We start from the raw sequence: 50,576 nt of genomic DNA, 5'->3' as shown, positions 1-50,576 counted from the left end.
TCTGCTCAATGAATTCTGTCGTGTTACTTAATCCCGACTAGGAACTAAGTAACTACATAAAACGTATTATTTAAATCCGAAGACCTAAATGATACTTATTTTGTGTGACATCATATTAAGCTGTTTTGTGTTACCCGAAGGTAACTATGTAAAATCAACGTTAATGTGAGTGTCCACACAAATTGCATGATAACTAATTGTTAAAGATGCCTACACGAAGTAGGTATGCCGATTCGTTCATGGATGAACGTTTTATTCGGCGCGAGTTAACAAACTCATTCGTTGTTAAACCGCGTTGCTTCAATCAGGTTCTAGCCCTTGCCTGAAGCGAGATGCGCATTCTACGCAACTCTGTTTCAATGTCAACGTTTTATTTGAATTTATTTTAAAAGTTTTTAAAACTTTCGAAACGAACCTTTAAAACGTTAAGTTAACTAATTTAGCCTAAACCACGCTAGATAACTCATTAAAACAACCTCTTCGACTTGTCCCGAAGAAGTGGAGCGCATTTTAGAGATTTTTGACCTCACGTCAACCGCTAATTTGAATTAAATTGCATAAAAGTGTTTGTTTGCCTTTTAATTGAACGTTCCGTTGGAAATTCGAACTTAAATGACAAATTTATGTGCTTGCTGCAGCTGTTTAATACGCATTACACCTTCAACTTTCTCAGAAGGTGATTCATCAGTATAGCGGCTATCGACTAAAATTCTAGTTTCAATGCCTGAATTTTTCGCTGCTTGCATGTCTGATATCTTATCGCCGATAAAAATACTGTCTTTTAAGTCAATTGAAAAGTCTTGTTGTGCTTGCAAGATCATACCTGGCTCAGGTTTACGGCAATCGCATGACATTACAAACTGATTTACACCCTTAGTTGGATGATGAGGACAAAAATATACTTTGGTTATCGTTATTGCTTGCTTTGCAAATTCATTAACCATCCAGCTCGATAACGATTCAAAAGTGGCTACGTCGTAATAACCTCGAGCAATACCTGCCTGATTGGTGATAACAAATATTTGGTAGCCCTTTTTTATTGCAAGTTGGCATAATTCGAAAATACCTTCTACAAACTCAAAATCTTCTGGTTTGTGAACATAACCGTGGTCAACGTTAATAATGCCATCTCTATCGAGAAAAAGTGCTTTATTGTTCATAACTTTCTTTTACTTAACTTATGTAAATGCGGGATATAATAACAAATAGCTTTACAGCTGCTATTAATCTTATTCTTTATAACTAACTAATCGTCATGGAGTAAACAAGAGGTTGATTAGTTAGTTACTTTATTTTACGAAAATAATATCGCTAGATCACAGAATAAATTTCTGCTCTACATAGATAAGCCACCATCAATTTCAACAACGCGGCCAGTAAAGAATTCATTTTCTATAATATAGTTAACTGTGTGTGCTATTTCTTCTGCCTCACCTAAACGACCAACAGGCTTCATACTCTCTAGACGTTGACGCATTTCAGGTTTCATTGCATCTGTCATCGCGGTGCGAATTACACCAGGGGCAATAGCACCAACACGAATACCGTGACGACCAAGCTCTCTCGCCCAAGTTACAGTCATCGCTACTACACCGGCCTTTGAAGCTGCGTAGTTTGTTTGTCCCATGTTACCGCCACGGGCAATTGATGACATATTAATGATGACACCTTTACGCTTACCTTCAATCATGTGAACAGCAGCTTCTCGGCCACATAGAAATACACCAGTAAGGTTTACATCAATTACTGATTGAAATTGATCTAGTGACATTTTCTTACTCACTACACCATCTTTAGCTTTAACAAACATACCATCGCGCAAGATGCCTGCATTATTGATTAAACCATCGATGCCAGAGAAGTCTTGGTTTATTTGGGTGAATATTGCTTCTACTTCACTTTCATTGGTTACGTTTGCTAAATAATACTTTGCTTGTGAGCCAGCTTCTTCAACTAACTTAACGGTAGCTTGTAATTGCTCTTCATTTAGATCTATTAAGGCTAATTTAGCACCTGACTTTGCCAAATTTAAAGCAATAGCTCGACCTAAGCCTTGTCCGCCGCCGGTAACTACAATCGTTTTGTCTTTTAAGTTCATGTTTAATCCTTTTTTTATCTTATTTTTTATATTGCGACTTAAATCAAGGTGCATATTAAATGAGTTTAAGCCGATACTTGATATTTATTAATTCAGTTTTTCTACTGGTGCAAAAAACCACGCGAGTCGTTCTGCTGGAATATCATTGATATTCTCATATTGCCAACGAGGGCTTTTATCTTTATCTACTAAAAGTGCACGAACCCCTTCGCTAAATTCTGGATACTGACAACAACGTAAGCTTAAGTTAAGCTCTGAGGCAAAACATTGTTCTAACGTAAAGTCTTTACTGATCAATAATTGCTGATAAATGATCAACGCCGAAAGCGGGCTACCTTTTCTAAGCTTTGCTTGTGCTCTTTGTAGCCAATCACTTTCTGTATCTAGTGCTAATATCGCTTGATAAATATCTGCGCCATTATCAAAGTTGGTTAATTGCTTAATAATCGCCTGGTGCTCTACTACATTAGAAGTAATCGACGCAAAAGCTTGTTCACTTTGTTGCACAAATTTATTCAAGGCTTTATCTAGCAATTCATAGTTTTCGTGATTAGTTTGCCATTGCACATTACTCAAGCTTGATATTACCTCACTTTTTACACTGCTTTTAATTGCAACATTAGCTAAACCTATATTCAACGCATCTACGGCATTAAATATTGCGCCTGTTATCCCCAAAAATAGCCCGGTATTATTTGATACTTTATTTAGAAACCAACTTGCGCCGACATCAGGATATAAGCCGATAGTAACTTCAGGCATAGCTAACAACGTTTTTTCGGTAACCACTTTATGGCTCGCGCCAGCAAATAAACCTATGCCACCGCCCATAATATAACCGTCACCCCAAACTAATATAGGTTTAGTAAATTCATGGATAAGTTGGTCTACTTGATATTCCAGAGCAAAAAAGTCATAGCCGAAAGAGTTGATAATGGTTTGATCATCAATTATTGTTTCTGCTGTTTCTTGCACTGTACTTGATTGACTGTCAGTAATATTTTCTCTTTCAATTTTAAGTGCGTGATACAAGCTAACCACATCACCGCCAGCGCAAAAAGCTTTGTCTCCTGATCCTTGTAAGATCACCATGGCGATTTCATCGTTGCTTTGCCATTCAAGTAACTGTTTATGCAATAACTCAAACATACTCATGTTTAAAGCATTAAGCGATTGCGGCGCATTAAGCTCTGCTAATGCAATTCGTTTCTCAGTTTTTGTCTTTATTTCGCTAAATATTACGGGTGACATATTAATCCTTTGTGCGTATTTATATGTTTAGGTCGTTAATTAATCGCCGTTAATCAAGGCTTGAATCAATTTCTACAACCGTTCGCCCAGTTACATTACCTGCAACATAAGCGTCAAACGCTTGAGGTAAATCAGCAAACTTAATAGTTGTAGGCGAAATTAATGCTAATTTACTAGGCTTTAGATCGCTGGCTAAACGCTGCCATGCGCGAGCTCTAACTGATAGTGGCATCTCAACTGAATTAATACCGAGTAAACTAACGCCGCGCAGAATAAATGGCATTACCGTTGTTTCTAATTTATGACCACCAGCAAGACCAATAGAGGCAATGTTTCCCCAAACATGGGTTGTGCGCGTTAACCAAGCTAATGTGTCGCCGCCAACATTATCAACCGCCCCACCCCACTGGGCATTTTCTAATGGCTTAGCACCCATTTCAAGGCTGTGTCGACTTATTAGTTTGCTTGCACCTAACGCTTTTAAATAAGGTTCTTGTTCTGTTTTCCCAGTAAAAGCAATAACTTCATAGCCAATATTTGACAGCATATTAATCGCAAAACTACCAACACCACCAGTGGCACCGGTTACAACTATGGGTCCACGTGCTGGTATTTGGCCATTATCTTCCATGCGTTGTATGGCAAGAGCGGCGGTATAACCGGCAGTGCCAAGCGCCATAACATCGCGTAAGCTCATACCTTCAGGTAAGTTCACAATTGAATCAGCCTTTACGCGGGCATATTCGCTATAACCACCATCATAAAGCTCAGATAACTGTGCGCCACAAACTAAAACTTTATCGCCGGCTTTAAAACGTGCGTCTGCAGAGCTAATAACGATGCCAGATAAATCAATACCGCCTACTAAAGGGTAAGTTCTTAAAATACGGCCTTTACCTGTTGCCGCTAAAGCATCTTTATAATTAATATCTGAGTAAGCGACTTTAATCACCACTTCACCAGCCGTTAATTCATGTAAACTAATTTGCTCAAATGCACTGATAATGTTTTTGTCATTTTTATGAATTCGAAATGCTGTAAATTTTTTAGGAATATTCGACATTTTTATTACCTTATATCAATAGTAATGTCGTTACTGAAGACAAATAGAGTTTCAGTAACGAACAAAACATTTCATTCAAGTATTAAGTTGACTGGCAGCTGTTAAACTTTCGACCAAAAGAATATTGCTTAACCTGAGTAAATATCAACGAGTCTCAATTTTATAACAAAATAGCCTAAGTTTAATGGTTATAATTAAACAGGCTTTCAGGCATTGTCATCAAACTTTTACTTCCGGCTTCAATAGCAAGAATATGACCGTCAATTCTAGGTAATAAACGCTCAATAAAAAATTCACCAACATACAATTTTGCTTGATAAAAATCTTGATCACTTTGTTGAGAATGCCCTGATGATTTTTCTGCCATTATTGCCCACATATAGGCGTAACTTAGCAAGCCGAAGGCAGCTAAATAATCAGTTGCTGATGCGCCAATCATATTTTTATCCTGCTCTTGCTCAGCAATAATTAACTCTGTAATAGCTTTTAATTTCTCTAGTGCTGTAGCTAACGGTTGAACGAAACCATTTAACGCTTTGTTTTCGTTGTGCTGCGTTATAAAACTGGTAATTTCAGCAAAATAAACATCAAGAAACTTACCTTTATTTGCCACCACTTTACGACCGAGCAGATCTAACGCTTGAATGCCATTGGTGCCTTCGTAAATTTGTGCAATACGAACATCTCGCACTAACTGCTCTTGACCCCATTCACGCACATAACCGTGACCACCAAAAACCATTTGCCCTAAATTACAACTTTCATAGGCCATATCGGTCATGAATGCTTTCGCTACAGGTGTTAACAAGGCAACTAATTCTTCAGCTTGTTTTATATCGTTTTCGTTATCAGAGAACTTTACAATATCAAGTTGCTTAGCAACATAAGTAGAAAAACAGCGCCCACCTTCGTTAAATGCACGCATTGTTAGTAGCATTTTTCTTACATCGGGATGCACAATAAGAGAGTCAGCTTTTTTATCTGCTGATTTTACACCCGTAGCACTGCGGCCTTGAATACGTTCAATAGCATATTCAGCAGCTTGCTGATAAGAGGTTTCTGCCGCGCCAACGCCTTGAATGCCCATGCCTAAACGTTCATAGTTCATCATGGTGAACATGTAGTTTAAGCCTTTGTTTTCTTCACCGACTAAGAAGCCTTTCGCACCATCAAAATTCATCACACAAGTTGCCGAGCCTTTAATGCCCATTTTGTGCTCGATTGAACCACAAGTAACGGTATTTCTAACGCCTAAGCTGCCATCATCGTTTAATAAAAATTTCGGTACAACAAACATAGAAATACCGCGAGGACCTTCAGGCGCCCCCGGTATTTTAGCGAGGACTAAATGAATAATATTTTCGGTTAAGTCTTGCTCACCGCCAGTAATAAATATTTTAGTACCTGACAAGGCAAAGCTGCCATCATCTTGCGCTTCAGCTTTTGCGCTCATAATACCTAAATCGCTACCGGCATGAGGCTCTGTCAAACACATAGTGCCAGCCCATTTTCCAGAATACATATTTTCAAGATAGGTTTGCTTCATCTCGGTTGAAGCATGAGCTGATAAAGCCAAACTCGCGCCAGCGGTTAACATAGGATATAGCGCAAATGAAATAGACGCTGATTGGGTCATCTCTTCAACGAATGATTGTAACATTTTCGGCATGCCCATGCCGCCATATTCAGGATCGCCGCTAAGTGCGCCCCAGCCACCATCACAATAAAGTTGATAGGCTTTATTGAAACCATCAGGTGTTGTTACCTCACCGTTAGCCCACGTTGCACCTTGCTCGTCACTATTACGATTTAACGGCGCAATAGCTTCAGCGGTAAGTTTTGCACCTTCAGATAAAATGGCATCAACAGTATCTTTATCAATTAGCTCGGCAACCGCCGGCATGGTTGACCATAATTTTTCAGCATTAAATACTTCGTGCAGTAAAAATTGCATATCGCGCATTGGCGCTTGGTAATTACTCATTATTTACACCCATCTTGTTTTGTGAACCCGCACTATTTCAAGTGTTAGTGCGGGAATTATAAAATCTAAAACTACATGTTACGGCGATACTGTCCGCCGGCTTCAAATAATGAATTAACAATTTGCCCTAATGAACAAACTTTACAAGCGTCCATCATCAGTTCGAAAATGTTTTCATGTTTAATCGCCGCTTCCTGTAAACGCTTCAGTAATACTGCTACTTCCGCTTCGTTGGCTTTATTTAAACTTGCTAACATTTCTATTTGATAAGTTTTTTCTTCTTCAGTGGCACGAATAACTTCTTCCGGCACAACCGTTGGAGAACCCGTTGAACTTAAGAAGGTATTTACCCCAATAATTGGGAATTCACCTGAATGTTTTAGGTGCTCATAATGCATACTTTCTTCTTGAATTTTGCCACGTTGGTACATAGTTTCCATCGCGCCAAGTACACCGCCACGTTCGTTAATGCGGTCAAACTCAGTTAATACAGCTTCTTCAACTAAATCGGTTAACTCTTCAATAATAAACGCGCCTTGAATTGGGTTTTCGTTTTTAGAAAGCCCTAATTCACGGTTAATAATTAATTGAATCGCCATGGCACGACGTACGCTGTCTTCGGTTGGCGTAGTAATAGCTTCATCATAAGCATTAGTATGCAAAGAGTTACAGTTATCGTTTATCGCGTAAAGTGCCTGTAATGTGGTTCGAATATCGTTGAAATCAATTTCTTGTGCATGCAAAGAACGACCTGAAGTTTGAATATGGTACTTCAACATTTGAGCACGAGCATTTGCACCGTACTTATTCTTCATCGCTTTTGACCAAATACGACGGGCTACGCGGCCAATTACTGCGTACTCAGGATCAATGCCGTTTGAGAAGAAGAACGATAAGTTAGGACCAAACTCGTTAATGTCCATGCCTCGGCTTAAGTAATATTCTACAAAAGTAAAACCATTCGCTAAGGTTAACGCCAACTGAGTAATTGGGTTCGCGCCAGCTTCAGCAATATGGTAACCAGAAATTGATACTGAATAGAAGTTACGCACGCCTTTGTTAATGAAGTACTCTTGAACATCGCCCATTAAACGCAAGGCAAATTCAGTTGAGAAAATACAGGTATTTTGCGCTTGGTCTTCTTTTAAAATATCAGCTTGAACCGTACCTCGAACCAAAGTTAACGTTTTCGCTTTTATTGCTTGGTAAACTTCAGGCGGTAATACTTGATCGCCCGTAACACCTAATAACATTAAACCTAAACCGTCGTTACCTTCAGGTAATTCACCTTGGTAGCTTGGACGCTCACAACCTTTATCTTGGTATATTTTTTTAATTGTGGCGGCAACTTCTTTTTCTAAACCATTTTCAGTAATAAAACGCTCACATTGTTGATCAATCGCAGCATTTAAGAAAAAACCTAGCAACATAGGTGCTGGGCCATTAATGGTCATTGAAACTGAAGTCATTGCATGTGCTAAATCAAAACCTGAGTAAAGCTTTTTCGCATCATCTAAACAACAAATCGACACACCCGCATTACCAATTTTACCGTAAATGTCTGGGCGTATAGCCGGATCGTTACCGTATAAGGTTACTGAGTCAAACGCGGTTGATAAACGTTTAGCCGGCATACCTTTTGAAACATAATGAAAACGGCGGTTAGTTCGCTCTGGGCCACCTTCACCAGCAAACATACGTGTTGGGTCTTCACCTTCGCGTTTAAATGGAAATAAACCCGCTGTGTATGGGAACTCACCCGGTACGTTTTCTTGTAAGTTCCACTTTAATATATCGCCCCAACCTTGGTATTTAGGCATACTAATTTTTGGAATATCACTACCTGACAAAGAAACTGAATGGGTTTGAATTGAGAGTTCTTTATCACGCACTTTAAATTTAAATTCTGGGTCTTTATAGCGTTGAACTTTATCTGCCCATTGTTCAATAAGCAGCTTATTTTTCGGATCTAGGTCTAACTCTACATGACTATATAATGCCTCAAGTTGAGTCACTAAATCTGACGACACTTCTGTGTCAGTTGCTTTAGCCGTTTCAATTGCTTGATGAATACCATAAAGTTTTTGCGCTACCGTAGTTTGATTCTCAACCCAAGCATCGTAGCTGCGATTGTTCTCTGAAATTTCAGATAAATAACGAATACGGTTACCAGGAATAACACTACTTTTGTTCGCTAACGTGCCTGCAGTAGATAAAAGATCACCCACCGTTAAGCCTGATTTAGAATTGAGCTCAGTAATAACCGCATTATATAATTCTGTCATACCGCGGTCGTTAAATTGTGACGCGATTGTGCCATATACAGGCACTTCATCATCGCCGGCTTCAAACATGCCACGGTTACGTTTATATTGTTTTTTTACATCACGTAACGCATCTAATGCGCCACGTTTATCGAATTTATTGAGCGCGATAATGTCAGCAAAATCAAGCATATCAATTTTTTCTAACTGTGTTGCTGCGCCGTATTCTGGTGTCATTACATATAATGAAACATCTGAATGTTCTTCAATTTCAGTATCTGACTGGCCAATCCCCGAGGTTTCTAAAATAATTAAATCGAAGTCGGTCGCTTTAAGAATATCTAACGTGTCATTGACATAAACCGATAAGGCTAAGTTTGACTGACGAGTAGCTAACGAGCGCATGTAAACGCGGTCGTTATTTACTGCGTTCATACGAATACGGTCGCCAAGCAAAGCACCACCAGTTTTACGTTTTGACGGATCAACCGACACAATCGCAATTTTACTATCCTCAGTAGCCATTAAAAAGCGACGAATAAGTTCATCAACCAGTGAAGATTTACCTGCACCACCGGTACCTGTAATACCTAGTACCGGTGTTTTACTTACCGCTGAAATTTTACGTATTTTAGCTAAATCGCTTTTATTCTCTTCTGGGGCATTTTCTGCGGCTGAAATTAAACGCGCGATAGCTTGTTTTTTATCTTGTAGCGGCACGTCTTTTTTCAAATTCGCTACGTCATCTTTTTTAACGTTAATGCCAGTTTTAAAATCACAGCGCTCAAGCATGTCATCAATCATACCTAACAAGCCCAACTCTCTGCCGTCATCTGGTGAATAAATACGGGTAATACCGTAATCTTGAAGCATTTTAATTTCTTCGGGCAATATCACACCACCGCCGCCGCCAACAATGCGAATATGCTCACAACCACGTTCTTTTAATAGGTCGTACATATATTTGAAGTATTCATTATGACCACCTTGATAAGATGTCATGGCAATGGCATTGGCATCTTCTTGAATAGCGGTATTTACCACTTCTTCAACACTGCGGTCATGACCAAGATGAATAACTTCTGCACCGCTTGATTGCAAAATTCTGCGCATTATATTAATTGCTGCGTCATGGCCATCAAATAACGATGCCGCGGTTACAATGCGAATTTTATTTTTTAACTGATATCTTTCAGTATTCATCTCATACTCTCTTAATGGGTTAAAATCGCTTCTTTATAATAGCTGTAGGTAAATGGGGTAATAAAAACAGCAACATAGTGAAACAATAACTATCTTACATTCACAAGCTAAACAGTACTTATGCACTAGGTTTAGTCGTTAAACGCGATAATGGAAACTTATTGCAGAAATTAGAACACACTAAAAATGCAATGAACATTGATTTTATTGTCAATTTAATGGACTATATTGTGACTAGACCACTAAAGATTTATCGGAAAATACTGTCGCAAAATATGGCTACATTAACACTTGAAAACTCTGCAGACATCCGCTTATTTATTCCCGTATTTTTGCTTAAAAAACTCTCTAAGCATCGTTTAACTGATGCGCTTTACCCTGTATCTTTAGGTGTAACGCAAGCCAATAATAATTATAAATTGCAACAAGCCAATAACCATTGTCATAGTTTAATATATTGTTTGTCGGGCACGGGGAAATTACAATATCAAGGTAAAGAAAAAGTCATAAAACGTGGCGATCTTGTTATTATTAATCCTGATACTGCTTTCACTTTCACTCTAGATAAATCAACAAAATCACTCGCTCAGCACAAGAAAAATGAAAAGACCTCGAGTAGTCGTGATAGCAAAACCAACGACAATATTGTGTACTGGATCAACTTTACCGGTACGTTATCGCAAGATTTTGCGCAACGACTGTTGATGAAAATGGATAATGGTGTCGCACATGTCGGCGTGCTAAACAATATAGTAAGCGACTTTGATCATTTACTCGCATTGGGCGCGCGAGGTTACACAGCAACAAACGTTATTCATGCTGTACATATTTTGCAACAAGCGTTGAGTTTTCTTGCTCTGCAATTACGTTTAACCATGTTTAATAACAGCTCAAGCTTTGACTTAGAGGCAGTTGAAGGGCTTATGCGCAACAGTTTGCATCAAGAGTTAAGCCTAGACACACTGGCGCACTATAGTCAGTTGTCTAAATTTCATTTTGCTAAAAAGTTTAAAGAACTAACCGATAGCTCGCCGATACAACACTTTATTAATATGAAAATTCAACATGCTTGCTCACAACTTGATAATAGCGACATTGCGATCAAAGATATCGCAAGCGGTTTGGGTTATAGCGACCCGTATTACTTTTCTCGTTTGTTTAAAAAATTGGTGGGGATGTCGCCAAAACAGTATCGTGACTCTCGTCATAGTTCATAAAACTAATACAACTAAGCATAATAGTACGTATTACAATGCTAAATTTACTGCAGCTTTGACTAAACAACCTAAGTTGGAAAATATCTACGACCAGTGTCACTATAAAGTATTTATACCAACATAATGTCTAGGTAAAAAGTGGCTCACTCAGATACGAAAGAGGACGTTCTCACAGATGAGTATATGGCAACATTGATGCTGGCTTTTTGCAAGCAAGTCGTTCGGCCTGAGTGTGAACTAAGCCACCCATAATAACATTGTCGAAAATTCAGAATAGGCACAACATTTCATTACAGTATTCCCCTTTGTATTTAACTAAAATACACCCAATACAATTAACTTAAGTTGATTAAGCGACGTTTAATAAACTCAAAGTAATGGAATAGATATGACCGAAAGAGTAACCAACAAAGCAATTTTCACTAGTAGAGTTTTTTCAATTAATTATGTTACCTACCCTACTAACCACAGTGTTATGCGGCATAGTGATCCCGTGCAAAAAGGCCGTTATTACAAATTAAACTTTGTTTTAGTTCAGCCTAAAGCGGGTGGCGTGTTTGAGTGTTCAAACTGCATTTTAAACCTGTTTAACAGAGTTTATTTATTTCGTCCTGATAAATATGAACACAGTGTTTCAAAAATCGAATCGGGTAAACGCGTGTTGTTGAGTTTTGCTTTGAATATTTAACCAAAGCTTATTATAGCTGGGCAAACTGACGAATTAAGTTATGGTAAACATTATGCAAATTGTCTAACTCAGTTCGTGAGGTTTTATCTTCTTTGATCAAAGCTTGAATAGTTTGATCTAACTGGTAGAGATTTTGGCGAATAGTGGCGTCAGATATCATGCTCTGCATCCAGGTAATGGCGGCTATTCTCTGCCCTTGTGTAACTGCGGTAACTTTATGTAAGCTGCTTGAAGGGTATACCACCGCGTAACCTGCCGGCAATTTGATTGACTGCTGGCCGAATTCAGTAGAAATAATTAATTCGCCACCTTGATACTCTTCAGGCTCACTTAAAAATGTGGTCATTGACATATCACTGCGCAATACTTCTGAGCTATCAGGCATTCTCATAATTGCTGCATCTACATGATAACCATATTCTTGAGTTTCGCTAAAGCGATTAAAACAAGGTGGGAATATTTTATTAGGTAAAGCAGCTGATACTATTTTTGGCGTTTCACCAATGCGCGACAACAGCTGATTAGCTAATTGGCGCACACTGATATCATTGGCATCAGCCTGATTGTTATTTTTTACCGAAGCCGCCATACCCATCGCCGTTTTACTACCGTCACCCCAAGGGGCGTTAGTAAGTTGTTGACGAAAAGCACTTACGTCTTCTTTAGATAATATTTTTTCTATAACAATCATAACTACACTTTACCTATTTAACTCAATTTATATATGTTTCTTACATGAGTTAAGGTTTATTTAAAACTCATATGTTGCCGTAAGTTTTGTGCTTGAAGCGCTACCTAAGTACATAAATGCACCCGAACGATAAGCGGCTGTAAAGTATTCTTCATTAAAAACGTTACCTATATTTAATCTAAAGGTTAAATCGTCGGTTGCGTAGTAATTAGCAAATAAGTTAACAACTTGATAGCTTGGTACAACAATACTGTATTGTTCGTTTTCGCTGTCGTAACCTGCGGCTGTATCAGGTTGGCCCGCATACATTTCACTTTGATAAGCGTAATCGCCGCCAACAACAAACGATTCATTAAGTTGATATCTTAACTGCAAATAAACACTTTTTTCAGCAAAGTTACTTAATGCTAAGCCAATGCTTTCATCGTTTATTGAGTCTAACACTTCAGAATCCATAGATGTAGCAGAGAACTGAACACTTAGGTTTTCAGTAATATCGCCAACAAAGCCAATTTCAATACCTTTTACTCTATTCTCACCGGTATTTAATGTTCCTAAAGTTGCGTAATCATCATCACCTACACTTTCCATTACATCATCTTTTGTAATTTGGAAAATCGACGCGCTGAACATAAAGTTATCATCTAATAACATTAACTTAGTACCAAGCTCAATGTTTTCAACACGTTCTGGATCTGAATCAGGAACTTGTGTCGCACTACCGCAAACACCGCCATAGCCACAGTTTGCGCCTAGGTCAGTTTCACCACCATTAATATTGGTTGCAGTACTGTAATTGGCATAAACATTAACGTCTTCTGAGAAATCATAGATTATGCCAAAGTTGCCATTGTACATAGTATCCGAATATGTATAAAGTGCTGATGTACCACCACTTGTTGCTTCATTGCTGTAGTCAAAGTTATCTAACCTTGCACCATAAAAAATATCAAGTTTATCGGTTAAATGTACTGTGTCTAACATGTAAGCTGAGACAGTTTCAATATCTAGCACCGCATCGTTATCTCCGCGGCTATATGTTCTGCCCATTAATTGATCAAGGTTATCAAACTGTTGGCCTTCAGCGTCGATAATACAATAACCTGGGCTATCACCACGTCGACCCGATGTTATACAGTTTGTTGGATTTTCATAATTAATGTCATAAACACCATTTTTAACGCTTTCATCAGTATATTCAACACCAAAAACAAAGTTATGCTCTAAATCTAAAATGTTGGTATTCCAGAACAAGTTAAACTGTGTGCTAGCATAAGAAACGTCTTGATAACCTTGGTGTGTACTTAAGCCTATAGTTGCTGCACCAGGCGCTGCTGGATCACTATCTGCACGCTTAGTACCACTTGCGCCGGTAGTTATATAACCATTTTTTGTATCGCCAAAACGCGTAGCATTATAAAGGGTAACATTGTCGTTAATTTCATATTCTGTACGTAAGGTAAAGGTTTTTACTTCAGAAGTTAAAAAGTCTGACTCTTGTGAATAAACCGGGATATCTTTAACAGGTTTACGTGCATCACGGTCGAAATAACTACCTAAATCAGGTACATCTTCTGCATCTAAATAATAGCCATCTGCTGTAATCGATAAGGCTTGTGTTGGAAGATAAACAGCAGAGATTTGTACGCCATTTCTTTCATTAGAAACGCCTTCACGGTCTGGTTTATCTTCGTCAGAAATTAACGCGTTTAGTCTAATCGCACTGTTCTCTGTTAACGGTAAGTTATAATCGAGTGTTACTCGTTTATACTCATCAGTACCTATACCGGCATCAACACGACCAAAATTATAGTTTACAGAAGCTTTCTTGGTAATACTGTTAACAGCACCGCCTGAAGAACCTCGACCGGCAAAAGTTGAGCTTGGCCCTTTGGTAATTTCAACACGCTCGGTAGCAAAGCTTTCTCGCGTGCTCATACCGGGATCTCTTAAACCATCAACAAAAACATCACTACGCGCTTCATGACCACGAATAATATAACGATCACCAAAAGCGTTACCGTTTTCGCCTGTACCTAAAGTAATACCCGCTTGTGCTGAAAGTATATCTTTAAGATCAGTTTTACCGGCTTCAATAATTTGGTCTTGCGTTAAAACGGTGATCATTTGCGGCGTATCAACAAGTTCAGCAACACGACGAATATCGCCAGACTCATCATGTAAATAAACAGAGGTTTTAGCACCATGAACTTTAATTAATTCAATTGCTTCATCTGACTTATTAATTTCTTTAGATTCGCAAACAACAGCACTGTCTTTATCACAGTTTTCTACGTTGTTTGCTGCATATGCGTTTGTACCGCTAAATACCAATGCCGCCGCTACTGCTTGAGCACCCAATGTCATTTTATTTCTTTGTTGAAGTTTTTGTTGAGAGTTCATGTTTTTATACTTTTATTGAGAGTCTTAATTAGTGAGAACAAGATATTAACTAACAATAAAAGCCAATGCAAATGATAATTAATCTTATTTGCATTGGCTTTTGAACTTTTTATGATTAATGTTGTATAGCTACTTAAGTTACTATTTTTATGTGCAATTTTATAAGCACTTATCGACAATCTTTAAAGAGTAGCCCCTGTTTAGCAAGCTATACACCACAAAATAAGCGATAATGGTTAACGATACTCCATTGATATGAACTTCAATTAACGGACTATAATTACGCTTTAAGCTTGGCTGTGCTTTATTGGCGAATAGATAACGCACAAGAACCTATGGTTTTTACGGAAAGGTTTTATTTACATAAAACATATCTAAACCTAGTGCTTTAGATGTTTTACATCGCTATAAAATGATTAAAACAATGTAAAATCATATAAAACAATGACTAATTTATCAGTTTAGCTTTATTAATTTACTAGTCTACCTAACAACATTTAGCCCAAAAAGGACTTAACGTGAATATCAATACCGCCAAATCAGTTTTACAAAATACTTTCGGTTACGCTGATTTTCGCCATCAACAATCAAACATCATTAATGAATTAATTAATGGCGCTGATGTATTCACCCTTATGCCTACAGGTGGTGGAAAGTCATTGTGTTATCAAATTCCAGCAATAGTGTTGCAAGGTGTTGGCATAGTGGTATCACCTCTTATTGCCTTGATGAAAGATCAAGTAGATGCATTAAAACTGCAAGGGGTAAAGGCTGAGTTTTTAAATTCATCACAAAATTATGAAGAGCAACGCCGCGTTGAGCAGCTTATTGTCTCGGGTAATATCGACTTAGTCTATGTTGCGCCAGAAAGGCTCTTAAGTGACTATTTTCTTTCACTGCTTGATCAAGCCCCTATCGCCTTATTTGCTTTTGACGAGGCACATTGTGTATCGCAATGGGGTCACGACTTTAGGCCTGAATATCAACAACTATCCATTATAAGTTCTCGCTACCCTAACACGCCCAAAATTGCGTTAACCGCGACTGCAGATCTAAAAACCCGTGAAGAAATCGTACAGGTTTTAAACCTAGCTAATGCGAAAATTTTTGTTCACAGTTTTGACAGAGCCAATATTCAATACAGAATTAGTGAACATAAAAACAGTAAAGAACAGCTTTTAAGGTTTATTAATAGCGAACACCAGAACGACGCCGGCATAGTCTATTGCCTGTCACGCAAATCTGTTGAAACAACCGCTCAGTGGTTATGCGAACAAGGAAAAACAGCTTTACCTTATCATGCAGGCTTAGCCACTGAAATTAAAGATAATAACCAGCAACGTTTCCTCAGAGAAAACGGTATTATTATTGTCGCCACTATTGCTTTTGGTATGGGTATTGATAAACCCGATGTACGGTTTGTAGCGCATTTAAATTTACCCAAAAGTATAGAAGCTTATTATCAAGAAACAGGCCGCGCGGGGCGAGATGGCTTGCCCGCAAACACTTGGTTAGCCTATGGCATGCAAGATGTTATAAAACTAAAGCAAATGGCGAGTCAAAGTGATGGCAATGAACAGTTTAAATTTATAACTCAGCGCAAAATAGACGCACTACTGGGCTACTGTGAAGTTAGCTCGTGTCGCAGACAAGTATTGTTAAATTACTTCGGCGAAACCTTAGCAGAGCCTTGTGGCAATTGTGATAATTGTTTAACGCCTCCAACAACTTGGGATGGCACCAGCGCGGCTCAAAAAGCGCTTTCTACGGTTTATAGAACCGGTCAGCGATTTGGAGTGGGTCATCAAATTGATGTACTTACCGGGAAAGTAACTCCGAAAATTACCAGTTTCAAGCACGATCAACTCTCTACTTTTAATATAGGTAATGAACTTAAAGCCATGCAATGGCAAACGGTATTTAGGCAACTCATTTCCATGGGATTTTTAGCGGTTGAAATGGATTATGGCGTATTAAAGCTCACCGAGAAAGCAAGGCCGCTATTAAAAGGTGAATGTAGCATTGAGCTTAAAGTACAAAAATATAAAAACACTAAATCGGCTCAAAACAAAAAACAGAGTATTGAGAATGATTTAACAACATCAGAATTGGCTAGTTTCGATAAGCTTAAGCAACAGCGAGCACTTTGGGCAAAAGAACGAAACGTACCAGCCTATGTGGTTTTTCATGATGCCACATTAATAGATATTGCCCGAACAGCCCCTAAAACCTTGAGTCAGTTACTTGCCGTAAATGGGCTAGGTAAAACTAAACTTGAGCTATATGGAGATAAAATAATTGCGTTATTAAGCTAAATGTTAAGCTGAGTTTTAGCCTTATTTGAGCTCAAGTTTTAACCTTATTTGAATTCAAGGTTTAAATAAGGTTATATTCTATATGACGCTATCAATTTGTCCTGGCGATGTAAGAAGGCTTAACAGGCTGATAATAAAAGAGTAAATTAAAGTTACTAGTAACTTATAATTCAATAACTTGCTATTGAACCGATAACAAAAAGAGTAAATGATTTATGCATTATTCTCAGCTATTTAAAAACACAGGCATTTATACCAGCCCAAGAATAAATTTAAAGATATCTCTGGCTTCATACTTTAAGAATTCTGCAGCCTTTATCTGTCTAATATTGTTAACCGCTTGCGGCGGAGGCTCTGAAGAAAGACCTTGCGCTCGTTCAGAAGATGCATGCCTTATAATTGATCCGCCTCCAGTTGAAATATGGTGGGATGCACCAATAACTGACTTCTCAGAAGATCCTGACAGACCAAATATTACCTTACTGGGCGAAGCAACTATCATACTTGCGCTGGGTGAAAATTATGTTGAAGCAGGCGCCACAGCAATTGATCAACAAGATGGTGATCTAACAGCAGCAATCGAGATTAACAGCCAAGTAAATAACGCAGAAATAGGTGATTACCTTGTTAGATATTCAGTAACCGACAGCTCGAGTAAGTTGGCGATAGAAAAAATCAGGATCGTTCGTGTAATTGGAAATACAGCAGAAAACTTTTCTCGTCGCCCTATCGGTAGCACCATTGCAAACTTCAGTTACCTAGAACACCTTCCTGTTGATTATGGCCAAACAGCGATAAAGCCACCTTTAATGATCTATTTACATGGCGGTGGCGGAAATTTAGAGTTTACCGATACTACAGATCCAACACTCGCACTTGAAGCCGTGATTGATAATTACGGTATTCCAAAACTAATTGAAGATGGTCAATGGGATAGCACGTTACCATTTGTCGTATTAGCCCCACATTTAGGTTCGGTGCCAAGCGCAGGTTACAAAGAAAGACTAGACGCTTTTGTTGAATATGCCATGCGTGCCTACGATATTGATAGCGATAGAATATATTTAACAGGTTATAGTCAAGGCGGATTTCTAAGTTCAGCTTATGCTAAAGATTTTCCTGAAAAAATTGCCGCAGTTGCTGCTGTGTCGCCTGCTTTTGCTGATGAAGTAGACCCTTTAGCAAATAATTTTTGCGGTATTGAACGTGTGCCTTTATGGCTGTTCCATGCCACTAACGACGAAGTCATTCCTTTTAATAATACCATTAAGGTTTACCGTGCTATTTTAGATAATTGCCAAGCACTTACATTACCCAAGCTAGCACTTGTTATTGGCGCAGAGCATGCCATTCATCATGCTGTTTTTAATCTCGAAGCATTAGAGGGCGGATTTGCTCAAGCGGTTTATGACCCTAGATTTGACACTTATGATATTAGTATTTATCAATGGTTACTTAGCCACAATCTAGAAAATAGATAAAATAACCGACAAAGCAATAGTAGGAGTAGCAGTAAGAGGAGAAACTAAGCAGTTTAACTCATGTGGCTTGCCTCAAAAATCTTGAGATTATCTCTTGCGCATGAGTAACTGTTTTAACTTAAAAAGTTACTCATTCTCACTACTACAAGTTTTGATAACTTTAGGGCGATAAAGAAAACCAAGCACACCGCCAAAAAGATGCTTATACATAGCTTGTATTTCTTCTTGGCTGATATTGCCGTTTAAGGTTAGCATTTCAAGCCGCTCTTCTGGCTCTTTAACAATGTAACCTGAAGCTAGAAAACCATTTTTTTGATAGAAGGCTTTGCGCTTTACTCTTTGTTGGTAGTTTGCCGAGTCTTGTGTAAGCTCTTCTATATTAAGTACAATCCTATTCTCAGCGAACTTTTCTTTCATTGCATCTATAACTTTGCTGCCATAGCCTTTAGAACGATAAGCTGCAGAAATCGCAAAAAAGTGCACAAACACTATATCTTTGTAAGTTGTGATATAAAGCAAACCAATCCATAGGTTATTTTCATAAAGTACGCTAAAGCCTGGTTTACCTTTTCTCATCATAAATTTGAGCATCCATGATGGAACATGTCTAACCGTAGTAAAGGCTTCTTTATAAAGCTCGATTACCTCAGCAAAGTTAGCATCAGATTTAGAAAGCGGCGTAAATTTAATGCTCATGATTTTCCTTTCATTATCTTTTCATTCCGGCTTGAATAACTAATGCTGAACCTGTGCCGATTTAATGCAGAGTTAATGCCCAATTACCATTATAGGTTCGATCATTAAAGGTTGAAGAAGAGCTCGACTGTACACTTCTATTAATTCTAACCAAGCGCGAACCTTGTACATGAAACTGTGAGGTAATTTCACTCTCTGCAGTCATAGAGAAAAAGATATATGCACTGCCCTTGCCTGAATAACTTAAACGAGTTTCAACAGGCACACCTTGCGCATTAATCAATACTTTATAACTACCTTTAAATTTATCGACATAACCGCGAGTTTTCTTATCATCAATAAAGCTCTCTAATGGCAATTCAAAATCTAGTACCCTGACTTGTTGACCCAAATATTCTATTTCGGTCTCGCCTCTTAATTTACCTTTGGCAATAGCATCTAAAATTTTCTGTGCCGATGAAAGTATTGGAATTAAAGATGATGCTGACAATATTTCTGCGCCATTTAACGCCGGTGTATCTGCATTTTCGTCAGCTAATTTAAGTTTATTTTCTTGTGCTATTCGTTCTAAAACACCTTTTGAATATCGAATATCTAAGCCTGCATTACTTTCAGAAAGTGTCGATTTTATCGCGCCTGTTTTTAATTTTTTATCTTTACCTTCCCCCCTAGACTCTTCAAACGAAACGTTAAGATCGCCTGAAATTGGATGACTACCATCGAGTTTAACCAAGGCTTGTTGTAAATCTGACAAACTATCGGCCTGAACATTCTGGGTAAAAGTAATAGCTAACAAGGCTAAAAGTGATGCCTGAATATAATTAAATCTCATAAATTCCCTATTATTAATTTGGAGCAGTGTATTTAATACTCAGTGTTTATACCTAAATCTGCCTAAACAATTCAACAACTATTGCTTCCACAAATGTTACTAAGTATTTCTTTTTATTTAAAATGCTTGTTTAATGGCTGAACGTAATAGAGGTTGGAGTACCAAAGTCAGTGTCTTGCACTTTAGAATAAAACACATTTTATAACAAAGAAATAAGATCAAAAAAGCCCACATCAAGTGGGCTTTTACAGTCAAGATAATGCTTACATCATTTCAACAGCAATTGCGGTTGCTTCACCGCCACCTATACATAAAGATGCCAGACCTTTACTTAAACCACGGTTTTTCAAAGCGTGAATTAATGTCACCATTATGCGAGCGCCACTAGCGCCTAACGGGTGTCCTAATGCACAAGCACCACCGTTAACGTTAACTTTGTTAACATCTAAATCTAATGCTTTCATGCCTAACATAGTTACCATGGCAAACGCTTCGTTAATTTCAAATAAATCAACATCAGCAGTAGTCCAGTTTGCTTTCGCTAATACCTTTTTCATTGCGCCGACCGGTGCAACGGTAAACTCTGCTGGTTTTTGTGCATGCATAGCATGAGCAACAATTTTACATAAAGGCGTTAAACCACGCTTTTGTGCTTCTGATAATTTCATCATCACTAAAGCAGCAGCACCATCAGAAATAGAGCTTGAGTTAGCAGCGGTTATCGTACCGTCTTTTTTAAATGCTGGGCGCAAGCTTGGAATTTTATCTGGACGCGCATTACCTGGCTGCTCATCAATCTCAAATACTGAATCACCGCGACGCGACTTAATCGTTACCGGTGAAATTTCGTTAACAAATGCGCCATCAGCAATAGCGGTATTTGCACGTTCAAGTGAGCGAATAGCATAAGCATCCATTTCTTCACGCGTAAATGCAGACTCATCAGCAGTAGCTTGTGCGAAACAGCCCATAGCAACGCCGTCATAAGCATTTTCTAAACCATCAGTCATCATATGATCAAGCACTTGACCATGACCCATTTTAATACCTGAACGACCATTAGGTAATAAATGTGGTGCGTTGGTCATACTTTCCATGCCGCCAGCAATAGCAACATCAATAGAACCAGCTAATAAGGCATCGTGTGCCTGCATGGCCGCTTTCATACCAGAGCCACAAACTTTGTTAATCGTTGTACAAGCTGTTGTTAAGTCTAATTCAGCTTCTAATGCTGCTTGACGCGCTGGCGCTTGTTTTAAACCTGCAGGTAAAACACAACCCATGATCACTTCATCAACCTGATCATTAGATAATTTAGCGGCATCCATAGCACCACGAATTGCAGTTGCACCTAATGTAGTAGCACTAACTGCTGATAAACCGCCCATAAAACCGCCCATAGGGGTACGTTTTGCAGCAACAATAACGATAGGATCTTGAGTAGACATAAGCTCTCCGACAAAGTGTTGTTCGATAAATATTGGTATTAATCGATAAAATTTGCCAACACTTTACCGCAAAACGTAGTTTACGCCAACGTAAACTTTGTGGTTCTTTAGTGTTAGCGCTTTCTTAAATCGCTAATCCGACAAGCATTCTTTACAACAGTACTTTTCGTTACTCAATAACATTGAATAAAAAAGTAAAGATTAGAAATCAAGCTTACACTTTACGTTAACGTAAACTTATTGTAAGGTAACACTCAGATAACAATTACAAATAACTTTGAGCAATAATAATGAGCGATATTACCCCTGTTACCTACTCTATAGGTGAGTTAGCCAGAGAGTTCGATATTACTACCCGTAGTATCCGTTTTTACGAAGATCAAGGGTTAATATTGCCAACGCGCAAAGGTCAAACAAGAATATACAACCAAAGAGACAGAGTTAGACTAAAGTTAATTCTACGCGGCAAACGCTTAGGGTTTTCATTAGCTGAAACAGGTCGATTGTTCGAACTTTACGATGCTGATAAATCCAGTGCTACGCAATTAAAAACAATTATGGATTTAATTTCAAACAAAAAAAATGATTTGAATCAACAGTTAGAAGATATTCAAGCCGTATTAATCGAATTAACCGGTTTAGAAACTAACTGTCAAAAAGCGCTCGAGTCAATTGATAAATAACAAGCGTTAAATTAATTACCACGTACGCCAATATAAAGCGTTAAACGATAAACACATATTAAAGGTACTACTATGATTTCTACTTTCTCATCAATGAATTTTAACCTCGGTGAAACCGTTGACATGATCCGCACTTCGGTTAACGCCTTTGCTCGTGACGAAATTGCCCCTCGTGCAGCACAAATAGACATTGATAACGAATTTCCAATGGATTTATGGCGCAAGTTTGGCGATTTAGGTTTATTAGGTATGACCGTTGATGAGCAATACGGTGGCTCTGGTTTAGGTTACTTAGAACACATGGTGGCTATGCAAGAAATTTCACGTGCTTCTGCCTCAGTAGGTTTAAGTTACGGCGCTATGTCTAACCTTTGTTTAAACCAATTAAACAAAAATGGTAGCCACGAGCAAAAAGAAAAATACTTACCAAAACTTTGTACTGGTGAACATATTGGCGCACTAGCAATGTCTGAGCCAAATGCTGGCTCTGACGTAGTAAGCATGAAGCTTTCAGCTAAAAAGCAAGGCGACAAATACATTCTTAACGGTAACAAAATGTGGATCACTAACGGTCCTGACGCGCATGTTTATATTATTTACGCAAAAACTGACACTAACGCCGGCTCTAAAGGTATTACTGCCTTTATCGTTGAACGCGACTACCCAGGTTTTTCTCGTCATCAAAAACTAGACAAATTAGGTATGCGTGGTTCTAACACTTGTGAACTAGTTTTCCAAGATTGTGAAGTACCTGCTGAAAACATTTTAGGTGAAGAAGGCAAAGGCGTTCGCGTATTGATGTCTGGCTTAGATTACGAACGTTTAGTACTTACCGGTGGCCCATTAGGCATTATGGATGCTTGTATGGACCTAGTGGTACCTTACATTCATGACAGAAAGCAATTTGGCCAAGCTATTGGTGAATTCCAATTAATTCAAGGCAAAATTGCCGACATGTACACACAAATGAATGCGGCTAAATCTTATGCTTATTTATGTGCCATGGCAGCTGATCGCGGTGAAACTACCCGTAAAGATGCCGCAGGTGTAATTTTATACTCTGCAGAGCTTGCCACTAAAATGGCCTTAGATGCGATTCAGTTACTCGGTGGTAACGGTTACATCAATGAATTTCCAGCGGGCCGTTTATTACGCGATGCTAAGTTATATGAAATTGGCGCAGGTACCTCAGAAATTCGTCGTATGCTAATTGGTCGCGAGTTATTTAACGAATCAGTTTAATTTAACTTTTATATGGCCAATGCGCGTGACTTTAATATGCACGCTATTGGCTTTAAAAGCTGATTTAAAAGAATGAAAACAAGCTAAACCAGTGACTATTGCTATTGAACGCTCCTAAAGTTGAGCATCAGATTAAATGTAAATTTTACACATTAGTGCATCGACAACAATATCAATATGCTCTGTTAAATATAAACACGCTAACGAAGCACAAGATTAACAAAAAATAAGGTTATAACGTGGCTAAGATAATATCGAAAATTAATCCCCGCAGCCCTGAGTTCATCGAAAACGCTGCGCATATGCAAGTGCAAGTTGATGACTTAAAAGTCAAACTCGAAGAAATAAAATTGGGTGGCGGTGAACGCAGCCGCGAACGTCATTTATCTCGTGGTAAATTATTACCTCGAGATCGTGTATACGCCCTACTTGACCCAGGCTCTGCCTTTCTTGAATTATCACAATTAGCCGCTTACCAAGTTTACGACGATAACGTACCTGCTGCCGGCATTATTACCGGTATTGGCCGTGTTGGTGGTCAAGAATGTATTATTGTTGCCAACGATGCAACCGTAAAAGGCGGTACCTATTACCCGCTAACAGTTAAAAAGCATTTACGTGCCCAAACTATCGCACAAGAAAATAACTTACCTTGTATTTACTTGGTTGATTCAGGCGGTGCAAACCTGCCAAACCAAGATGATGTTTTTCCAGATAAAGAACATTTTGGTCGAATTTTCTTCAATCAAGCGAATATGTCAGCGCAAAGTATTCCGCAAATTGCTGTGGTTATGGGCTCATGTACCGCCGGTGGCGCTTATGTTCCAGCCATGGCTGATGAATCAATTATTGTTAAAGAACAAGGCACAATATTCCTTGCAGGTCCGCCATTAGTTAAAGCGGCGACGGGTGAAGTAGTTAGTGCAGAAGACTTAGGCGGCGCAGATGTGCATTGTCGTACGTCAGGTGTTGCTGATCACATGGCACAAAATGATCACCACGCGTTAGAGATTGCCCGCAGTGCAATCGGTAATTTAAACCGTGTTAAACCAGTACAAATGGCAATTAAAGAAGTGGTTGAACCGGCTTATGCCACCGAAGAAGTTTACGGTATTGTGCCAAAAGACTCTCGCCAACCTTTTGATGTACGAGAAATTATTGCCCGTGTTGTTGATGGCAGCGAATTCGACGAATTTAAAGCCCTTTACGGTACCACCTTAGTTTGTGGCTTTGCTCGCATCTTCGGCTATCAAGTCGGCATTGTCGCCAATAATGGGATTTTATTTGGTGAATCGGCACAAAAAGGCGCTCACTTTATCGAGCTATGTGCACAACGCAAAATACCCTTAGTATTTTTACAAAACATTACTGGATTCATGGTCGGCCAACAATATGAAGCCGGCGGTATTGCTAAGCATGGCGCAAAAATGGTGACTGCTGTTGCCACAGCACAAGTACCTAAATTCACCATTTTAATTGGCGGTAGTTTTGGCGCGGGTAACTATGGCATGTGTGGTCGTGCTTACGATCCTCGTTTCTTATTTATGTGGCCCAACTCACGCATTTCAGTCATGGGCGGCGAACAAGCAGCTGGCGTATTAGCACAAGTTAAACGCGATCAAAAAGCTAAACGTGGCGAACAATGGAGCGAGCAAGAAGAAGCGAGCTTTAAACAACCTATTATCGATACTTACGAGCATCAAGGCCACCCTTACTATGCTTCAGCCCGCTTATGGGATGACGGTGTTATCGACCCGGCTGATACGCGCCAAGTGCTTGGCTTAGCTATTTCTGCATCACTTAACAAAACCATTGAAGAGACCAAATTTGGTCTGTTTAGAATGTAGGGTAGATTGAATATGATTTCACATAGCAATATAAAAAGCCCTAGCGAAAAAGTGTTATTTTCGGTTGACGACTTTGGGGTTGCCACCGTTACTTTAAATAACGCTGAAAAACACAATGCATTTGACGATAGTATTATCGCTGCACTCGACAACTTATTTACCGCCATAGCAAAATGCGATGACATCAACGTTATGGTGTTAGCATCATCAGGTAAAAGCTTTTCTGCCGGTGCAGATTTAGGCTGGATGAAGCGCATGGCAGGCTATTCTTATGACGAGAATTTGGCTGATGCTAATGCTCTTGCTCAAATGTTAAAAAGCTTAAATTTTTTACCGCAAACCACGATTGCAAAAGTACAAGGTGCGGCTTTTGGCGGCGCTGTTGGCCTTGCTAGTTGTTGCGATATTGTACTTGCTAGTAACAAAGCCAGCTTTTGTTTAAGTGAAGTAAAGCTTGGCTTAATTCCCGCCACCATTAGCCCTTATGTGGTGAATGCGATTGGCCAAAAAGCCAGTCGACGTTATTTTCAAACAGCCGAACGTTTCTTTGCTGACAAAGCACAACAACTTGGTTTGGTTGATGAAGTATACCCATTAGATGAATTAGATAACGCGGTCTCAACAATGGTAACAACCTTATTAACTAATGGCCCGTTAGCGGTTCGACAAGCAAAACAATTAGCGTTTGATGTGGCTTATCAAGACATTAACGAAACATTAATAAAAAACACCAGCGAACGCATAGCTGCTATTCGTGTGTCAACTGAAGGTCAAGAAGGCTTAACGGCTTTTTTTGAAAAACGCCAACCTACTTGGCAAGCTACTCACCAGAACTCAGCAAAGCCAACTACATCAACAAATAAAGGCGAAGGATAATACTCATGTTTACTAAAATACTAATTGCTAACCGTGGTGAAATCGCCTGTCGTGTTATTAAAACTGCCCGTAAAATGGGTATATTAACGGTTGCGGTTTACTCTGATGCCGATGCTGATTCTTTACACGTTAATATGGCCGATGAAGCCATTCATATTGGCGGCTCACCCTCACGTGAAAGTTACTTATTATCTGAAAAAGTGATTGAAGCGGCAAAACGTACTGGCGCACAAGCCATTCATCCAGGTTATGGTTTTCTTTCTGAAAATGCTGACTTTTGTCGCATGTGTGCCGCAGAAGGTATTACTTTTATTGGTCCTCCCGTTGGCGCTATTGAAGCGATGGGCTCAAAGTCTGCCGCTAAAAACATCATGGAAAAGGCACAAGTACCATTAGTGCCCGGTTATCATGGCGACGACCAATCTGAAGCGGTTATTAAAAAAGCAGCCGACGACATGGGCTACCCGGTATTGCTTAAAGCAACGGCCGGTGGCGGTGGTAAAGGTATGCGCCAAGTTTGGAGTGAAAGTGAATTCTCTGAAGGGTTTGCAGCCGCTAAACGTGAAGCTAAATCTTCATTTGGCGACGATACCATGTTGGTTGAAAAATACTTAACACAACCACGCCACGTTGAAATTCAAGTGTTTTGTGATAATCATCAAAATGCGGTTTACCTTTTTGAACGAGATTGTTCAGTACAACGTCGTCACCAAAAAGTGATTGAAGAAGCGCCAGCCTTTAGCATGAGCGAAGAGTTACGTGCGCAAATGGGTGAGTCTGCAATAAAATCGGCTCAAGCCATTGGTTATCAAGGTGCAGGTACGGTTGAATTTTTACTTGATATTGACGGTTCATTCTACTTTATGGAAATGAACACTCGTTTGCAGGTAGAGCACCCTGTTACCGAATTAATTACTGGCCAAGATTTAGTTGAATGGCAATTACGTGTCGCCGCAGGCGAAGTATTACCGAAAACTCAAGATCAGCTTAAAATTAATGGTCATGCTTTTGAAGCGCGTATATATGCTGAAGATCCAAACAACGACTTTTTACCCGCAACCGGCACCTTAGACTTTTTACAACCGCCTGTTGAAAGTGAGTTTGTGCGTGTAGATACTGGCGTGCGTCAAGGCGACGATGTTAGCGTATTTTACGACCCTATGATTGCCAAGTTAATCGTATGGGACGAAAGCCGTGAAAAAGCTTTACAACGTATGGCAAAAGCCTTGTCGGAATACCGCATTAGTGGCGTAACCACCAATATTGATTTTCTCTATAACTTAGCGACTTGTGCTCCGTTTGTTAATGCCGATATAGATACCGGTTTTATCGAAAAAAACCAAGCGATTATTTTCCACGACAATGAGCAAGCCCTAACCGGTGAATTGCCAATGGCTGCGCTTTATTTAGTGTTAGCACAAGCACAACAAGCGCAATTAAACGCCGCTAAAACTAACGACTCATTTTCACCATGGAATATGACCAATGCATGGCGCCTAAACGAAGCTAATATTCATCATATGGTATTAGCGCATAATGGTGTTGAATACCCAGTTGTTGTTGAACAAAAACGACAAGGCAGTGGCAGTTATTACTTAATCACGGTTGATGGTAAAACACTTGATTGTCAGGGTCGCATTGAAAACGATACTTTGCATGCCAGCATAGATGGTTACCGCAGCCATGCAACCATCGCTAAAAATGCCAATCAAATTAGTCTGTATCGTCAAAATGGCGTGTTTAATTTTACCCATATTTTACCTGATTGTGGCGATAACACCGCTGATGATAATCATGGCGGCTTAGTTGCGCCAATGAATGGCACCATGGTGTCGGTATTAATCAAAGCAGGCGATACGGTTACGGCTGATCAACCCTTAATGATCATGGAAGCGATGAAAATGGAGCACACCATTCGTGCGCCAAGTAATGGCATTGTTGATGCTATTTATTACAACGATGGCGATATGGTTGACGGTGGCGCTGAACTGGTTGCTTTTACTGCCGAGGAAGCATAATGACAAATATATTGACACCAACACTGCCATCGTCAGTAAAAATAGTAGAAGTTGGCCCGCGCGATGGCCTGCAAAATGAAAAAGTTCAAATAAGCGCTGCAGATAAAATTGCGTTAATTGAACAATTAGCCAATGCTGGCGTTAACTACATTGAAAGCGGCAGCTTTGTTTCACCCAAATGGGTGCCACAAATGGCAACTTCTACTGATGTTTTCAACGGTATTAAACGCAAAACGGGCGTTACTTATGCGGCACTAACACCGAACATGAAAGGCTTTGAAGCTGCAGTAGCAGTTAATACCAGCGAAGTTGCTATTTTCGGCGCAGCCTCTGAAGCCTTTAGTCAAAAAAATATTAATTGCTCGATTGAAGAAAGCTTACAACGCTTTGAACCTATTATGCAGGCAGCCAAAGCCGCAAACATTCCTGTAAGAGGTTATGTTTCATGTGTCGTTGGGTGCCCGTACGAAGGTGAAGTTGCTCCTGAACAAGTGGCAAAAGTTGCACAAAAGCTATACCAAATGGGTTGTTATGAAATATCACTTGGCGACACTATTGGCGTAGGCACGCCTGCCAGTGTAAGCAAAATGTTACAGGCGGTTAGTACTAAGGTACCGGTTGAAAAACTGGCCGTACACTTTCATGATACCTATGGTCAAGCGTTAACCAATATTTACAGTGCATTACAGGCTGGCGTTAAGGTAGTCGATAGTGCTATTGCAGGTCTTGGTGGATGTCCATATGCTAAGGGCGCATCAGGAAATGTTGCAACCGAAGATGTGGTTTACATGCTCAATGGTTTAGGCATAACCACTAATATTGATTTCGACAAACTGCTTAAAGCAGGTTGGTTTATTAGTGACAAACTAGGTAAAGCACCGATATCTAAAGTATCGGTGGCATATCGTGCAAAATAAGCATGCGATATAGCACCCGTTAATTGTACTAACGTAAATAACAATAATATTTTCGTTGGCTTGAAAGTAAAAAGACATTAATTTTTATTGAGGATCGAACAATGGCAGGATTTGACAAAGTAGTGTCAAGCTATGAAGAAGCAATGGAAGGTCTAGAAGACAACATGACCGTTATTGCAGGTGGTTTTGGATTATGTGGTATTCCTGAAAACCTCATTAGCGAAATAAAACGCAAAGGTACTAAAGGTTTAACCGTTGTTTCAAACAATTGCGGTGTTGACGATTTTGGTCTTGGTATTTTACTGCCTGATCGTCAAATCAAAAAAATCATTGCATCTTATGTTGGCGAAAACGCAGAATTTGAACGTCAAATGATGAATGGCGAGCTTGACGTTGAGTTAACACCACAAGGTACATTAGCCGAAAAAATGCGTGCCGGTGGTGCCGGTATTCCTGCTTTCTTTACGGCAACAGGTTACGGAACACCAGTAGCCGAAGGTAAAGAAGAACGTGAATTCAACGGCAGACATTATATTTTAGAGCCCGCTATTACTGGTGACTTTGCGATAGTAAAAGCATGGAAAGCCGACCGCTACGGTAATTTAGTGTTTAGAAAAACTGCGCGCAACTTTAATCCTATGGCCGCAACGGCAGGTAAAATAACCGTAGTAGAAGTGGAAGAAATTGTTGAGCCGGGTGAATTAGACCCGGATCAAATCCACACACCGGGTATTTATGTAAACCGCTTAGTTTTAGGTACATTCGAAAAACGCATTGAACAGCGCACTATTCGCAGCTAGTAAGGAGTAATTTATGGCTTTATCAAGAGAGCAACTAGCACAGCGAGTTGCACAAGAACTACAAGACGGTTATTACGTTAATTTAGGTATAGGCATTCCAACATTAGTGGCAAACTATGTGCCTGAAGGTATGGAAGTTATGCTGCAATCTGAAAATGGCTTGCTTGGTATGGGACAGTTCCCTACCGAAGACGAAATAGACGCAGACTTAATCAATGCCGGTAAACAAACCGTTACTATGGCAAAAGGCGCTTCAATATTTGATTCTGCCGAGTCATTCGCTATGATCCGTGGTGGACATGTTGATTTAACCGTTTTAGGCGCATTTGAAGTTGATGTAAACGGCAATATTGCTTCTTACATGATACCGGGTAAATTAATTAAAGGTATGGGTGGCGCAATGGATCTTGTTGCCGGCGCAGACAATATTATTGTTACCATGACACATGCCTCAAAACACGGTGTATCTAAATTATTAACTAACTGTACCCTGCCATTAACAGGTAAAGGTTGTATTAAAAAAGTACTAACAGACCTTGCTTTTATCGAAATTAAAAATGGTAAATTTTATTTATTAGAACGAGCACCAGGTGTATCAGTTGAAGAAATAATTTCATTAACTGAGGGTGAGTTAGTCGTTGAAGGTGATGTACCTGAGATGCGATTGTAAAATTTCATAATTACAATTAAATCAATAATATAATTAAGGGGCATAGGCCCCTTTTTTATATTCTAAATTTTCACCAATCATTCAAAAACCTTACAAAATTCGCACGAAATATTACAGTTGGGTTGCAATTTAGCTAGATTTTAGAGATACTTAAATTTGACAAAGAAAAGGCAAAACACGCGAAAACGTGTTACGCAAAACCACCGGTCTAAGGGTAAATATACTATTTATCTATGACAGCGGAGTTACCGTGTTATTAGGTACATCCTGTGGTTTTTTCTTTTACTAACTCTAATTAATTATTAAAAAGGTTATTAAAATGAAAAAATTATTACTAGTTACAACCATTACAGCTTTAACGATGACGTCTATTATTTCTGCCCCGAAAGCGCAAGCTGCTAACATTGCACAAAGTGTATGTGAGTATGTTGCTGCTGACGACAAAAAGCGTATGCGCTCATTCTTAAAGACGAATAAATTAAAAATTCGCAATATTTTTACTGGTATTCAGTGTAATGGCCAAAACTTGTTAGAATTCGCTGCTAATAAAGGTTCAGTTAAAACGGGTTCTTTGATGATTAGTAAATTACCAAAGAAAACAGTTACAGCTAACCTGGCACTTATTCAAAATGGATCGCAACCATTAATCGACGCTGCAAACGAACGCGTTAGCAGCTAGAAATTTATTTTCTGATAGACGTTAGACTGCTCAAAGTTGTATGTTTTATTAGTTAATAATTCTTGTGTCATTAAAAAGGCCAGCATTAGCTGGCCTTTTTTTCATCTACCAATCCTCAAATATTAATTACCGCTAGCAACACTAATGAAAACTGATTAAAATCACCTCAATGCTTTTTTCCTCAATAAAATCGGTTTCCTGAATGTCCAACAAACGCAGCTATATTGACAGTAATAATGCCTTAGTTTTAACCGGAGGCGGTGCGCGAGCTGCTTATCAAGTAGGTGTATTGTCTGCCATAGCTAAATTTATGCCACGAAACCATGGTGTGCCCTTTCCAATTATTTGTGGTACTTCTGCTGGTGCTATCAATTCAACCGCATTAGCTTGCTATGCTTCATGTTTTCAATTGGCGGTTAAAAAGTTGGAATGGGTTTGGAAGAACTTGGACCCATGCAGAATTTACCATACGGATCCGTTTCGTGTGTATAGCCACATTATTGGTGGTTTTTTAGGAGGCTTTCAGGCTGACTATGCAAATAAAAATGCCCGCAGCTTATTAAACAATGCCCCACTTAGGCAACTATTAGAGAACGTAGTAGATTTTAACCGCATCGACACAAATATTAGGCGCCGTTACCTTTCGGCGGTATCTGTAACAGCATCAAGCTATACAAGCGGCGACTCTATTAGCTTTTTTCAATCTGAAGATTCCATTTCACCTTGGTTTAGATCTAAACGACGTGGCGAACCAACACAATTAAACAGCCAACATTTAATGGCATCTGCCGCCATTCCGCTGGTATTTCCCTCTGAAAAAGTAAGAAGACACCATTTAGGTGATGGCTCAGTGCATCAATTGTCGCCATTAAGCCCTGCTATTCATTTGGGCGCTGAAAAAATATTTATCGTTGGTGTAGAACAACCAAAAGAGCCTTTGCATGCACAAGAGAATAACCCTCACCCACCAACAACAGCGGCAATAGCGGGTCACTTACTAGATTCAATATTTTCAGATACCTTGCAAAGTGATATAGAGCGAATGGAGCGCGTAAATCATACCTTATCTTTAATTCCAGATGAAAATAAAAAGAAAACATCAGGTTTAAAGAATATTGAATCTTATGTAATAAACCCAAGCCATAACTTCAACAGAATTGCCGTAAAGTATTACGATAAGCTACCGATGTCGATTCGCTTATTATTACGCGGCATTGGTATAAGCAATGATGCAGAATCAAGCTTACTTAGCTATTTATTATTTGAGAAAACCTATTGCAAAGAGTTAATCAACCTAGGCTTTAATGATGCACTAGAGCAAGAAACTCAAATACGAGAGTTTCTTAATATTTAGTTTTGTTTGAATAATAATTACCCAATATTTCACTAAGTAAAATACATTTTTAATTTAAATATTGGGTATGATATCCCATTTATATTTAATGCCCTTCTTGCACAAAACGTTCTGCGCGCTCTACCCTTCTAGGCTTACCCCTTACAATTAAAGTGTCTTGTGGTAAAAGCACGGTCTCTACGTCAGGCTCTTCGCTTTCAATATTGTTACGTCTAAGCGCTATAACAAACACGAGACGTTCATCTAATTTTAACGCACTAATCGTTTTACCTACGGCGAAAGAGTCGTCAGTCAATATAATTGCATGAGCAAATTCGATGCGGTCAATCTTGTCGGGGCTCAGATCGGTATGCTCGCCTTGAAAGAAACCATGTAAGTGGTTGTAATGGTTCTTACGCTCTTTTTGAACGCGGCGCACAATGCGAGAAAAAGGTATGCCTGATAACGACAACACTTGTGAAACTAACATTAAGCTACCTTCTAAGCTCTCTGGTACTACCTCGTTTGCTCCTGCAGCATGTAATTCATCTAATTGATCGTCGTTTCGAGTGCGAACTAAAATAGGTACGTTTGGCGCTAATGAACGCACCTTTTGAATAACGTCGAGTGACTGTTTGTCTTCGCCAAAGGCAATAACCACCAGTTTAGCTTTTGATAATTTCGCTGCATGTAATAGCTCTGCTTGTCGAGATGAGCCAAAAAGCACGTTTTCACCAGCTTCTCGCGCTTTTGTTGTTCGCAATGGGTCAATATCTATGGCAACAAAATCAATTGATTCTTGTTTTAAGAAGCGACTGACTGTTTGTCCAATTCGGCCAAAGCCACAGATAATAACGTGATCATGCAAAGAGGTATTTTGTGGCAACTCTTCTAACGCTTGAGTATCGATTTGCTTTTCTTTATTGAGCCATAGTGCCCATTTTCTGGCGTTGCTGATCATATATGGCGTTATTGCCATACTTAATACACCTGTGCCTAATAAAATTGAAGCTGTAGTAGCAGATAGCACTTCTACTTGACTCGCTAAAGCAATTAATACAAAACCAAACTCTCCCATTTGTGCCAACATAATACCGGCCGCCCAAGCATCTTTTGAAGATTCTCCAGCCCGTTTAGCCAGCAGTACAACAACAGCTACTTTAACCAACATAAAACAAATTAATAACGAAATAATTATAAAAGGTGACGAGAAAACCACACCAATATTGAGTTTCATGCCAACGGTTACAAAAAACAAACCCAATAGAATATCACGATAAGGTCTAATGTCGGCTTCAAGTTGATGTTTATATTGGCTTTCACCTAGCATCATACCGGCTAAAAATGCGCCTAAGGCCATTGAAAGACCAAACCACTGTGTTAACGCTGAGGCAACAAGTGTTACGAGTAAGGTGGTTAATACAAACAATTCGTCGGTTCTTACTTGCGCCACTAAATTAAATAATCTTGGTAGTAACCATTTACCGGCTAATAATAATAGTGAAACAACAAACACGCCTTTAACTAAGGCAAATAACAGCGCCATAATAAAAGATGAGTCGCCACCCTGTGCTAATAACGGAATTACAATTAATAAAGGTACAACAGCTACATCTTGAAATAACAATACGGCGACAGAAAGTTGCCCTGATTTTTTCTTCATGCCGCCACTTTCACTTAACTGCCTTATTACGATAGCCGTTGAAGAGAGCGCTAAAATGCCACCTATGGTGATTGCCGCTGCAAAGCTTTGGCCAAAAAACATCGCGACAACCATAAATAGCACAAGTGAAATTATAACTTGCAAGCTACCTACTGTTACTACTAAGTGTCGCATGGCGAGTAGTTTGGGTAATGAAAACTCAAGCCCGAGGGTAAATAACAAAAACACGATGCCAAGTTCTGCGAAATGGTCGTAATCTACATGCTCATGCGCTAAAGCTAAGCCATGCTCACCCACCAAAACGCCTGCAACGAGGTAAGCTAAAATGGCTGGCAATTGTAAGCGACGAAATAACCACACTATCAGTACAGCACTAGACAATATGGCGAGTAATTCAAGATGACTTGTCACGTATATTCCTTACAAAACGATGAATAAATAAAGGCAGATTTTTGAGCTTTGTTGAAAAATATTTTTAATATCAGTGTAGCCTTCTAGCCCCCCTTTTGTCTAAGTTATTTCTATTTTATTTAGGAAAAAACACATAAAAACGTAGACTTAAGGTATTCAAATATAATTACTTCCCAGTTATTCGAACATCGAATTTCAGTGTTTTCTATTTAAATTAGTAAAATCTGTGGTTTTCTTATGATTTAGGTACGGTTATTGCTTTAGTTAGCTCAGAAAGTTTAAACGTCAAAATTAGCTGGGAAAAATTTATGCGAACAGTCAATGTTGTTAATCACCCTAACTCAAAATTTAATGCTTTCACTTTGTTTCAACATAGTGAACAACAAAGCCAACGTAATTTGGCTTTGCTTGAGCAATTACAAACTACATTAGATGTAAACGAGCTGATCAACATATTTGCAATTGAGGCTGCTAAGTACCTTGATTTTACTGGCTTATACTTTAAACATGCAGATGTAAGCGCTACAGCAAGAGGTAGTCGACAAGCAAAATCTGAGCGACAATTTGAATTGAAACTTAACGGTCAATTCTTTGGCATTATTACTTATGCTGTGAATATGCCGATTAGTATTGCAAACTTTAAAGTATTAACTGAACTGCATGATTTGTTGATTAATCCATTAAACAATGCCGTTCAATTCCATCAAGCTATGCAGTTAGCCATGCAAGACAGTTTAACCAAACTTGGAAATCGACGAAGTTTTGACGAACAAATAAAACGCACTATGGCTCAAGCGAGTCGTCGACATGCGCGAGCGGGACTCATTTTGTGTGATCTTAACAAGTTTAAGGCTATAAATGACACTTTTGGTCACGACATAGGCGACAATGTATTAATACAATTTGCCAAAGCATTACGTAAAAGCGTGCGAGATACAGATTCGGTATTTCGTTTTGGTGGTGACGAATTTGCGATAATAGTAGCGGATGCTTCAGAGCAATCCTTAGCGGTTATAGAACATCGGGTTTATTTAGCAATGTCGAAAGATGCTTTGCTAGCAAAGTATAATGTTACCAGTAGCTTAGGCTTAGCTTTTATGAACAGAGCTGACAATGCTAGCAGCTTCTTTAAGCGCGCAGATAAAGCATTATATTCTCAGAAGATGAGTACGCCACATAAGTTGAGTATTGTTTCTCAAAGTTAATTTGATTTGACTTAATTGGCGATAAGTAAAAAAGATAGGGCTATATTGAACAGTAATAAAAAGTGCTAAATATAATTTCAGCAGAACGTTATCAACCGAATAAGCTAACTAAACTAACACCCGTTAGTGTGATTTAAAAAACCCTAGTTAGCTCATGTCTAAGGTTTGTTGAACTTAAACCTTATGGCTTACTCTATTTAATTGAATTCACGCAAAGCCTTTGATTTTTCATTGGGTGTTGCCCCAACATACAAGCGGCAAAACCTTACCGCTTTTGCAAATTGTTGCAGACCAATTTTTGCCAGTACTCGGCGAAGAAAATCACTATCTAATGAAAAGTTAAGGCTGTAGTGTTCAATTGCTTGGTCGATATTTGGGTAGCTTACCCCGTCAAAACAAAACTCTCGGTCCACATCTTCATTAATGATCTCAACGCCGTTAAGCACTAATGGCCAGCCTCGAAAGTTAACTCGGTCTTTTGCAACTTGGTACATAAACCAAGCGCTTTTTTGAAAGCCGGCAAAACTGCCGCCTTCAAAGCCAGAATTTGCTAATTCTTCTTCTGTCCAATTTAATCCAATGGCTAAGTCTTTGCGGTATTTTTTAATTAAGTAAGTTTTAACACTTTGCTCTACTTGCCAAATTGAACGCACTGTCGCTTTGTTGGCGGCACGAGAGCACTCTAAACAACTGGGTATAGTGAGTACTTCATGCGGACAATCAAAAATTAAATGTGCTGAATGTGGAAAAGTAAAAGAGTGTCCTGCTGGCTCTGAACAGAACCAACAGTGATGTCTAAAGTTAAAAGGAACATCGATGTAGCTTTCATCAAACATAAATAACCTAAATAACCTAAGCGCTTATATTCGAGAAAATCTATTTACGTTTTTTATTAACGGTTTTGCTTGCCGGTTTATTCTTCTTATTAGCTTTTGCTCTACGTTGTGCTGCAGGTGTTGCATCCGCTTTTTTACGGGCAATTAATTGATTTTTTTCTTGCGTAGCTTTATAACGACTTTTCTTTAAAGGGGCATCTTCTTTAGCATCGTAATGCGCTGGCAAAGGTCGACTTAATTCGTAACCTGGCACTACAATTCGCTCAAACTTACGCTCAATTAAGGCCTCAATGTTATCAAGAAACTGCTCATCTTTCGGGCTTACTAATGAAATAGCTGTGCCTGTTTTGCCAGCTCGGCCTGTACGGCCAATACGATGAACGTAATCTTCAGCAAGAAAAGGTAAATGAAAGTTAACCACGTAAGGTAAGTCAGCAATGTCGAGTCCGCGTGCTGCAACATCAGTTGCCACTAATACACGGACGCTGCCGTCAACAAATTGCTCAAGCGCTTTATTACGTGCGCCTTGGGTTTTATCACCGTGACATAAGGCAGTTTTTATACCGTCTAGTTTTAGCTCTTTTGCTAAAATATTGGCACTTTCTTTAGTGCCAGCAAACACCAGTACTTGTTGCCAGTTATTTACACCAATTAACTCAGACAATAGCTCTGCTTTACGAGTTTCAGACACCCAATAAACAGATTGCTTTACTTTACCTGAAGTAGAGTTTTGACGTGCAACTTCAATAGTTTTAGGTGTTTTAAGCACTTTTTTAGCTAAAGTTTTTACTTTGTTTGAAAAAGTAGCAGAGAACATTAAGGTTTGATGCTTTGCTTTGATCATCGCTGCTATGCGCTCAATATCGTTATAAAAGCCCATATCTAACATGCGATCAGCTTCGTCTAGCACTAAAAACTGTACTTGCGATAAATCTAAGTTACGTTGTTCAAGGTGCTCAATTAAGCGACCTGGGGTTGCCACTAAAACATCCACACCACTCTTTAACATTTTGGTTTGTGGCGGCATATTTACACCACCAAAAATAACACCTGAGCGTAATGGCAAAAATTCACTGTAGGCTTTAACGTTTTTTTCAACTTGTGCTGCTAGCTCACGCGTTGGTGTTAAAATTAGCGCTTTAATAGTAGTTGTGGTGTCAAAACCATCGGCGTTAGGTCTAACTTTATTGGCTAAGCTATCTAAAATAGGCAAAGTAAAAGCCGCTGTTTTACCGGTACCTGTTTGAGCACTTGCTAAAACATCAACACCGGTACGAATAACAGGAATAGCTATTTGTTGAATCGGGGTTAAATTTTTATACCCGCAGGCTTTAACCGCTTTTAGTAAGTTAGCCGATAAACCTATTGAATCCACACTCATTACATCACCATTTCTGTATTATCGTAAACAACGCACTTACCTAAAAGTAGCACGCCAAAATATTAAGGCGCGCATTATAGCAGCTTTGTCAGTAGTTGCTTGTATTAAATATTAGCTGTTTAACGTCTACTTCTTAAGCCAAATGCCTTTGGTTAAATTGAGACGTTGTTCTTCGGCTGTATCTGGCTCGTAAGTTGGCAGTAAGCCTTTATCATGTTGGTTATGATAATCTTTAGTTATTTTAACCACCACTTTTGAAAGCATGAATAAAGCAGTAACGTTAAAAATAGTCATTAAACCCGTTGATAAATCAGCTAAGGCGATGACCTCAGGTAATGTTGCTACAGAGCCAAACACTAGCATCAATAAAAAGCCTGTTCGTAAAAACCAGCGCCCTGCTAAGTTGTCCATGTTTAAGTATTTTAAATTATTATCAGCATAGGCGTAATTTGCCACGATAGAAGTGAATGCAAATAATAAAATAGCGATAGTAATAAAGTCACTGCCCCAAGCTCCTACTTGATAAGCAAGCGCTTGTTGAGTTAATTGGATCCCTTGTGCTTCTCCGCCAGTATCTTTAAAAAGTAAAATCAAAATAGCGGTACAAGAACAAATAACGATAGTGTCGAAAAATACCGCTAGCATTTGCATATAACCTTGCGAAACCGGATGTGGCGGAAAAGGCTCTGCCGCTGCTGCTGCATTAGGTGCGCTACCCATACCTGCTTCATTAGAATACAAGCCGCGTTTAACACCTTGTACAATGGCTGCGCCAACTAAACCACTACCGGCTTCTTTTAATCCTAGAGCAGACGCGAAAATATCACTGATAACCATTGGCACCCTTTCGATATTTATCCAAATTACCGCAAAGCAAACTAACAAATAAAGTAAGCCCATAAACGGCACGGTTAATTCAGCAAAACGGGCAATATTTTTTAAACCACCGAAAATAATGAAGCCGGCAAGTAAGGTAATAATAATGCCAGTATAAAGAGGGTCAAATCCGTAGGAGCCATTAAAAGCACTGGTGATAGAGTTTGCTTGAACTGCACTAAAAACAAAGCCATAACCAAAAAATAAGCACAGCGAAAATGTGATCGCTAGTTTTCTATTTTTTAAGCCTTTACTCATATAATATGCTGGACCACCACGAAAGTTGCCTTTGCTGTCACGCTCTTTATAGAGTTGACCTAAACTACTTTCGGCAAATGCCGTTGCCATGCCTACTAGGGCAATTAGCCACATCCAAAATACTGCACCCGCACCACCTAACGAAATAGCAACAGCCACGCCCATTAAGTTACCCGTACCCACGCGCGCAGCTAATGAAGTACAAAGTGCCTGGAAAGAAGATATACCTTGGCTTGAACTTTTACGGCTGGTTTTTAAAATGGTAAACATATGAAAAAAGCGTCTGATCTGTAGGCCTTTCAAGCGAAAAGTAAACCAGATACCACAGGCACTAAGGAGATAAATTAAAATACTGCCCCATAAATAACCATTAATAGTTCCTACCCACAATTCAATGATACTGGGCTCAATTACACTGGGTTCTACCACGTTACTCTCCGATGGGTTAACTGCTTATAGTTTTATGCTCAACACCTTAACAAAATTAGCGATGTTATATATAATTTTTTTCAATTGTTCAAAGAAAAATAGCGAACAAAATCAATAACAATTTGTAGCACTTAACGTTATCACTGCCCATTAGGACTATAGCGTTAGGCATAAAAAAGCCGACAATATTTGTCGGCTCTTTAACGTTCACTTTTAAAACTGGTCTTGCAGAAGGCTAACTAAACTAAGTTGAAGAACTATAAGGCTTTAAATATTTCTTCAACCGAGTCTTTTGCATCACCAAATAACATTTGTGTATTGTCTTTAAAAAACAATGGGTTTTGTACGCCAGCATAACCTGTGCTCATTGAACGTTTAAATACAATTACGTTTTTAGCCTGCCAAACTTCTAACACGGGCATACCTGCAATAGGACTCGTTGGGTCTTCAGCTGCGGCGGGGTTTACGGTATCGTTTGCGCCGATAACCAATACAACATCGGTTTCAGCAAAGTCGTCGTTGATTTCTTCCATACCTAAAACTATGTCGTAAGGCACTTTGGCTTCAGCGAGTAACACATTCATATGCCCTGGTAAGCGCCCTGCGACCGGATGAATAGCAAAACGAACTTCAACGCCTTTATCTTTAAGCGCTTGCGTTAATTTATAAACAGGGTATTGCGCTTGTGCTACAGCCATACCGTAGCCTGGCGTAATAATAACCGACTTAGCACCTTTTAGCATATCAGCAACCGCTTCAGCCTTAATTTCAACATGATCGCCGTAATCTGTGTCGGTATCGATAACAACATTAGTACCAAAACCACCAGCAATTACGCTAATAAAAGAGCGGTTCATCGCTTTACACATAATATAAGAAAGAATGGCGCCCGATGAACCGACCAATGCACCAGTCACTATCAGTAAATCATTGTTTAGCATAAAACCAGCTGCAGCCGCTGCCCAACCAGAATAAGAGTTAAGCATAGATACAACCACTGGCATATCGGCACCACCAATTGATGCAACTAAGTGCCAACCGAAAGCAAAAGCAATAAGTGCCATAATGTATAAAATACTGTCGCCACCGCCCTGCTTAACAAAGATAACCAGTAAGATAAATGCAATTACACCCGCGGCTAAATTTAAGTTGTGACGGTGAGGCAACATTAAGGCTGCTGAGTTAATTACACCACGTAATTTACCAAAGGCAACAATGGAGCCTGTAAAGGTTACCGCGCCAATAAATACACCAAGAAAAACTTCAACTAAATGAATATTAACCGCCATAAGCTCGCTTTTAGTGAACAAAGCGCCCATTGAATGATCCATTTCAAAGTAGCTATTAAAGCCTACCAATACAGCAGCCAAACCAACAAAGCTGTGCAATATGGCCACTAGCTCTGGCATTTGGGTCATTTCTACCTGCTTGGCTAGCCTTAAACCAATAACAGCTCCAATAACCATAGTAACTAAAATAATCCAAACGTTGTCTACACGTGGATCAGCAATCGTAGCAATTAGCGCTATTGCCATACCAACAATGCCATACCAATTGCCTGTTTCGGCCGTTTGTTGCTTGCTTAAACCCGCTAAGCTGAAAATAAATAATAACGCGGCAACAATATATGCTGCACTAATAAAACCTTGAGAAAATTCCATTACAGTGTCCCTTATTTTCTAAACATTTTTAACATACGTTTAGTGACAACAAAGCCACCAACAATGTTGATCGTGGCAATAAGTATTGCGACACCAGCAAGTAATTGAATTAACACACTACTATTGCCTACCTGTAAAATTGCGCCAACAATAATAATGCCTGAAATGGCATTAGTTACGCTCATCAATGGAGTGTGCAGCGAGTGGCTAACATTCCAAACTACGTTGTAGCCAATAACACAGGCTAAAACAAACACAGTAAAGTGCGAGAGAAAATCAGCTGGAGCAACACTTGCCACCCAACCAAACAGTAAAGCCCCTGCAGCCATCATGCCGTATTTTTTAGCCGGATTCATTGGCTCTTCAGGTTTAACTTCTGCTGTTTTAACCGGTGCTGCTTTCGGTTTAGCGGGTGCTGCACTTACCTGAATTGGGGGTGGTGGAAAAGTAATTTCGTTTTGATTAACTACGGTCATATTGCGAATAACCACATCGTCAAAATCAATATTTATCGTACCGTTTTTTTCTTTGCACAGTAGTTTCGCCAAACTGACTAAATTATTAGCATAGAGTTGTGATGATTGATTAGGTAATCGAGAGACTAAATCTGTGTAACCTATGATTTTTACGCCATTGGCATTAACGACTTTGCCTGCTTCTGTTAATTCACAGTTACCGCCACCTGCAGCCGCTAAATCAACAACAATACTGCCGGTTTTCATCGATTCAACCATGGCCGTTGTTATAAGCTTAGGCGCTGGTTTTCCAGGGATCATCGCGGTGGTTATAATAATATCAACATCTTTAGCTTGTTCAGCAAATAATGCCATTTCAGCATCAATAAAGGCTTTGCTCATTTCTTTGGCATAACCATCACCCGAGCCAGTGTCTTCAGGCTCTTCGTAGTCAAGCTCTAAAAACTCAGCGCCCATACTTTCAATTTGTTCTTTTACTTCAGGGCGAGTATCAAACGCGCGAACAATCGCCCCTAAGCTACTTGCCGTGCCAATTGCGGCTAAGCCTGCAACACCAGCACCAATAATCATAACTTTTGCTGGTGGCATTTTACCTGCCGCCGTTATTTGCCCCGTTAAAAAGCGACCAAAATGATGGGTTGCTTCAATAACAGCGCGATAGCCAGCAATGTTAGCCATAGAACTTAATGCATCCATAGATTGGCTGCGGGTCATTCTTGGCACCATTTCCATGGCTAAAGAGGTAATGGATTTTTCTTTTAATGCTTGCAAAATATCATCATTTTGAGCTGGTGCAATAAAGCCGATGAGATAGGCACCGTCTTTCATTAGTGCTATTTCTTCAAGTGTTGGAGGGTTAACTTTAAAGATGATATCGGATAGCCAAACATTTTTTTTCGTTGTAACACTTGCTCCTGCATCAATAAACTCTTGATCCGTGAAACTTGCTTTCGTACCACAACCTTTTTGTATTTGTACTTCAAAACCAAGTTTGAGCAGTGAAGTTACCGCTGTTGGCGCACTTGCCACACGGTTTTCTCCTGACAATGCTTCTTTGGGTATACCAATAATCATAAATCACCTTTATTTCATCTCAACCCTTTACTAAACAGCACACGCGTAGACATAATTGTGTTAACTGTAGGTAAGAGTTTGATTCGACTGAACGTTAAAAATTATTATTATTACTAATTAGAATGACTAACTAGATTAATGTTTTACCATTAAATGTATGATTTTCATACATCAAGCTTGGTTATTTTCACTATAAGATAGTTAATATAGTTTTAAGTACTATAGCCCTAAGGTCTAGTTTGCGCTGTGTCGTAAATAGATTAATATGAGCTATAAATTTAATGGAAGGAACATTCGATGATTTATCGTTTAGCTGATTTAACCCCAAAGGTAAATGAAAGTAACTTTATTGCCCCTAATGCCACGCTAATAGCAGACGTTTCACTAGGTAAACAGACTAGCATTTGGTTTAATGTTGTTATTCGTGCCGACGTTGCCAGTATTAATATAGGTGAACAAACGAATATTCAAGACGGTTCAATCTTGCATGTTGATGCACAATTTCCCATGACTATTGGTAATAAGGTTACTGTGGGTCATAAAGTTATGTTACATGGTTGTACGATTGGAGATAACACTTTAATTGGTATGAATGCGGTAGTGCTAAATGGTGCTAACATTGGCAAAAATTGTTTAATTGGTGCCAACAGTTTAGTGACTGAAAATATGCAAGTACCTGACGGACACTTAGTTATGGGGTCGCCAGCTAAAATTATTAAACCGCTTGATGAGTCAACCCGAGCAATGTTTACCAAGTCGGCTATGCATTATGTTGAAAATGGCCAACGCTATTTGCAAGAGTTAGTGCAAGTAGATTAAACCTGTGCGTTTTAACTGAATTCATTTAATCATAAATGAATTCAGTTAATGTTAGTTAGAGTTCATGGTTTAAATCCCATAAATAAAAATACACATAACTGACAGCAATTTTTTATGTTTTTTACTTTTTTTTAATTTCTCTTTCAGCTCTCTTTGCAGTTCTCTTTGCAGTTCTCTTTTAAAATCCTACTTTAATAGCTCTGTTTGAATGTTTTTCTTAAATAGCCAGTCTAGTTAGCTATAAGGTTATTTTTGAGGTTAATATGTGCAGTTCTCCCAAGCCAAGAATGAAAGCAAAAGGTAAAAGTGCTTCCAGTGCCAGTATATTATCAAGTATGTCTGCTGAATCTAGGCAACGCTTTACTGAGCGAGCTAATATTGCTCAAGAGCGCAGAGATAATATTAAAAAAGCAGAAAAAGTTAAACGTACTTTGCATCAAAGCCATATTAGAAGCCAAAGTGCACCTGTAAATATTGAAGCAACGAAACGCTTAAATTATTGGTGGCTATCAATTAGCCTAAAAGAGTTATTTAACTTATTATTTTTTGGTAATCGAGTGCTAGTGAAGAAGCAAAAATAAGAGTTTTCATTTAATAAATTAATCTAATACCTGAACGGTAAGATTTTTGGTCCGTGTGTTTGTTTAACTATTACGGCTTGCTTAACAGTTCGACAAAGTCATTAAATGGCATAGGTTTGCTAAAGTAAAAACCTTGATAGTTATAACAGCCTAGTGACTTTAAACAGGCTAACTCTTCTAGCGTTTCTACACCTTCGGCAAGCACTTTCATGTTTAACGTTTTTGCTAAACCTATGATCATACTTGCAATTGCTGCGCTATCTTTGCTTTTGTCGATATTAGTGACAAACGATCTATCTATTTTTAATACGCTTGCAGGAATACGTTGTAGGTAGGTTAATGACGAATAGCCTGTGCCAAAGTCGTCAATTGCACAATCAATATTAAATGATTTAAAGTTAAACAGTAATTCAATCGAGTGTTCAATATTTTCAACCAATAAACTTTCAGTTAATTCTAAAACTAAATGACTCGGGGAAATGTTATTTTCTTCAATTGTATTGAGTACTATGTTTTCAAAATCATGCTGAATTAGCTGTTTAGCACTAACATTTATAGCGATATTTTTAAAATGTGTTGGTAGGCCAATTTGTTCTAATGCATAAATATCTTGGCATGCTTGCTCTAGCACCCACTCACCAATGAATAAAATTAAATCGCTTTCTTCTGCAATAGGGATATAAACACTGGGCGATTCCATTCCATTTACGGGATGTAACCAACGTAACAAAGCTTCAGCCCCGACAATGTCACCGTTATGATTATATTGTGCTTGATAATATAATTTAAAATCATTGTTAATTAAGGCATGCTTTATTTCTTCAACGTAAGCTATACGCTTATTAATTTTATCCGACATAGTTTCATGATATTTTAATCCAAGTAATGTTTTCGAATTTTTAGCTTCATACATTGCTATATCTGCAAACTTAATCGTATCGTTTACGTTTATGCTTTGTTCTGGATATATTGCATAACCTATGCTGCAATTTAATTTATAAGACGCACTATTTACTTCAAATGGACGCGACAATAGTCGATTAATTTGTGTAATGCTCTGTTCAACAATGACTTGGTAATTTAGCGGAAGTTTTTTCAACAACAAAATAAACTCATCACCTCCAAAACGAGCGACTACTTGGTTGTCATCACTCAACGTGAGTAACCTGGTCGATAATGACATTAATATTTGATCGCCAACCGCATGCCCCATAGCATCATTTATTGGTTTGAAGCGGTTCAAATCAATAAAGATAACGCAACCAAAATGGTTATTTCTAATCGAGTCATCAATGCCTTCAGCTAAAAGCACATTTAAATGCTGTCGATTATAAAGTTTAGTTAACTCATCATGTTGAGCTTGAAAAATAATTTTATCTTCGGCGATTTTTCGCGACTTTATCTCTTGTACTAAGGAGTCGTGCACTATAGAAGTGTAATAACTAATGGAGAGCTTTTGTAAAATAGGTGTGAGAGCACTTTGTACCGACTCTTCAAGTAAATAATTGGTTTGAAATACCAATAGACCATGTTGTGGAATAATAAAGCCGAATAAGTATTTGTTTTCATCAGATTGAAATAAATGGTTTTTCTGCACTGTATCTAAGGTTTTAACAAATTGAATTAACATTTCATCATCAGACCAATGCAGTCCTGAATTCATTTTAGGGATACTGAGTAAATGTTGATAACTGGCGTTTTGTTGTGTTGCTAGCTTTATAGGTAAACCATTACTGTCGCAATAGGTATATATATGTGCACTTGTAAGGTTTAATCGATTAAAACATACCTTTAAAAATACCTTCAACATATCTTTAAGGTCTAATTTATTACCAATGGCCATGGCAAGTTCATGTTGTACCGATATAATAAAAAGTGCGTTGTTCATTGCCTTCCTTGACTTGTTAAATTACCACGATCCTATTACGGTTGATTTATTCAGTAACCTGATAGCTCCGCTCTCACTATTCACAATTTCACCAAAAGAAAGTACGCCAAATAATGTTTGTTCTTTGCAATGCTTGGCAATTAAGTTCAGTTCTTTACTAAAGTTATCTTCTAGATATAAAACTCTACTAATACAGTCAAATATCATGGTAGCAGAAAAATCATTATCATCAATTTTCTTTGTGGCCAATATCGCTGCTTGCTCAGCAGAACAGAGTAATGAGTCTACACTGCCTTGCAGTAAATAAACCATGGAGTTAACCGGTATATTTCCGACACATTGTATGTTGCCTTGGTTTATTAAAATGGGATCACGTACAACAAGTTTACTGTTAATTCGCTCGATACCTAATGGAAAATTTTTAGCGATTTCAAAGAAGTTATCTTCATTAAACCGGTATTCACTGCTACTTTCTATTAATGCTTTGTAGAGGTTTGATGCCGGTTGGTAATCTAAACTTATGATATTTTGCTTTTCAGCTTCAGAAACAAGAAATGGTCCCTTTAATATTTGCCAACCGTGTGTTGCCGCAGAGCTTATTTTATTTTGTAAATTAACTAATTGAATTGCATCAAACACTAGTCCTTGATTAGTAAAAATACAGGGCTTTTGTTTAAACTCTAAGTTACCTGCCCCTCCACCTATAATACCCACCTGATAATCTAAACATTCAAAAAGGTAAGCAATAAAATCTTCAACATTGCTAACAAGAGAATCGTAAAACATTAGAAAACTGCAATTACTTGTGATTGGGCTGTGTGCAAGTAAAGCTTGATCGATAACTTGTTCTAATTGTTCATCTGTTACTAAGGTAGATAATTGTGTGATCAAATTAATTTCAACACTTTGCTCAAAGCCGATAATAATACAGCCTTGTTCCATAAGTTTATTTTTAAATATTAATTTAGGATAAATGCCACCAAAAATAGGTACGGGCGCGCACATTATGAGTGGGTTTACTTGCTGTGCAGTAAAATTATTATCATTACAAACAAGAATTAACAAACTTTTGGCAGCACTTGCATATGCCAATTTCAAACCTTTTTCTAGGTCATCAATTGAACTACTGTCGCATTGCCATGTAAATGAAATACTGCTCATAGTACTACTACATTGTTTAGCATATAGTTAAAAGCTAGCAAGTTTATAGTAATAAAACCAGAGCTGTTTGAATAAAGCTATCAAAGAGATAAAACAAAGCGGATGCTAGACAGTAAAATCTGCCATATTTAGGTACTGAAAATTGCGTTGTTAAGACTTTTTCTAGGAAATTACGAAAGGATGAAATTCGATGTGTACGGTTTGGTGGGCTGCATCGCATTTAGCTTATCATCGTTACTGATGACTAAAAATAACGCAGAACCATGCCCCAATAGTACTGCGTTTTATTTTTCTAACTTAATCTATATCGTTTAACGGCCAAAGCACGATATAGTCTTCAAAATCGTCTAGTTCAACATCGTTATCTTTAATGATTTTTCCACGCACTGACATGCCAGCCTGATGCATAGCTGATTTCTTACCATTGTGCAGTAATGGGTGCCAAGACGGCATGCCTCTGCCCTCTTTTAAACGACGATAAGTACAGCTGGGTGGCATAAAGAATACATCATCTAAGTTTTCTTGCGTTAACTGTACGCAATCGGGTACGAGCACAGTGCGCTGCTCGTACTTAGAACACTGGCAGGTTTTATCATTAAGCAGATGACAGGCAATGTTCGAGTAACTCATTTGCTCACCTTCAGCAATATGTGTGGTCGGCATTAACTCAGTTTCGTCAGTCGTGCTGTCGTCATCAATAAATTTATTCAGACAGCATTTAGCACAACCATCACACAACGACTCCCACTCAGAGCGGGTCATTTCATTTAATGATTTAGTTTCCCAAAAACGCTCTACATTTACTTTTTTGGCTTTTGCACTAGTACGACTATTTTTTTTACTCATAAGGCTTCTTTTCGCAACTTAATGCGCTTTATTATCTGCGGCTATTTATTGTATTGGTGGATATTTAATGTGATCAGATAAATGGCCAACTGAACTGACAAAATAATAAGATAAATTCCATTGCATTAAACTTTTATAATTATCGTAGGCTAAGTAGGCACGGCCTTTTTTGCCATCGGGAAACACTAATGCAGCTTTAATATCAACGTTAGGAAGATTAGTACCATCGGTGCGCCTTACACCTAAAGCTTGCCATTGCGCTAAGGTTTTTTCAGTTTTGGCCCAAGCTTTTAACCAGTTTTTACGACCACCGGTATTGTTTGGAATAGCTAATGAGGTATCAAAGTCACTGGGAAGTTTTACTTGTCGACCCCAAGTTATTTCATCGCTCCAGCCTTCTTTTTTCAGGTAGTTTGCCATAGAGGCAAAAACGTCAGCTTGGTTAGTCCAAATATCTTTTTTACCGTCGCCATCACCATCAACAGCATAAGCCACAAATGAAGTCGGCATAAATTGATTTTGTCCCATGGCGCCAGCCCAAGAGCCTTTCATCTTATCGATACTTATATGGTCTGCTTTCAATATATTTAACGCGGCCCAAAGTTCCTTTTTAAAGAATGCTTCACGGCGCCCTTCATAAGCCATTGTTGATAACGCAGAGACAACATTATAGTTACCCATAATTTTGCCAAAATTAGTTTCAAGGCCCCAAAGCGCAACGATAAAGCGTGGTTGTACACCATATTCTTCTGCGACTTTATTCAGCAGAGCTTCATGCTCTTTATATTTGGCACGAGCACGTTTTATTTTCCAATCAGGTAGGCGCTTTGGTAAGTATGTATCAAGTGTTTCAACGGTTTCAGGTTGATTTCGATCAGCCTTTACCGCACGTTGATGAAAAACTACATTGGCAAAAGAGGTATCTATTAACGCTTGTTCAAAACCTTTAGCAAGCGCTTCTTGTTTTATCTTAACAATATATTGCTCAAAGCTAGGCTTAGCATCTGCAGTTGCTTTCGCATCGTTTGCTATCGTAGGTTGTGACAATAATCCAAGCGATAAGGTGAGTGCCATTAACTTAATCGATTTAATATAATCCATTATAATGTTTCTCCTGAATCGGTCTTGCCAGCAGTACTGTTCATACTTGCTTTATGCGCTTTTAACATATCTTCTTCTTTTGGCGTTAACTGTAAATAATAACCTTGCTCTGACAAACTAGCTTTTACTTTTTCAAGATCAGCAAAACCCAATTTAACTTTTGATGAGAGATTAAGTACAGTTACCATGATGGGTGTACCGAACATTTTCATTAACGCTTCAGGTACATCAGAAAAGTCATCTCTGTTATTAACGTAAAGATAAGTTTGAACTTTTTTAGAACTTTTATAAACACTACACAGCATAATGCAGACCTATGAATAAATGAGTTTATCGAATATGGATAATTTTATTGTTAGCACGCCAGTAAATTAATTGTTTTATGCAAAGTCATTTTTAACAAATGCCAACAATTTGTCACCGAATAATTGTTTGCGCCAACCGCGCATAATATCAACCAGTTGCGGCTGATTTTCAGCACCGTTTATTTTGAAGTGCCAAGACAGAAATTGATTTATTTGCTTTTTAGAGGCAAAGTTTTCTGGTTGTAAATTAGTTTTTTCACTGTACTGAGTAAGAATATTTTTCACTTTTTTGAAGTTTTGTTTGTAACCTGGGTATTCGTCAAGGCGAATAATACGCTCAGGCAATAGAGGATTTTTTGCTTCAGCTGCACGTTTTAGTACGGTAAGCATAACATTACCTTTATGGCGAATATCAAGCAATTCAACACCTTCAATGCTATTCATTGCACCGACACTGGTTGGGTTTACTTGAGCGAGCGCGAAAAGGGTATGATCTTTGGCAATAAAGCCAATAGGTCTATCTTTTAATTTCGCTTGTTGAAAACGCCAAATGGTTAACTGTTGCAGTCGATAAAGTTGTACTGAATTTAAACGCCAAGCCATTTTTAGATTCAGGTATAACTGACTTTCGTCAATAGCAGTGAATTTACGCTCAACCATAATATCACTTTCTTCTTGTGCTGCAGCTAACCAACCAGCCTTTTCAATGTCAGCAAACAATAACGGCAGAATATTAAACAAATGTTCAACATCAGCGGCAGCATAATCTAATTGCTTTTGAGTTAACGGCCTTTTCATCCAATCGGTTCGCGACTCAGACTTATCTAACTCAATATCGGTATAATGCGCAATCATGGCAGCATAGCCCATGGAAATGCCGTGTCCTAAAAACCCCATGATAATTTG

General features: G+C 38.7%; 40 protein-coding genes and 1 riboswitch (1 of these 41 cut by a window edge). Of the genes, 17 read left to right on the top strand and 23 right to left on the bottom strand.

Going from position 1 to position 50,576, the window contains the following annotated elements:
- Positions 1 to 608: 608 nt before the first annotated feature.
- The 6 genes from gmhB to B6A32_RS14335 form a co-directional block, all read right to left on the bottom strand.
- Complete coding sequence (gene gmhB, locus B6A32_RS14360; protein ID WP_085305274.1) at positions 609 to 1,160, bottom strand: D-glycero-beta-D-manno-heptose 1,7-bisphosphate 7-phosphatase; 552 nt, start codon at positions 1,158 to 1,160, stop codon at positions 609 to 611.
- Between the two features lie 176 nt (positions 1,161 to 1,336).
- On the bottom strand, positions 1,337 to 2,098 hold the full coding sequence (locus B6A32_RS14355) for an SDR family oxidoreductase (RefSeq protein WP_085305272.1): 762 nt from the start codon (positions 2,096 to 2,098) through the stop codon (positions 1,337 to 1,339).
- A gap of 87 nt (positions 2,099 to 2,185) precedes the next feature.
- Entirely contained in the window at positions 2,186 to 3,349 is a 1,164-nt protein-coding gene (locus B6A32_RS14350) for an enoyl-CoA hydratase/isomerase family protein (RefSeq protein WP_085305270.1), read from the bottom strand.
- Between the two features lie 49 nt (positions 3,350 to 3,398).
- Complete coding sequence (locus B6A32_RS14345) at positions 3,399 to 4,412, bottom strand: oxidoreductase (protein WP_085305263.1); 1,014 nt, start codon at positions 4,410 to 4,412, stop codon at positions 3,399 to 3,401.
- A 181-nt stretch (positions 4,413 to 4,593) separates the two neighbouring features.
- The gene (locus B6A32_RS14340; RefSeq protein WP_085305261.1) at positions 4,594 to 6,396 is read right to left on the bottom strand and encodes an acyl-CoA dehydrogenase C-terminal domain-containing protein; all 1,803 of its coding nucleotides are present in this window, start codon (positions 6,394 to 6,396) and stop codon (positions 4,594 to 4,596) included.
- A gap of 71 nt (positions 6,397 to 6,467) precedes the next feature.
- Complete coding sequence (locus B6A32_RS14335) at positions 6,468 to 9,863, bottom strand: methylmalonyl-CoA mutase family protein (protein ID WP_085305259.1); 3,396 nt, start codon at positions 9,861 to 9,863, stop codon at positions 6,468 to 6,470.
- Positions 9,864 to 10,024: 161 nt separating this feature from the next.
- On the opposite strand from B6A32_RS14335, the gene B6A32_RS14330 reads away from it, so the two are divergent.
- Positions 10,025 to 11,080 carry an AraC family transcriptional regulator gene (locus B6A32_RS14330; protein WP_085305257.1) on the top strand — a complete coding sequence of 352 codons (1,056 nt, stop codon included), beginning with the start codon at positions 10,025 to 10,027 and terminating at the stop codon, positions 11,078 to 11,080.
- Between the two features lie 388 nt (positions 11,081 to 11,468).
- Positions 11,469 to 11,768 carry a hypothetical protein gene (locus B6A32_RS14325; RefSeq protein WP_085305255.1) on the top strand — a complete coding sequence of 100 codons (300 nt, stop codon included), beginning with the start codon at positions 11,469 to 11,471 and terminating at the stop codon, positions 11,766 to 11,768.
- Positions 11,769 to 11,778: 10 nt separating this feature from the next.
- On the opposite strand, the gene B6A32_RS14320 is transcribed toward B6A32_RS14325, so the two are convergent.
- Both B6A32_RS14320 and B6A32_RS14315 read right to left on the bottom strand, forming a co-directional pair.
- Complete coding sequence (locus tag B6A32_RS14320) at positions 11,779 to 12,459, bottom strand: Fe2+-dependent dioxygenase (protein WP_085305253.1); 681 nt, start codon at positions 12,457 to 12,459, stop codon at positions 11,779 to 11,781.
- A 60-nt stretch (positions 12,460 to 12,519) separates the two neighbouring features.
- Complete coding sequence (locus B6A32_RS14315) at positions 12,520 to 14,862, bottom strand: TonB-dependent receptor (protein ID WP_085305251.1); 2,343 nt, start codon at positions 14,860 to 14,862, stop codon at positions 12,520 to 12,522.
- A 518-nt stretch (positions 14,863 to 15,380) separates the two neighbouring features.
- On the opposite strand from B6A32_RS14315, the gene recQ reads away from it, so the two are divergent.
- Together recQ and B6A32_RS14305 are read left to right on the top strand one after the other, a co-directional pair.
- Positions 15,381 to 17,177, top strand: a complete 1,797-nt coding sequence (recQ, locus tag B6A32_RS14310; protein ID WP_085305248.1) for a DNA helicase RecQ — start codon at positions 15,381 to 15,383, stop codon at positions 17,175 to 17,177.
- A 215-nt stretch (positions 17,178 to 17,392) separates the two neighbouring features.
- Positions 17,393 to 18,658 (top strand): alpha/beta fold hydrolase, encoded by a 1,266-nt coding sequence (locus B6A32_RS14305; RefSeq protein WP_085305246.1) that lies wholly within the window; start codon positions 17,393 to 17,395, stop codon positions 18,656 to 18,658.
- A gap of 126 nt (positions 18,659 to 18,784) precedes the next feature.
- On the opposite strand, the gene B6A32_RS14300 is transcribed toward B6A32_RS14305, so the two are convergent.
- The 3 genes from B6A32_RS14300 to B6A32_RS14290 form a co-directional block, all read right to left on the bottom strand.
- On the bottom strand, positions 18,785 to 19,354 hold the full coding sequence (locus tag B6A32_RS14300; RefSeq protein ID WP_085305244.1) for a GNAT family N-acetyltransferase: 570 nt from the start codon (positions 19,352 to 19,354) through the stop codon (positions 18,785 to 18,787).
- A gap of 61 nt (positions 19,355 to 19,415) precedes the next feature.
- Positions 19,416 to 20,186: a hypothetical protein gene (locus B6A32_RS14295; protein WP_085305242.1), complete on the bottom strand. Its 771-nt coding sequence runs from the start codon at positions 20,184 to 20,186 to the stop codon at positions 19,416 to 19,418.
- Between the two features lie 263 nt (positions 20,187 to 20,449).
- Positions 20,450 to 21,634, bottom strand: coding sequence for an acetyl-CoA C-acyltransferase (locus tag B6A32_RS14290; protein WP_085305240.1), 1,185 nt, complete (start codon positions 21,632 to 21,634; stop codon positions 20,450 to 20,452).
- A gap of 290 nt (positions 21,635 to 21,924) precedes the next feature.
- Between B6A32_RS14290 and B6A32_RS14285 the strand changes: the two genes are divergently transcribed.
- The 10 genes from B6A32_RS14285 (at position 21,925) to B6A32_RS14240 (ending at position 32,720) form a co-directional block, all read left to right on the top strand.
- Positions 21,925 to 22,317 carry a MerR family transcriptional regulator gene (locus tag B6A32_RS14285; protein ID WP_085305238.1) on the top strand — a complete coding sequence of 131 codons (393 nt, stop codon included), beginning with the start codon at positions 21,925 to 21,927 and terminating at the stop codon, positions 22,315 to 22,317.
- A 72-nt stretch (positions 22,318 to 22,389) separates the two neighbouring features.
- Entirely contained in the window at positions 22,390 to 23,559 is a 1,170-nt protein-coding gene (locus B6A32_RS14280) for an isovaleryl-CoA dehydrogenase (protein ID WP_085305236.1), read from the top strand.
- Positions 23,560 to 23,798: 239 nt separating this feature from the next.
- On the top strand, positions 23,799 to 25,406 hold the full coding sequence (locus tag B6A32_RS14275; RefSeq protein WP_085305234.1) for a carboxyl transferase domain-containing protein: 1,608 nt from the start codon (positions 23,799 to 23,801) through the stop codon (positions 25,404 to 25,406).
- A 12-nt stretch (positions 25,407 to 25,418) separates the two neighbouring features.
- Complete coding sequence (locus B6A32_RS14270; protein ID WP_085305232.1) at positions 25,419 to 26,282, top strand: enoyl-CoA hydratase/isomerase family protein; 864 nt, start codon at positions 25,419 to 25,421, stop codon at positions 26,280 to 26,282.
- Positions 26,283 to 26,287: 5 nt separating this feature from the next.
- Entirely contained in the window at positions 26,288 to 28,300 is a 2,013-nt protein-coding gene (locus B6A32_RS14265; protein WP_085305231.1) for an acetyl/propionyl/methylcrotonyl-CoA carboxylase subunit alpha, read from the top strand.
- The gene (locus tag B6A32_RS14260; RefSeq protein ID WP_085305228.1) at positions 28,300 to 29,217 is read left to right on the top strand and encodes a hydroxymethylglutaryl-CoA lyase; all 918 of its coding nucleotides are present in this window, start codon (positions 28,300 to 28,302) and stop codon (positions 29,215 to 29,217) included. The genes B6A32_RS14265 and B6A32_RS14260 overlap by 1 nt, the downstream gene beginning before the upstream one ends.
- Positions 29,218 to 29,318: 101 nt before the next feature.
- Positions 29,319 to 30,017, top strand: coding sequence for a CoA transferase subunit A (locus B6A32_RS14255; RefSeq protein WP_085305226.1), 699 nt, complete (start codon positions 29,319 to 29,321; stop codon positions 30,015 to 30,017).
- Between the two features lie 13 nt (positions 30,018 to 30,030).
- On the top strand, positions 30,031 to 30,687 hold the full coding sequence (locus B6A32_RS14250; RefSeq protein WP_085305224.1) for a 3-oxoacid CoA-transferase subunit B: 657 nt from the start codon (positions 30,031 to 30,033) through the stop codon (positions 30,685 to 30,687).
- A 159-nt stretch (positions 30,688 to 30,846) separates the two neighbouring features.
- Positions 30,847 to 30,940, top strand: a riboswitch (cyclic di-GMP riboswitch).
- A gap of 66 nt (positions 30,941 to 31,006) precedes the next feature.
- The gene (locus B6A32_RS14245) at positions 31,007 to 31,366 is read left to right on the top strand and encodes a DUF3718 domain-containing protein (protein ID WP_101685966.1); all 360 of its coding nucleotides are present in this window, start codon (positions 31,007 to 31,009) and stop codon (positions 31,364 to 31,366) included.
- Between the two features lie 202 nt (positions 31,367 to 31,568).
- Positions 31,569 to 32,720 carry a patatin-like phospholipase family protein gene (locus tag B6A32_RS14240; protein ID WP_085305222.1) on the top strand — a complete coding sequence of 384 codons (1,152 nt, stop codon included), beginning with the start codon at positions 31,569 to 31,571 and terminating at the stop codon, positions 32,718 to 32,720.
- An 85-nt stretch (positions 32,721 to 32,805) separates the two neighbouring features.
- On the opposite strand, the gene B6A32_RS14235 is transcribed toward B6A32_RS14240, so the two are convergent.
- Positions 32,806 to 34,773, bottom strand: coding sequence for a monovalent cation:proton antiporter family protein (locus tag B6A32_RS14235; RefSeq protein ID WP_085305220.1), 1,968 nt, complete (start codon positions 34,771 to 34,773; stop codon positions 32,806 to 32,808).
- A 308-nt stretch (positions 34,774 to 35,081) separates the two neighbouring features.
- Between B6A32_RS14235 and B6A32_RS14230 the strand changes: the two genes are divergently transcribed.
- Positions 35,082 to 35,978, top strand: coding sequence for a GGDEF domain-containing protein (locus B6A32_RS14230; protein ID WP_085305218.1), 897 nt, complete (start codon positions 35,082 to 35,084; stop codon positions 35,976 to 35,978).
- Positions 35,979 to 36,175: 197 nt separating this feature from the next.
- Here B6A32_RS14230 and B6A32_RS14225 read toward each other — a convergent pair whose 3' ends face one another.
- The 5 genes from B6A32_RS14225 to B6A32_RS14205 all read right to left on the bottom strand — a co-directional run bounded on the left by B6A32_RS14225 (position 36,176) and on the right by B6A32_RS14205 (position 42,969).
- A complete protein-coding gene (locus B6A32_RS14225; protein ID WP_085305216.1) occupies positions 36,176 to 36,814 on the bottom strand; it encodes a hypothetical protein in 639 nt (212 codons plus the stop codon).
- Between the two features lie 40 nt (positions 36,815 to 36,854).
- Complete coding sequence (locus tag B6A32_RS14220) at positions 36,855 to 38,195, bottom strand: DEAD/DEAH box helicase (protein WP_085305214.1); 1,341 nt, start codon at positions 38,193 to 38,195, stop codon at positions 36,855 to 36,857.
- Between the two features lie 126 nt (positions 38,196 to 38,321).
- Positions 38,322 to 39,728, bottom strand: coding sequence for an alanine/glycine:cation symporter family protein (locus B6A32_RS14215; protein WP_085305289.1), 1,407 nt, complete (start codon positions 39,726 to 39,728; stop codon positions 38,322 to 38,324).
- 287 nt (positions 39,729 to 40,015) lie between these two features.
- Complete coding sequence (gene pntB, locus B6A32_RS14210; protein ID WP_085305212.1) at positions 40,016 to 41,419, bottom strand: Re/Si-specific NAD(P)(+) transhydrogenase subunit beta; 1,404 nt, start codon at positions 41,417 to 41,419, stop codon at positions 40,016 to 40,018.
- An 11-nt stretch (positions 41,420 to 41,430) separates the two neighbouring features.
- Positions 41,431 to 42,969: a Re/Si-specific NAD(P)(+) transhydrogenase subunit alpha gene (locus tag B6A32_RS14205; RefSeq protein WP_085305210.1), complete on the bottom strand. Its 1,539-nt coding sequence runs from the start codon at positions 42,967 to 42,969 to the stop codon at positions 41,431 to 41,433.
- Positions 42,970 to 43,266: 297 nt separating this feature from the next.
- Between B6A32_RS14205 and B6A32_RS14200 the strand changes: the two genes are divergently transcribed.
- Together B6A32_RS14200 and B6A32_RS14195 are read left to right on the top strand one after the other, a co-directional pair.
- The gene (locus B6A32_RS14200; RefSeq protein WP_085305208.1) at positions 43,267 to 43,788 is read left to right on the top strand and encodes a gamma carbonic anhydrase family protein; all 522 of its coding nucleotides are present in this window, start codon (positions 43,267 to 43,269) and stop codon (positions 43,786 to 43,788) included.
- Positions 43,789 to 44,051: 263 nt separating this feature from the next.
- A complete protein-coding gene (locus tag B6A32_RS14195; RefSeq protein ID WP_143327912.1) occupies positions 44,052 to 44,369 on the top strand; it encodes a hypothetical protein in 318 nt (105 codons plus the stop codon).
- A 70-nt stretch (positions 44,370 to 44,439) separates the two neighbouring features.
- Here the strand turns inward: B6A32_RS14195 and B6A32_RS14190 are convergent, their stop codons facing one another.
- The 6 genes from B6A32_RS14190 to rnd all read right to left on the bottom strand — a co-directional run.
- Positions 44,440 to 46,257, bottom strand: coding sequence for a putative bifunctional diguanylate cyclase/phosphodiesterase (locus tag B6A32_RS14190; RefSeq protein ID WP_085305204.1), 1,818 nt, complete (start codon positions 46,255 to 46,257; stop codon positions 44,440 to 44,442).
- Between the two features lie 21 nt (positions 46,258 to 46,278).
- A complete protein-coding gene (locus tag B6A32_RS14185; protein ID WP_085305202.1) occupies positions 46,279 to 47,418 on the bottom strand; it encodes an FIST signal transduction protein in 1,140 nt (379 codons plus the stop codon).
- Between the two features lie 297 nt (positions 47,419 to 47,715).
- On the bottom strand, positions 47,716 to 48,264 hold the full coding sequence (locus B6A32_RS14180; RefSeq protein WP_085305200.1) for a YcgN family cysteine cluster protein: 549 nt from the start codon (positions 48,262 to 48,264) through the stop codon (positions 47,716 to 47,718).
- 45 nt (positions 48,265 to 48,309) lie between these two features.
- The gene (locus tag B6A32_RS14175; protein ID WP_408607672.1) at positions 48,310 to 49,338 is read right to left on the bottom strand and encodes a lytic murein transglycosylase; all 1,029 of its coding nucleotides are present in this window, start codon (positions 49,336 to 49,338) and stop codon (positions 48,310 to 48,312) included.
- Between the two features lie 26 nt (positions 49,339 to 49,364).
- Entirely contained in the window at positions 49,365 to 49,670 is a 306-nt protein-coding gene (locus B6A32_RS14170; RefSeq protein ID WP_085305196.1) for a YcgL domain-containing protein, read from the bottom strand.
- A gap of 75 nt (positions 49,671 to 49,745) precedes the next feature.
- Positions 49,746 to 50,576: the 3' portion of a ribonuclease D gene (rnd, locus tag B6A32_RS14165; RefSeq protein WP_233131428.1), read on the bottom strand. It continues 321 nt past the right edge of the window; only the last 831 of its 1,152 coding nucleotides appear in the window; the start codon falls outside the window, past its right edge — the gene reads right to left on this strand; it ends in the stop codon at positions 49,746 to 49,748.

The organism is Colwellia polaris, assembly GCF_002104515.1.
Classification (GTDB): domain Bacteria; phylum Pseudomonadota; class Gammaproteobacteria; order Enterobacterales; family Alteromonadaceae; genus Cognaticolwellia; species Cognaticolwellia polaris.
The sequence above is the reverse complement of the archived record's forward strand: the minus strand, read 5'-3'. Positions and strand labels throughout refer to the sequence as shown.

Bases quoted from the DNA above. Each gene is read 5' to 3' on its own strand.
- B6A32_RS14325 (WP_085305255.1), top strand. From the start codon at position 11,469: ATGACCGAAAGAGTAACCAACAAAGCAATTTTCACTAGTAGAGTTTTT.
- B6A32_RS14350 (WP_085305270.1), bottom strand. From the start codon at position 3,349: ATGTCACCCGTAATATTTAGCGAAATAAAGACAAAAACTGAGAAACGA.
- B6A32_RS14260 (WP_085305228.1), top strand. From the start codon at position 28,300: ATGACAAATATATTGACACCAACACTGCCATCGTCAGTAAAAATAGTA.
- B6A32_RS14315 (WP_085305251.1), bottom strand. From the start codon at position 14,862: ATGAACTCTCAACAAAAACTTCAACAAAGAAATAAAATGACATTGGGT.
- B6A32_RS14295 (WP_085305242.1), bottom strand. From the start codon at position 20,186: ATGAGATTTAATTATATTCAGGCATCACTTTTAGCCTTGTTAGCTATT.
- B6A32_RS14200 (WP_085305208.1), top strand. From the start codon at position 43,267: ATGATTTATCGTTTAGCTGATTTAACCCCAAAGGTAAATGAAAGTAAC.
- B6A32_RS14270 (WP_085305232.1), top strand. From the start codon at position 25,419: ATGATTTCACATAGCAATATAAAAAGCCCTAGCGAAAAAGTGTTATTT.
- B6A32_RS14220 (WP_085305214.1), bottom strand. From the start codon at position 38,195: ATGAGTGTGGATTCAATAGGTTTATCGGCTAACTTACTAAAAGCGGTT.
- B6A32_RS14305 (WP_085305246.1), top strand. From the start codon at position 17,393: ATGCATTATTCTCAGCTATTTAAAAACACAGGCATTTATACCAGCCCA.
- B6A32_RS14170 (WP_085305196.1), bottom strand. From the start codon at position 49,670: ATGCTGTGTAGTGTTTATAAAAGTTCTAAAAAAGTTCAAACTTATCTT.
- B6A32_RS14240 (WP_085305222.1), top strand. From the start codon at position 31,569: ATGTCCAACAAACGCAGCTATATTGACAGTAATAATGCCTTAGTTTTA.
- B6A32_RS14230 (WP_085305218.1), top strand. From the start codon at position 35,082: ATGCGAACAGTCAATGTTGTTAATCACCCTAACTCAAAATTTAATGCT.
- B6A32_RS14255 (WP_085305226.1), top strand. From the start codon at position 29,319: ATGGCAGGATTTGACAAAGTAGTGTCAAGCTATGAAGAAGCAATGGAA.
- B6A32_RS14280 (WP_085305236.1), top strand. From the start codon at position 22,390: ATGATTTCTACTTTCTCATCAATGAATTTTAACCTCGGTGAAACCGTT.
- pntB (WP_085305212.1), bottom strand. From the start codon at position 41,419: ATGGAATTTTCTCAAGGTTTTATTAGTGCAGCATATATTGTTGCCGCG.
- B6A32_RS14285 (WP_085305238.1), top strand. From the start codon at position 21,925: ATGAGCGATATTACCCCTGTTACCTACTCTATAGGTGAGTTAGCCAGA.
- B6A32_RS14205 (WP_085305210.1), bottom strand. From the start codon at position 42,969: ATGATTATTGGTATACCCAAAGAAGCATTGTCAGGAGAAAACCGTGTG.
- B6A32_RS14320 (WP_085305253.1), bottom strand. From the start codon at position 12,459: ATGATTGTTATAGAAAAAATATTATCTAAAGAAGACGTAAGTGCTTTT.
- gmhB (WP_085305274.1), bottom strand. From the start codon at position 1,160: ATGAACAATAAAGCACTTTTTCTCGATAGAGATGGCATTATTAACGTT.
- B6A32_RS14345 (WP_085305263.1), bottom strand. From the start codon at position 4,412: ATGTCGAATATTCCTAAAAAATTTACAGCATTTCGAATTCATAAAAAT.
- B6A32_RS14195 (WP_143327912.1), top strand. From the start codon at position 44,052: ATGTGCAGTTCTCCCAAGCCAAGAATGAAAGCAAAAGGTAAAAGTGCT.
- B6A32_RS14340 (WP_085305261.1), bottom strand. From the start codon at position 6,396: ATGAGTAATTACCAAGCGCCAATGCGCGATATGCAATTTTTACTGCAC.
- B6A32_RS14265 (WP_085305231.1), top strand. From the start codon at position 26,288: ATGTTTACTAAAATACTAATTGCTAACCGTGGTGAAATCGCCTGTCGT.
- B6A32_RS14225 (WP_085305216.1), bottom strand. From the start codon at position 36,814: ATGTTTGATGAAAGCTACATCGATGTTCCTTTTAACTTTAGACATCAC.
- B6A32_RS14185 (WP_085305202.1), bottom strand. From the start codon at position 47,418: ATGAGCAGTATTTCATTTACATGGCAATGCGACAGTAGTTCAATTGAT.
- B6A32_RS14250 (WP_085305224.1), top strand. From the start codon at position 30,031: ATGGCTTTATCAAGAGAGCAACTAGCACAGCGAGTTGCACAAGAACTA.
- B6A32_RS14175 (WP_408607672.1), bottom strand. From the start codon at position 49,338: ATGGCACTCACCTTATCGCTTGGATTATTGTCACAACCTACGATAGCA.
- B6A32_RS14245 (WP_101685966.1), top strand. From the start codon at position 31,007: ATGAAAAAATTATTACTAGTTACAACCATTACAGCTTTAACGATGACG.
- B6A32_RS14290 (WP_085305240.1), bottom strand. From the start codon at position 21,634: ATGTCTACTCAAGATCCTATCGTTATTGTTGCTGCAAAACGTACCCCT.
- B6A32_RS14355 (WP_085305272.1), bottom strand. From the start codon at position 2,098: ATGAACTTAAAAGACAAAACGATTGTAGTTACCGGCGGCGGACAAGGC.
- B6A32_RS14300 (WP_085305244.1), bottom strand. From the start codon at position 19,354: ATGAGCATTAAATTTACGCCGCTTTCTAAATCTGATGCTAACTTTGCT.
- B6A32_RS14335 (WP_085305259.1), bottom strand. From the start codon at position 9,863: ATGAATACTGAAAGATATCAGTTAAAAAATAAAATTCGCATTGTAACC.
- B6A32_RS14180 (WP_085305200.1), bottom strand. From the start codon at position 48,264: ATGAGTAAAAAAAATAGTCGTACTAGTGCAAAAGCCAAAAAAGTAAAT.
- B6A32_RS14190 (WP_085305204.1), bottom strand. From the start codon at position 46,257: ATGAACAACGCACTTTTTATTATATCGGTACAACATGAACTTGCCATG.